This window comes from Micromonospora sp. CPCC 205539 (assembly GCF_036906815.1).
Lineage (GTDB): Bacteria > Actinomycetota > Actinomycetes > Mycobacteriales > Micromonosporaceae > Micromonospora.
Map to the genome: position 1 here is coordinate 113,394 of NZ_JBAKHW010000016.1, position 42,272 is coordinate 155,665.

The 42,272-nt window shown below is 70.6% G+C and carries 36 protein-coding genes and 2 pseudogenes (1 of these 38 only partly in view); 14 read left to right on the plus strand and 24 right to left on the minus strand.

The features are described from left to right. On the plus strand, nucleotides 1-111 hold the final stretch of the coding sequence (locus V6V47_RS16470; RefSeq protein WP_334629101.1) for a HelD family protein. 2,064 nt of this gene lie to the left of the window's left edge; the window shows 111 of its 2,175 coding nt (coding positions 2,065-2,175); its start codon lies off the left edge, out of view; it ends in the stop codon at nucleotides 109-111. Nucleotides 112-205: 94 nt separating this feature from the next. Beyond that, nucleotides 206-1,513: an MFS transporter gene (locus V6V47_RS16475; RefSeq protein ID WP_334629102.1), complete on the plus strand. Its 1,308-nt coding sequence runs from the start codon at nucleotides 206-208 to the stop codon at nucleotides 1,511-1,513. A 50-nt stretch (nucleotides 1,514-1,563) separates the two neighbouring features. Here the strand turns inward: V6V47_RS16475 and V6V47_RS16480 are convergent, their stop codons facing one another. Next, entirely contained in the window at nucleotides 1,564-2,703 is a 1,140-nt protein-coding gene (locus tag V6V47_RS16480; protein ID WP_334629103.1) for an epoxide hydrolase family protein, read from the minus strand. 358 nt (nucleotides 2,704-3,061) lie between these two features. Between V6V47_RS16480 and V6V47_RS16485 the strand changes: the two genes are divergently transcribed. The 3 genes from V6V47_RS16485 (at nucleotide 3,062) to V6V47_RS16495 (ending at nucleotide 5,878) form a co-directional block, all read left to right on the plus strand. Then, a complete protein-coding gene (locus V6V47_RS16485) occupies nucleotides 3,062-4,009 on the plus strand; it encodes a hypothetical protein (protein WP_334629104.1) in 948 nt (315 codons plus the stop codon). A 125-nt stretch (nucleotides 4,010-4,134) separates the two neighbouring features. After that, nucleotides 4,135-5,238, plus strand: a complete 1,104-nt coding sequence (locus tag V6V47_RS16490) for a sensor histidine kinase (protein ID WP_334629105.1) — start codon at nucleotides 4,135-4,137, stop codon at nucleotides 5,236-5,238. 16 nt (nucleotides 5,239-5,254) lie between these two features. Beyond that, nucleotides 5,255-5,878, plus strand: coding sequence for a response regulator transcription factor (locus V6V47_RS16495; protein WP_442934243.1), 624 nt, complete (start codon nucleotides 5,255-5,257; stop codon nucleotides 5,876-5,878). A gap of 184 nt (nucleotides 5,879-6,062) precedes the next feature. Here the strand turns inward: V6V47_RS16495 and V6V47_RS16500 are convergent, their stop codons facing one another. Then, the gene (locus V6V47_RS16500) at nucleotides 6,063-6,836 is read right to left on the minus strand and encodes a hypothetical protein (protein WP_334629106.1); all 774 of its coding nucleotides are present in this window, start codon (nucleotides 6,834-6,836) and stop codon (nucleotides 6,063-6,065) included. 367 nt (nucleotides 6,837-7,203) lie between these two features. Between V6V47_RS16500 and V6V47_RS16505 the strand changes: the two genes are divergently transcribed. Next, a complete protein-coding gene (locus tag V6V47_RS16505) occupies nucleotides 7,204-7,518 on the plus strand; it encodes a DUF3592 domain-containing protein (protein ID WP_334629107.1) in 315 nt (104 codons plus the stop codon). A gap of 283 nt (nucleotides 7,519-7,801) precedes the next feature. Here V6V47_RS16505 and V6V47_RS16510 read toward each other — a convergent pair whose 3' ends face one another. The 3 genes from V6V47_RS16510 to V6V47_RS32720 all read right to left on the minus strand — a co-directional run bounded on the left by V6V47_RS16510 (nucleotide 7,802) and on the right by V6V47_RS32720 (nucleotide 11,263). Next, nucleotides 7,802-10,021: an ATP-binding protein gene (locus tag V6V47_RS16510; RefSeq protein ID WP_334629108.1), complete on the minus strand. Its 2,220-nt coding sequence runs from the start codon at nucleotides 10,019-10,021 to the stop codon at nucleotides 7,802-7,804. 50 nt (nucleotides 10,022-10,071) lie between these two features. Further along, nucleotides 10,072-10,521, minus strand: coding sequence for a hypothetical protein (locus tag V6V47_RS16515; RefSeq protein WP_334629109.1), 450 nt, complete (start codon nucleotides 10,519-10,521; stop codon nucleotides 10,072-10,074). A 283-nt stretch (nucleotides 10,522-10,804) separates the two neighbouring features. Continuing rightward, nucleotides 10,805-11,263, minus strand: a complete 459-nt coding sequence (locus tag V6V47_RS32720; protein ID WP_442934244.1) for a GNAT family N-acetyltransferase — start codon at nucleotides 11,261-11,263, stop codon at nucleotides 10,805-10,807. Nucleotides 11,264-11,549: 286 nt separating this feature from the next. Between V6V47_RS32720 and V6V47_RS16520 the strand changes: the two genes are divergently transcribed. Continuing rightward, nucleotides 11,550-12,101 carry an SDR family NAD(P)-dependent oxidoreductase gene (locus V6V47_RS16520; protein WP_334629110.1) on the plus strand — a complete coding sequence of 184 codons (552 nt, stop codon included), beginning with the start codon at nucleotides 11,550-11,552 and terminating at the stop codon, nucleotides 12,099-12,101. A gap of 186 nt (nucleotides 12,102-12,287) precedes the next feature. Here V6V47_RS16520 and V6V47_RS16525 read toward each other — a convergent pair whose 3' ends face one another. The 6 genes from V6V47_RS16525 to V6V47_RS16550 form a co-directional block, all read right to left on the minus strand. Next, entirely contained in the window at nucleotides 12,288-12,887 is a 600-nt protein-coding gene (locus tag V6V47_RS16525) for a MauE/DoxX family redox-associated membrane protein (RefSeq protein ID WP_334629111.1), read from the minus strand. A gap of 11 nt (nucleotides 12,888-12,898) precedes the next feature. After that, nucleotides 12,899-13,393 (minus strand): S26 family signal peptidase, encoded by a 495-nt coding sequence (locus V6V47_RS16530; protein WP_334629113.1) that lies wholly within the window; start codon nucleotides 13,391-13,393, stop codon nucleotides 12,899-12,901. Continuing rightward, nucleotides 13,390-15,285: an ABC transporter ATP-binding protein gene (locus V6V47_RS16535; protein ID WP_334629114.1), complete on the minus strand. Its 1,896-nt coding sequence runs from the start codon at nucleotides 15,283-15,285 to the stop codon at nucleotides 13,390-13,392. The genes V6V47_RS16530 and V6V47_RS16535 overlap by 4 nt, the downstream gene beginning before the upstream one ends. Before the next feature lie 2 nt (nucleotides 15,286-15,287). Continuing rightward, the gene (locus tag V6V47_RS16540; RefSeq protein ID WP_334629116.1) at nucleotides 15,288-15,857 is read right to left on the minus strand and encodes a TlpA disulfide reductase family protein; all 570 of its coding nucleotides are present in this window, start codon (nucleotides 15,855-15,857) and stop codon (nucleotides 15,288-15,290) included. 55 nt (nucleotides 15,858-15,912) lie between these two features. Continuing rightward, entirely contained in the window at nucleotides 15,913-18,753 is a 2,841-nt protein-coding gene (locus tag V6V47_RS16545; protein WP_334629117.1) for an FtsX-like permease family protein, read from the minus strand. A 400-nt stretch (nucleotides 18,754-19,153) separates the two neighbouring features. After that, nucleotides 19,154-19,846 (minus strand): ABC transporter ATP-binding protein, encoded by a 693-nt coding sequence (locus V6V47_RS16550; RefSeq protein ID WP_334629119.1) that lies wholly within the window; start codon nucleotides 19,844-19,846, stop codon nucleotides 19,154-19,156. Between the two features lie 514 nt (nucleotides 19,847-20,360). Between V6V47_RS16550 and V6V47_RS16555 the strand changes: the two genes are divergently transcribed. Then, nucleotides 20,361-21,092 (plus strand): hypothetical protein, encoded by a 732-nt coding sequence (locus V6V47_RS16555; RefSeq protein WP_334629121.1) that lies wholly within the window; start codon nucleotides 20,361-20,363, stop codon nucleotides 21,090-21,092. A 144-nt stretch (nucleotides 21,093-21,236) separates the two neighbouring features. Here the strand turns inward: V6V47_RS16555 and V6V47_RS16560 are convergent, their stop codons facing one another. From V6V47_RS16560 to V6V47_RS16590, 7 genes are all read right to left on the minus strand, one after another. Continuing rightward, nucleotides 21,237-21,800 carry a DinB family protein gene (locus tag V6V47_RS16560; RefSeq protein WP_334629122.1) on the minus strand — a complete coding sequence of 188 codons (564 nt, stop codon included), beginning with the start codon at nucleotides 21,798-21,800 and terminating at the stop codon, nucleotides 21,237-21,239. 61 nt (nucleotides 21,801-21,861) lie between these two features. Beyond that, on the minus strand, nucleotides 21,862-22,227 hold the full coding sequence (locus tag V6V47_RS16565) for a hypothetical protein (protein WP_334629124.1): 366 nt from the start codon (nucleotides 22,225-22,227) through the stop codon (nucleotides 21,862-21,864). A 164-nt stretch (nucleotides 22,228-22,391) separates the two neighbouring features. Continuing rightward, nucleotides 22,392-22,877 (minus strand): S26 family signal peptidase, encoded by a 486-nt coding sequence (locus tag V6V47_RS16570; protein ID WP_334629126.1) that lies wholly within the window; start codon nucleotides 22,875-22,877, stop codon nucleotides 22,392-22,394. Continuing rightward, nucleotides 22,874-24,697 carry an ABC transporter ATP-binding protein gene (locus V6V47_RS16575; protein ID WP_334629127.1) on the minus strand — a complete coding sequence of 608 codons (1,824 nt, stop codon included), beginning with the start codon at nucleotides 24,695-24,697 and terminating at the stop codon, nucleotides 22,874-22,876. Before V6V47_RS16575 ends, V6V47_RS16570 begins: the two co-directional genes overlap by 4 nt. After that, complete coding sequence (locus tag V6V47_RS16580; RefSeq protein WP_334629129.1) at nucleotides 24,690-25,259, minus strand: TlpA family protein disulfide reductase; 570 nt, start codon at nucleotides 25,257-25,259, stop codon at nucleotides 24,690-24,692. Before V6V47_RS16580 ends, V6V47_RS16575 begins: the two co-directional genes overlap by 8 nt. 93 nt (nucleotides 25,260-25,352) lie before the next feature. Beyond that, entirely contained in the window at nucleotides 25,353-25,541 is a 189-nt protein-coding gene (locus V6V47_RS16585) for a hypothetical protein (protein ID WP_334629130.1), read from the minus strand. Nucleotides 25,542-25,711: 170 nt separating this feature from the next. After that, nucleotides 25,712-26,239 (minus strand): MauE/DoxX family redox-associated membrane protein, encoded by a 528-nt coding sequence (locus V6V47_RS16590; RefSeq protein WP_334629132.1) that lies wholly within the window; start codon nucleotides 26,237-26,239, stop codon nucleotides 25,712-25,714. A 191-nt stretch (nucleotides 26,240-26,430) separates the two neighbouring features. Between V6V47_RS16590 and V6V47_RS16595 the strand changes: the two genes are divergently transcribed. After that, on the plus strand, nucleotides 26,431-27,213 hold the full coding sequence (locus tag V6V47_RS16595; protein WP_334629134.1) for an AfsR/SARP family transcriptional regulator: 783 nt from the start codon (nucleotides 26,431-26,433) through the stop codon (nucleotides 27,211-27,213). Here the strand turns inward: V6V47_RS16595 and V6V47_RS16600 are convergent. From V6V47_RS16600 to V6V47_RS16610, 3 genes are all read right to left on the minus strand, one after another. After that, nucleotides 27,196-30,036 (minus strand): AfsR/SARP family transcriptional regulator, encoded by a 2,841-nt coding sequence (locus tag V6V47_RS16600; RefSeq protein WP_334629135.1) that lies wholly within the window; start codon nucleotides 30,034-30,036, stop codon nucleotides 27,196-27,198. The genes V6V47_RS16595 and V6V47_RS16600 overlap by 18 nt on opposite strands. A gap of 463 nt (nucleotides 30,037-30,499) precedes the next feature. Next, nucleotides 30,500-31,675 carry a hypothetical protein gene (locus V6V47_RS16605; RefSeq protein ID WP_334629136.1) on the minus strand — a complete coding sequence of 392 codons (1,176 nt, stop codon included), beginning with the start codon at nucleotides 31,673-31,675 and terminating at the stop codon, nucleotides 30,500-30,502. Further along, the gene (locus V6V47_RS16610; RefSeq protein ID WP_334629137.1) at nucleotides 31,672-32,793 is read right to left on the minus strand and encodes a HesA/MoeB/ThiF family protein; all 1,122 of its coding nucleotides are present in this window, start codon (nucleotides 32,791-32,793) and stop codon (nucleotides 31,672-31,674) included. The genes V6V47_RS16605 and V6V47_RS16610 overlap by 4 nt, the downstream gene beginning before the upstream one ends. Nucleotides 32,794-33,088: 295 nt before the next feature. Between V6V47_RS16610 and V6V47_RS16615 the strand changes: the two genes are divergently transcribed. Next, nucleotides 33,089-35,893 carry an AfsR/SARP family transcriptional regulator gene (locus V6V47_RS16615; RefSeq protein WP_334629138.1) on the plus strand — a complete coding sequence of 935 codons (2,805 nt, stop codon included), beginning with the start codon at nucleotides 33,089-33,091 and terminating at the stop codon, nucleotides 35,891-35,893. 93 nt (nucleotides 35,894-35,986) lie between these two features. Here V6V47_RS16615 and V6V47_RS32725 read toward each other — a convergent pair. Together V6V47_RS32725 and V6V47_RS16625 are read right to left on the minus strand one after the other, a co-directional pair. Next, nucleotides 35,987-36,097, minus strand: a pseudogene (locus V6V47_RS32725) (hypothetical protein); the annotation flags it as partial. 137 nt (nucleotides 36,098-36,234) lie between these two features. Further along, the gene (locus tag V6V47_RS16625; RefSeq protein ID WP_334629139.1) at nucleotides 36,235-37,278 is read right to left on the minus strand and encodes a saccharopine dehydrogenase family protein; all 1,044 of its coding nucleotides are present in this window, start codon (nucleotides 37,276-37,278) and stop codon (nucleotides 36,235-36,237) included. 101 nt (nucleotides 37,279-37,379) lie between these two features. On the opposite strand from V6V47_RS16625, the gene V6V47_RS16630 reads away from it, so the two are divergent. Beyond that, nucleotides 37,380-38,327: a helix-turn-helix domain-containing protein gene (locus V6V47_RS16630; RefSeq protein WP_334629140.1), complete on the plus strand. Its 948-nt coding sequence runs from the start codon at nucleotides 37,380-37,382 to the stop codon at nucleotides 38,325-38,327. A 16-nt stretch (nucleotides 38,328-38,343) separates the two neighbouring features. Next, nucleotides 38,344-38,553 (plus strand): hypothetical protein, encoded by a 210-nt coding sequence (locus tag V6V47_RS16635; RefSeq protein WP_334629141.1) that lies wholly within the window; start codon nucleotides 38,344-38,346, stop codon nucleotides 38,551-38,553. A 641-nt stretch (nucleotides 38,554-39,194) separates the two neighbouring features. Here the strand turns inward: V6V47_RS16635 and V6V47_RS16640 are convergent. Continuing rightward, nucleotides 39,195-39,503, minus strand: coding sequence for a hypothetical protein (locus V6V47_RS16640; RefSeq protein WP_334629142.1), 309 nt, complete (start codon nucleotides 39,501-39,503; stop codon nucleotides 39,195-39,197). Between the two features lie 719 nt (nucleotides 39,504-40,222). Between V6V47_RS16640 and V6V47_RS16645 the strand changes: the two are divergent. Both V6V47_RS16645 and V6V47_RS16650 read left to right on the plus strand, forming a co-directional pair. Beyond that, a pseudogene (locus V6V47_RS16645) lies at nucleotides 40,223-40,720 on the plus strand (site-specific integrase); the annotation flags it as partial. 171 nt (nucleotides 40,721-40,891) lie between these two features. Beyond that, nucleotides 40,892-41,497, plus strand: a complete 606-nt coding sequence (locus V6V47_RS16650) for a GNAT family N-acetyltransferase (protein ID WP_334629143.1) — start codon at nucleotides 40,892-40,894, stop codon at nucleotides 41,495-41,497. Nucleotides 41,498-42,272: the final 775 nt, after the last annotated feature.

Here is a 42,272-nt window from a genome sequence, read left to right on the forward strand (position 1 = left end):
CTACTCGTCGACCCTCAAGGCATCGCCATTGAGCCGCGCGGCTGGAACGGCCTCTACGTCGCGCTCACCCGATGCACCCAGGAACTCGGACAGCTGATACTCACGCAGTAATCGCCACGCCCTGGGACAGCAGGAAGACCGTTCTTCCTGGCGGAGGGCCTCCATTACGGTGACCGTTCAGAGGGGGTGGACCATGGTGCCGGAGGTGTCGCCGCGAAGGGCCAGGGCCGTGCTCGTCACGCTCTCCCTCGCCGCGTTCGCGTTCATCACGACCGAGTTACTGCCCGTCGGCCTGCTGACGCACATCGCACCGGATCTCGACCGGTCCCGCTCGCAGGTGGGTCTGCTGGTCAGCGGGTACGCCGTCGTGGTCGTGCTGGCGTCCGTACCGCTGGCCCGACTGACCCAACGGGTCCCCCGCCGCCAACTGCTCGGCGCCACGATGCTCCTGTTCGCCGCCACGAACGCCACCGCCGCGCTCGCGCCCACGTACGCCGTGCTGGCCGGCTCCCGCCTGGTAACCGCCCTCGCCCAGGCGCTGTTCTGGTCCATCGCCACGGCGACCGCGACCGGGCACTTCCCAGTCGCGGTGCGCGGCCGGGTGGTGGCGCTGTTCGCGACCGGGGCGACGCTCGCCCCGGTGCTCGGCGTACCCCTCGGCACCTGGCTCGGGCAGCAAGCCGGTTGGCGCGCGGCGTTCGCCGTGCTGGCCGGGATCGGTCTGGCGATCGCCGCCGCCGTGCTCGTCCTCCTACCCTCTTATCCTCCGGCCATTGGCGGTGCCGCCCGGGGCACCGCACCGGACGGGCCGCGCTTCGCCCGCCTGCTGATCGCGACCGCCCTCGCCATCGGCGGCTTCATGGCCCTGCAGACCTACCTCACACCGTTCCTACTCGACGTCAGCGGCTTCGCCGACGCGGTGCTGGCACCGCTGCTGTTCGTCTCCGGCGCGGCCGGCGTCGTCGGCACCCTCGCCGCGACCCGGACCCTGGACACTCGGCCGATCGCTTCCCTGCTGACACCGTTGGGCGTCGGCACGGCCTCGCTGTTCGGCCTGTACGCGTTCGGCGCTCTCCGCCCCGGCGCGATCGCACTCCTCGCCGGGATCGGCTTCGCCTACGCGGCGTTCGGCTCCGCCGTGCAGAGCCGGATGCTGCAACTGGCTCCCGGCAGCACCGACATGGCGTCGGCCGGCGTCAGCACCGCCTTCAACGCGGGCATTGCCGGCGGATCGCTGCTCGGCGGTGCACTCCTGCCCACCTCGGGGGCGCGCCCGCTGACACTCGTCGGCGGGCTGCTGACGCTGGTCGCCCTCACGCTGCTCGCCGTGGACGCGTGGCGGGGCCGCGCCACGGAGCCAACGTCGACCGCCTCCCGGACCCCCACCAGTCCCACGGCTACGCGGCAGGTCAGGGCTGGCACGCATCCCGGCCACCGGGCAGTCACGCACACCCCGGCTGTCGGCGCAGCTCCGGATGGGTCGGTGAGGTGTCCGTGCCCAGGTTCTCCGTGATCGAGGAACCATCTCTCGGAGACCTCACCGCCCATCGAGCCTGTGACGTATCAGGCGCGCAGACTCCGGAAGAAGCCCTGGATGTCGGCGGTCATCAGCTCCGGCTCCATGTGCGCCGCGTAATGGCCGCCCGGCTCGCGGTAGGTGTGCCACTGGACGAGGTTGCCGTGGTCCCGCTCGGCGAACCGGCGGATCGACTGAAAGTCGCCCTCGAACGAGGCGAGCCCGGTCGGCACCGTCGTCGGTCCGGTCTGGGTCCGTTCGGCGACGGCATCCTCGAAGTAGAACCTGATCGCCGAGCCAGCGGTGTTGGTCAGCCAGTAGATCGCCACGTTGGTCAGGATGAAGTCGTCGTCGAGCGGCTTGGCACCCATCGCGTCGCCGAGGAACAGCTGCCCGTTCCAGGCAAGCAGGCCGGCCGGTGAGTCGGCGAGCGCGTGCGCCAGCGTCTGCGGCTGCTGCGAGTGCAGCTGGTTGAACGAGAACTTCTTCTCGTAGAACCACTGCAGGCGCTGCATCGCCGCCATGTCCTCGGTCGTCATGTCGGCGAACTCGGCGGGGTCGCCGGACGGGAACGAGAAGAGCTGCGTCACGTGGACGCCGGCCACCCGCTGGCTGTCGATGCGGCCCAGCTCGGGGGAGATCATCGAGCCGGCGTCGTTGCCGTGCGCCCCATACCGCTGGTATCCGAGCCGTCGCATCAGCTCGGCCCAGGCTCGGGCGACCCGGGCGGTACCGCACCCCTCGCCGTTCGTCGGGCCCGAGAAACCGAATCCGGGCATCGACGGGATCACCAGATGGTACGCGTCGGCCGGGTTTCCACCGTGCGCACGGGGATTGGTCAGCGGACCGATCACGTCGAGGAATTCCACCACCGATCCGGGCCAGCCATGCGTGAGGATCAGCGGGAAGGCGTCCGGCTCCGGCGACCGGACGTGCAGGAAGTGGACGCGCTCACCGTCGATCTCGGTGAGGTACTGCGGATACTCGTTCAACCGGCGCTCCCAGGCACGCCAGTCGTAGCCGGTCGTCCAGTACTCGACGAGGCGGCGCACCTCGTCGAGGTCGACGCCGTAGCGTGCCGGTTCGCCGGGGCTGTCGTCGGTCCAGCGGGTGCGCTCAAGCCGGGCCTGCAGGTCGTCGAGGGCATCTTGCGCAATGTCGATCGTGTACGGGTGGATCTGGCTCATTGGGGTTCCCCTCGCTTTTGTCCGTGGCTGGTCGATCGCCGCCGACCACCGAGAGGAGTTTCTCGACCGGGAACGGCCGCAGGCAGACACCGATGTCCTCGGAAGCGACTGATATTCGTCCACCCGAACCGGTGACTTTTACCTCTGGTGTCCCCGCGGGCTGCCGGGGAGGCTGACCCGGCCGGACCGTTCGCGATCGGCATCGGAGGAGAGATGCACGATCATCACGACGATGTCGTTTGCCCTGCTCGCGCGGCTAGGCATACGGTGGCGCGACGGATCACTATCAGCAGTGAGGGCCAGGCTGAGCGCAGACGAGCGGTTCGGGCGGATGTCCGGCTCGGCCACGAGCATCGTCGTGACTGCCAGTGCGTTCATCGTCGCCGTAGGTCTACTGCGGGTGGTGTTGCAGCAACCGGCCAGTGCCGTGACCGCGGTGCTCGCCACCGCGGCGTACCTTCCGCTGCACCTCAACCACGTCCGTCACGCCGCACACGGGCGGCGTGCGCCCCACGGTGCGTGGAGTGTCGCCGTCATGGCCACGATCATCCTCGCCCTGCTTCCGGTGCTCGGCGTGCAATGGTTCGGCGCTCTGTACCCGCTGGGCGCCTCCGTGCTCCTCGTCATGCGGCCGCGTCAGGCGGTCCCGGTGTTCGCCGCGTTGGTCGCCCTGCCTGGTGTCGCTGGGGTGTTGCTCGGGGGCCTGTCGTGGGGGATCTACTTCTCAGCCGGTGTCCTCCTGTTCGGCCTGATGCTGGCCGTCCCGGTATGGCTCGTCGCCACGGTCCGCGACCTGCGGGCTGCGCAGTCGGCGGTAGCCGGACAGGCGGTTGTGCGGGAACGGATGCGCGTCGAGGAGACGCTGTGGCGGACGCTCGGCTCGGCACTGGAGGACATCGCCGCCGGTGGCGCCCTCGCCGCCCGCGAGGTGACCACCGCGCCCGATCAGGCGGAGCACCAACTTCGGGGGGTGATCCGCACCGCACGCGACACCCTCGCCGAGGGGCGTCGCCTAGCTGGCGGGTTCCGGAGCACCGGGCTGAGGTCCGAGTTGGAGTCGGCGGCCGCGCTGCTGCGCACGACGGGCATCGAGGTGCGGCTCGTGCTACCCCCCGGTGAGTGGCTGGCCGCTCCGCCGGCGGCACTCCAGGCGGAGGTGCATGGTCAGGTCGGCCGGCTGCTGCGGCGCGACGACCTCCGGCACTGCACGATCAGGGTCGTCGGGCGCGGCGGAGACGCCCGGGTCGAGTTCCTGACGTCTGACGTGCCGGCCCAGCGATCGTCGGCCGGAGAGGCGACGACGTGATCGAGCCTCGGCGCGCCGATCACGCCGCGGTGGCAGCTGAGCCAGCCGGCGACGTCGAGCGGGACGGCGACGTGAGTCGCGCGGGCGCCCTGACCGGCCGGTGGGCCAGACGCGTACTGATCGCGTTGCACGCGCCGATCGTCACGGTGCCGGTCAGCTTCACCCTGCTCGGCGCCGGAGGGGTCCCCGCGCCGCCGTACGCAATCGCCGCAATCCCCATCGGGCTCGCACTCGGCGGCCTGCAGGTGCGTCACAGCCTCGCGACGATCCGGGGTCTGCGTTCGAAGGGCTGGCGCTGGACCCTGCCGGCGATCACCGTCCTGGCGGCCGCGCCGCTGCTGCTGCCGGGCTGGCTGACCACGTGGCCCGCCGCGATGTGGCTGCCGCTGGCGTCAGCGCTCATGCTGCTGCGCGGCTGGACGCGCGTCACCGTCTACACGGTGCTGTCGACGTCCATGCTCGCCGCATTCGCAGTGATCCAGGCCGGAGGCCTCGGGTCGGCCGGTACGCCGCCCGCCGTCACGCTGACGTACGCCGTCCTCTACGACCTGATGGCGCTCGTACCACCGCTGGTGCTGTTCGGCGCGGCGAGACTGGTGGGTGTCGTGGACGAACTGCACGCCACGCGTGACGAACTGGCCGCCCTCGCCGTCACCCGGGAAAGGCTGCGCCTGTCGCAGGACCTCCACGACGTCCTCGGGCAGAACCTCTCGGCGGTGTCACTCCAGGGCGACCTGGCGCTGCGGCTGTTACGTCGGGATCCACTCGCGGCGCTGGCGGAGGTGGAGACGCTTACCGCCCTGGCCCGCGACACGCTGCGCGGGATGCGGGCCGTCACCCATGGCGAGCACCGCGCGTCGCTGCGCGCCGAACTCGACGGCGCGTGCGCGCTGCTCGCTGCGGCCGGAATCGACGTGACGCTCGACGTCGACGACACCCGTGTGCCGGCGTCCGGGCAGGAAGTGTTCGCGTGGGCGGTGCGGGAGGGCGCGACCAATGTCCTTCGGCACAGCGATGCCCGGACCTGCTCAATCGCCACCTGCCCACCTCGCGATGGCGTCGTCCGGCTCGTCATCCGCAACGACGGCGCCCGGCCGGCCGTGACCGGGGACGGCAACGGATTGCGCGGGCTCGCCGATCGCGCCGCCGCACTGTCCGGCACGGCGGTGGGCCGGTCCATCGGCGACACCTTCGAACTTGTCGTCGAGCTCCCCGAGCAGACCACATGAACGCCGAGGAGGCCGAATGCGTCCGGAACGTCCGGTGATCCGGGTGCTGATCGCCGAAGACATGCACCTCATCCGCCGCGCGTTGGTGACACTCCTGCGCCTTGAGGACGACATCGAGGTTGTCGCCGAGTTGGACCGCGGTGACGAGATCGTGGCCGCCGCGATGCGGACCCGCCCGGACGTCGCCGTCCTCGACATCGACCTGCCCGGAATGGACGGCCTCTCCGCGGCGGAGGAACTGCACCGGCAGGTGCCCGACTGCAGATCCCTGGTGTTGACCGGACATGACAAGCCGGGCAACCTACTCCGGGCGCTCAAGGCACACGTGCGCGGATACATCGTCAAGGACGCGCCCGGTGACGCGCTCGTCGACGGCATCCGGCAGGTCGCCGCGGGTCGACGGGTCCTCGACGCGCAGCTCGTCGCCGTTGCGCTGGAAACCGGCAGCAGCCCGCTCACCAACCGGGAGACCGACGTCCTCCGCGCCGCCAGCGACGGCCTGTCAGTCGACCAGATCGCGGCCCGACTCTCGCTGTCCCCCGCCACCGTGCGCAACTACCTGTCCTACTCGATCAGCAAGACCGGCGGACGGAACCGGATCGACGCCATCAACATAGCCCGGGATGCCGGCTGGATGTGATCGTGGGTTGACGGCAGTAGACCCCGTAACGGTATGAGGAGTAGAACATCTCGGTGTGAACGCGGGCACGGGGCACCGTTGGATGTCATCCGATGCCACCGTGCGCTGCAGACTAAGGCTTCCTCTGCTGCCTCGTGTCGTCTCCTGCCGCCCGCTGCTGGTCGTTGCGATGCCTCCTCGCCGCCTATCCCGCTTGGAGGCCGGCCGGCTCCTGTGGGTCGCCCACCGTCGCCTTCGCAGCGTTCAGCACGGCCCGGAGCGGGGCGTGTGGAAACCCGCCGCCCGTGCCGGTATCCGACCATAGCCGCGTGCTGTAGAAGGGTTCGCCGTCGCGGTCGGCGTCGTCCTGATGGGCCCAGAGGTTGCCGGCCTCGTCCCGCTGCCAGGTGACGTTCTCACCCCTGAAGTCGGCGCGTTCGAGCCAGTCGGTGCCGCGCGGCCAGTAGCCCTTCCAGTGCGGAGGGCGTAGTGCGGCGTATGCCTCGTCAACGGCGGCGACGGCCTGGTCCACGTCGTCATCGTCAAAGACAGCGGCGAATCGGCACAGCAAAGCCAGCGAAGCCCCGGGGTGCTGCATCTGCGGATTCCGTGCGGCGATCGCCCGGCAGATCAGGTCGAGCTCGGCCCAGCGCAACGCGTGCGGGTGCCAGTGTGCGAGGTCGTCCCATCCGAGTTCGGCCGGCTCTACCAAGTCAGGGGTGGTGATACCCAGGCTGTGGGAGTCGGCCGAGGCGTCGGTGCTCAGTACGACGTGGTGGCCATCGCCGACCTCGAAGGCCACGTCGAGCGACGAGTCGGCGGAATCCTCATTCGCATCGTCGGCATCATCGTCGTCGTCCAACAGGCCTTCGAGGTCACCAAGCCGATCCGCCCCGGGCCCCTCCTCGTGGGCGAAGGTGTACCGCGCCCAGAACACCGGATCGTGCAATGACTCTTGTAACGCTGATGGAATCGCCACCATGAAAACTATAGGGACCGCACCAACGGCATCCCGAATGAGGCCAGCGGCGTGAGGGCCTTCCCTGACCTGGCACTGTCAGCTTGGCTTCGGAATCGGGTTGAGTCAGGCCGACGAGCGTAGTGCCCGCTGGTGGTGAAGCGGCAGACGACCGAGTCAAGCGGTGCGGCGGGCCTCTACTAGCCGATGTTGACCGCTGCAACGGGCACCGGATCGGACACGCGCTCGTGGGGCTGAGGCTTGAACCCCAAACCCCTAACCCCGAAGTCGCGTGACCGGCGACGGGAGGACGGGAACGCTGGAGGCGGACGGGCAGGGCAAAGTGCTGCGGCGCAGCGGCAGTTGAACGTAACCGGGGGGAGGAAAGGTGCACACGGAATGGGACGAGTTTCTGGTGCTGTGGTGTTCGGACGACGGCCACACCCGGACCACGTACACCCCTGTCGTGCCTTTCACCACCCGCGAAGGCACAGTTGTCACGGCCCACTGCATGTCGCCTTTCGCGGACCCCGCCGACGCCTACGGTCGTCACGTCACGATCCATCACACGCCCACCGATCCCACCGACTACACGCTGGACCGTGCGGCCGAACAACGTTCTGATGGGCACGGCGTGACGCTCAACGTCCTGGTGACCGTCGTGCTCGCGGCGACGGCCGTGACGGGGGTGGTGTTCCTTTGAGGACCGACAGGGCGCTCAATTCGGTGATAGCAGGGCGTAGCGGGGCGTTCGCTTAGCCGGCGATTTCGACGTCGGTGATGTCGAGGGTGAGGCGGCGACGGAGGCAATGCTCTTTGGCACCTCACCGACCTCTTTCAAGCAGTCTCATCCCGCAGCGGCGCGCTGATCGGATCCGTCGCAGTGGTCGTGCGGTTCCGTTCCTGGGGGCGTAGAGGAGGTATCCGCTGGCATCGGCCCGTCAGGACCCATGGACGCGCCGGGGCAGCATCGCCTCGGGTACTGGTCACGATCGCCGGGGCGAGTCCAGCGCCGACAGGGAATTCCGGGCCTCGTCGGCGAGCTTCCTGTTGCCCAGCCTCTCGTATTCGTCGATCGCCGCCCGGAACGCGTGGACCGCCTCGTCCCGATGACCCTGAGCTGCAGCGGCTGATCCGAGGGCTTGGTGCGCCGCGCCTACCCCGGCGCCATGTCGGATCCGCAGGAAGATCTCCAGCATGGCGCGGAAGTCCTTCTCGGCGTCACGGTGCCGCTCCTCCTCCATGGCGAGCCAGCCACGCTCGTGGAGGCAGTATCCGCGGAGAAACTCGTCGTCCAGACGGTCGGCGATGCTGAAGGCCCGCCGCGTCAGGGCAGACGCCTCCGTCGGGTGGCCGGCGAGCCTCTGTCCTGCAGCCAACCCCAGGAGCACGTAGCCGTGCAGAGCCGTCTCCGGCGCCGAAAGGAGCGCTGCCGCTCGTTCCAGCGTGGGAATGCTGCGCTCGGGACGATGAAGGGTGTTGTAGAGGACGCCCAGGGCGGAGCGAACCTCGATCTCCTCCTCGACCGCGTGCGACCGTTGGAACAGTCGCAGGGCCCGGAGCAGCTGCCCTTCCGCCTCATCCGGACGGCCGTGCGACCGCAGCGCCTCGCCCAGCCGACGCGTGGTCTGTGCCAACTCTCCCGGATCGCCGAGTCGCTCGGCGACTGCGACAGCCTCCCGCGCTGTGGCCAGCTCACGCTCGACCTCGCCGGCCAGTCCGTAGGAATGCGAGACCCATCGCAATGCCCGCACCCTTCTCCGGTCATCGGCTGCCGCCCGCTCCGCCGACCGCCACAGCTGTAGCCGGTAGCTGTGGTCGTCGGCCGCGGTCAGCAGCGGGTGCACCGCCTCCACCATTGCCCACGCCTGATCGGTGAGTCCCTCCGCGACCGCGGTGCGCAGCACGGCCAGGATGTTGTCGCGTTCAGACGCGACGTCACCGCCGGACGCGGCCAGGTCCCGCAACCAATCCAACTGCCGGATCAGACAGGCAACACGGTCGCCAGGCGTCTCTTCCCGCTCAAGCAACTCTCCAGCGAACAACCGCAAAAGGTCGTGCAGCCGATAACTCGACGGTGTCGGCGCCTCGATCAGGAAGGCGTCCACCAGCCGGTCCAGGGCATCCTGCACCACCCGTCGATCAAGGCCGCACCGACGGGCCGCCGACTCGACGCCGAACAACACACCCGGATGCGCCCCGGCTCGCCGGAACACCAGCCGGTCCACGTCGCTCAGCTCGTCGTACGTGGACTGGAAGGTAGACCTGACTGCCCCGTCGCCCAGCCGCAGCTCGTCAAGCCGACGGCTCTCATCCGCCAAGCGGTCGGCGAGGGCGGACGGCGTCCAGTTGGGTCGGGCCCGGAGCCGAGATCCGACGATGCGCACCGCAAGCGGTAGCCCCGCGCAGATCTCGACCAGCCGTCGTGCGCCCGAGGGGTCGGCCGCGACCCGGGCCGCTCCGATCGTGGCAGTCAACAGTTTGAGTGCCTGCCCGGGCGGTAGCGCGCCGAGGGTCAGGACTGCGGCTCCCGGCAGATCGGCGATCAGCCGGCGACTCGTGACCAGGGTGAGACAACCTGCGCCCGCCGGGATCAACGGTCGCACCTGCGCCGCGTCGAAGGCATCGTCGAGCAGGACGAGAAGCCGTCGGTCGGCGACCGCCGACCGGAAGCGCGAGGACAACTCGTCGAGCGTGCCCCGCCGTTCCTCAGCGTCGCGACCGACCACCCGGAGCAACCGGATCAGCGCTTCCTGTGGTTGCACGGGAGTGGCGCTGGCGCCGCCCAGGGCGACGTACAACTGGCCGTCCGGGAAGTGCTCGCGGACCCCATGGGCGTACGACAGGGCCAGCGCCGACTTTCCCGTGCCCCCCGCCGCGGAGATGACGACGACCTGCGCTCCCGCCCCGACCAGCTCCTCGACGGCAGCCAGCTCCGCCTCGCGGCCGACGAGTCGGGGCGCGACCGGAAGCTCACTCTGCGGAGCCGGGTCGTCCGCAGGCGGGGGAAGGGGTGACGCCGGAGGCTGGGCGGCCTGTGCCAGCCGGTGCTGCCACAGGGCGAGACTGACCCCGGTGAGGGTCAGGACGGCGACCGTGGGCCAGGCCAGCCATCCGTACGCCGCGACCGGCTCGGGCAGTTCACCGCCGGTCGCGACGTTGACCACGACAGCCAGCACGACTGAGAGCAGGCTCGATACCGTCACCAGCAGCAGAGCCACATGCCGGCGAGGATCGCCACGCCCTCTGACGCCACTCAACCGACAGCCACCCTCGCCGCGTCGAGGAATGCCAGGCGGTTCGCTTCGAGATGGTCCCGGACGCTTTCCCCGTCCGGCAGCCCCTCCCAGACGACCAGGTTGAGATCGAGGAAGTAGGCCCGCGCCGCCTCGTGCACCGCGAGCGGGAACGTCAGCCGGATCAGCCGCTCCGCGACCCAGACCCGGTTCATCACAGCCTGCGTCTCGACGAGCCAGTCGTCGCCGACCGACCAGCTCATCGGACGGTTGAACGCGCACCGCTCCGCCTCAGCCGTCACCTCGACGAACCTCTCAAGCTGGGCGAGCCGCTCCGCGCGACGGCCCTCCGCCAGAGCAAGACCCCGCCGCCGTTCCTCGGCCCGCTCCGCCGAGCGCTGGGTCTGATGCTGCACCCCGAAGGACAGGGCGCCGCCGAGGACCACGCCACCCAGCGAGACCATCGACACCCAAAGATCGCTCGGCATGCGGCAATGATGCCAGCTCCGCTCGACGCGGAAGTGCCTACGCAAGGCAGCCACCGCTCGGCGGCACGGAAGATGAACGAGCCAGCTGGACGCGCCAATGGCATCTCGGCCTTGACGAACAGCTCGCCCCCTGCCGGGCTGCGGACAACCCTCGGTGGGGAGTGGCCTGTGATCGCGCTCGGCGCAGAGCTTCCGCCAGCTCAGGGGCGTTCACAGGGCGCCGGTTAGATCGGCGCCGGCTCGCGATCAGGCTGGATGGCCAGATTCACTGTCGTGTCGCTCTGTGTCGAGCGGAGCTCCCCGGCCCGCCCGCTATTGACCCGTGGATGCGGACGCCCGTGGGTAGGGCCAGTGGCAGGAACATGCGCACGTCGTCGAAACGAAGATCATCGACTGCGACGGCGTTCGGCAGGACACCCCACGTTCGGAAGCCGCAGGCCTCGTAGAGCGAGATCGCACCGTGATTGTTTCCGCGCACCCCCAGGGTGATCACCTCGATACCGGCGGTCGTGCAGGCACCCACCAGGGCAGAGACAACCTTTTTGCCAATCCGAGACCACGTGCGCCGGGATGGGCCATCACCTTGGTCAGTTCCGCGACGTGACCAACGGGCCCGGGAGGGCCGGCAATCCACATCCCGAGTGCCTCGACGCGTGTCCTGACCCGGGCCACGACGAGGCCACCGCGTCCCGTACCTACGGTCTGGAGGACGCCTTCCAGCCATGCGTCCGTCTTTCCGCGGGACGGCACCTCCAACCAACCGATTGCCCCCGCCTGCTCGACAACAGCGGCGATCACGCGGTGGCACTCGCTTCGGAGCTGCTCGTCGGCACGAACGGGCCACTCAAGGGAGACCGCCACGTCGCCATGAAGATCATTTGCCACGGTGCCAGATTCTTCACGATGCCAGCGAATTGGCCAACTGCCGTGACATCTGAACTCAGACCTAACGTACGCCGTGCATGTCGCCTCCCCCATCCCGGTCGCCACCGCCGCCCTCGTACCCAACGGTGACCGGCGCCGGCCCGGTTGATGTGCTCGTCAGCAACGCCGGGCAGACCGTCCGCGGGCCCGTCGAGCACACTCCGGCCGACGAGATCGCGCGGATCTTCGACCTGAACGTCATCGGTGCGGTCCGGGTCACCCAGGAAGTGCTTCCCGGCATGCGCGAACGCGGCAAGGGCCGGTTGCGGTACGTGTCGAGCCTCGTCAGCCAGCTCCCCATCCCCCTGATCGGTGCCCGGGCTGCCAGCAAACGGGCGCTCGAAGCCCTGGCCGAGACCCTCGCGGAGGAGGTGCACGACTTCGGCATCGACGTCGTCGTCCTGCAACCCGGCGCGGTCTCGTCCAATGGTCCCGCCTCGGCCGCGTCTTTCCTCGACGAGAACGGCGTCTACGGCCCGCTCGCCCTGCTGGTCGGCCGCAGCCGCGGCGCGGCCATGACCCCCCAGGAGGTGGCAGTGGCCATCGCCGATGCCGTCGAGGTTCCCTCTCCGGCTCCCCTGCGCCTGCCGGTCGGCGACGCCGCTCACGCGATGCTCGCGGCAAACCGCAAGGCCTGACGGTACGGCCCTACCGAAATCGGGTCTGGGCTTTGCCGACACGCGTCTGCACCTTGGCGTAGCCCCGCCTGTGGCTCCAGGTGCGGTGCTCGGCATTGGTGAACTCGCTGTCGTCGTGACGTCATGACGCGCAGGAACCTGAAATCGCCCCGCAGCTGCACACGCCCAGGACTCGAGGGTCAGTCGTCAGGGTCGGTGGCGGGTGGACGGGCCTGGCCGGGTGGCGGGCGTGGGTAGGAACAGTTCCACCAGATCGTCGAGCCGGACCAGAATCAGCGCGCTGGTCCATCCGGCCGCGACGCTGATCAGCGCTCCCGCCAGCGGGAGCGGATGGGGTCGGGTGACCGCGACCGTCACCCCGGCAGCGATGGTCATCGCGAGCAGGATGGCGTTCCGTGTGACGTGTCGCCACCCGAGCGGCTGTGGCGTGGCGCCGAAGCAGGCGCAGCGTGCTCCCGTGCCGTGGCGCACCGCCAGTATCACGCCAGTGGTGAGGCCCGTCAGCAGCAGAAACGTGGCGGCGAGCACGAGCACCCCGACCGGTCGCGCGGCGGGCCAGCCGGCCGTCAGGGCAACCATCGACCAGCCGGTGCCGAGTACGAGTCCGAGTTCGCTGGTCGTGACGAGAAGGGCTACCGGGCTCACCAGGCGTGCGGACAGTAGCGGCAGCGGACGTAGTGAGTCGGCGAACGCGCGTTGGTCCGCAGGGCTGCGTATCTTGCTCCAGCTGGAGCTGGTGAACACCCAGCACAGTGCTGCCAGCAGTCCGAGCGCCACGTACGACATGTCAGCCTCCGTCATTCCTCCGCCGCATCGGAGAATTTCCGCGCGCCATCCTGGTCGGTGTGGAACTGCTGGTCCCGGTGCAGGTGGCGGATGACCACCCCCAGGAGCTGCCGGGTGGGGAAGAATCCGCGCTGGCGGGAGTCGAGGCTGCCGGCCGGGTTGTCGCCGAGCAGGACGAGCTGGCCGGGAGGCACTCGGCTCTGCAGCGACCAGTGCTGGAAGGCGCACACCTCGGGCGGTACCCCGTCACCGGGCAGCGCCGCGACGCGTTTGATCATCGGTTGGCCCGGTCGGTCCGATGCGTGGTCCCGATCGATCACCACGATGTCGCCGACGTGGACGCTGCCCGTGCGGCGCCGGTCGACCAGGACCCGGTCCCCGTGGCGGTGGCCGGGTTCCATGCTGCGCCCTTCGACGGTGACCAGCAGGAATCGTCGCCGCAGCCACCAGCCGACCAGCGCGCCGGCCAGCAGTGTCACTGCCGTACCCCAGTAGAGCGGGATCACTCGGCCACCTGCGACAGTGCCGGGTCGGGTTCGCGGTAGCCGCTGGCCTGCCGGGCGAACATGCGGGCGTACTCGGTGTCGGCGGCCAGCAGGTCGTCGTGTCGGCCGGTCTCGGCCACCCGACCGTCCCGTAGTACGACGATCAGGTCGGCGTCGCGGACCGCACCGAGCCGGTGGGTGATCAGGAGAGTGGTCCGGCCGGCCCGGTGCTCGCGCATGGCGTGGTGGACCTCCGTTTCGGCGTCGGGGTCGAGGCCGGCGCTCGGTTCGTCGAGGATCAGCAGGTCGCAGCGGTTCCGCAGGAATGCGCGGGCGAGGGCGAGTCGTTGCCACTGTCCGCCGGAGAGGGTCACGCCGACTCGTACGGTGTTGTTCTCCGCGCCGCTCATGAAGGTTCGGCTCAGGAGGGTGTCGTAGCCGTGCGGGAGGGCACGGAGGGTGTCATGTATCCCGGCCAGACGGGCGGCGTTCTCGAGCCGCGCCTGGTCGGGCCGGCTGAACAGATCGCCGAGGCCGATGTTCTCCGCTCCGGTCAGGTCGTAGTGCATGTAGTCCTGGAAGGTCACGCCAATCCGTCGGCGCAGCTCAGCAGCCGGTATGTCCCGTAGGTCCACGCCGTCCCAGCGGATGGCGCCTCGGGTCGGATCGTAGAAGCGGCAGAGCAGCTTGACCAGCGTGCTCTTGCCGGCGCCGTTGGCGCCGACCAGGGCTAGTGCCTCGCCGTGCCGGACGGTCAGGGTGACCCCGCGCAGCACCCATGGCTGGTCATCGTCGTACCGGAACCAGACGTCGTCGAGCTCGATGCCGCTGCGCAGCGGTGGTAGGACGGTCGGTCGGTCCGGGGCGGGCAGGTCCGGGCCGGCGTTTACCACGGCCTGGTAGTGAGTGAACAGCAGGAGATTGTGGTGGGTGGTGGTGACGTCGGTGACCAAGCCGGCCAGGCCGCCCTGAACGGCTGCCAGCGCCGCGACGAACATGGGCACGTCACCGATGGTGAGTCGGCCGGTGCCGGCGGCCTGGACCACCCAGATCAGCCCCGCCCCGGCGATGCCGGCGCCCAGCAGTCCCAGCAGGGTCTGGATGAGCGCTTCCCGCTGGTCCATGCTGCGGCGGGCCTCGTCGGAACGGGTTCGCTCGGTGAGCATCCGGTCCCGGAGGAAGTCACCGATGCCGAAGAGGCGGATCTCCTTCGCCGCCTGGAGGCTGGACAGCAGGTTGCGGTAGAAGAATTCCCGCCGGTCGTAGGGGCTGACCTCCAATGCGATTTCGGCGCGGCGGCGGGACAGCCACAGTTCGGCCAGCAGTACCGGAACCGCCCCCAGCGCGACGGCCACCGCCATGGTGGGGCTGATCGTCACGAGGGAGCCGAGGAAGCCGCTCACCACGGCGACACCGCGTAGGAGGTTGGCTGAGCCGGCGACGAGTTGTTCCGGGGTACCGGCACCGGCCTGCTGGGCCAGTTGAAGCCGGTCGAGGAACCGGGGGTCCTCGAACCGGGCCAGCCCGGTGAAGCCGTTCACCGCGCGGTACAGCTGGTCCTGCGCGGTGCGGGCGATCCGCCGCCCCAGTTCGGCGTGCAGATACCGGAGTGGGTGGGGCATTACTCCGACGATCAGGCTGGTGCCGGCCAGTCCCAGCGCCAGACCGATGAGGTCGGCCGTTCCCGGCTGGTGGTCGACGATCCGGTCGAGGACGAGTTTGGTCAGCCAGGCGGCGGCGATCGGCAGTGCGCCGGAGAGCAGGGTGAGCACCAGCACCGCCGCCAGCACCGGCGGGGAGGAACGGGCGGCCAGCGTGGTGGCGCCGATCGCGGCGCGCCACAGTGTTCCCGCCGCCGACCTGCCGGGGTCGGCGCGCCGGCAGGAGCGGCGGCGGAGGGTCGGTCGGGTCACGGTCAGGAGGTCAGCCCGGTCGCCGACGCGACCGGCGCCTCGGCGGGTGGCAGCTGGTGGAAGTCGAACGAGCTGGCGACGATCTGGTTGTCCCGGACCATTACGAAGGCCGGGTAGCCGGTCAGGGTGAACGCCTCCCCCACGGGCCCACCCACATCCTCGGCCAGCACCGTCCCGGCGGGTCGTAGCTCGCTGACCAGCTCGGCCGAGGCGGCCGGGTCACCGACCACGACGGCGAGGACGGTCCAGCCGGCGGCGGCGTACCGGGGGGCACCGGCTAGGAAGTCCGGCTTGCGTTCCCGGCAGGCCGGGCAGGTCACGGAGAAGAAACCGATCAGGGCTGCGGCCCCGACCGAATCCCGGGACACGGGCTCGCCGTCAACGGTGGTGGTGGCGAACTCCCCCACCGTGGACCCGACGGGGCGGACCAGGTCCCGTTCTCCCGGCTCGTGCAGCGGCCGGTTGAGCAGTTCGGTGTGCTGGCGCAGCCGTCGGATCATGCCGAAGGAGAGCAGCAGGTTGAACAGGCACAGCAGCGCGACCACGACCAGTGCGGTCACCAGGTACGTCATGGTTCCTCCCCGTGAGTCGGTCCGGCCGCCGGCTGGTCGTCCGGTTCGATGGTTGTCATTGTTCGGCGAGCAGGGCGGCGGTCGGGAGCCGGCGAATGAGGATCGCCGGGACCAGGGCGGCGAGCACGGTCAGCAGCAGCGCTCCGGCGGTCACGGCCAGCGCCAGGACCGCCAGCCGGCCGTCGAGGTGGCCGACCAGCAGGGCCACCGATCCGAGGCCCGCTACGGTCCCGAGGACGCAACCGAGCACCCCGAGGCCGAGGGCTTCGTAGACGAGCAGCCGGTTGAGTGCGGAGTCCGGCCATCCGACGGCCCGGAGGGTGGCGAACTCGGCTGACCGTTCCCGCACGTTGAGGTAGAGCACGTCGGCCACGCTGACCAGCCCGAACAGCAGCACCCCGCCGACCGCGACCAGGTCCACTCCGCGTACCTGCACGGAGACGGCCTGCCCGAGCAGGGAGCCCACCATGCCATCGTTGAACGCCCAGAGCGAGGCGGCGATCAAGGTGACCGCGCCGACACCGGCGGCAAGGCTGACCGCTCCGGCGAGGGTGCGGGCGGGTGCTCGTACCAGATTGGCCACGGCGAGTCCGGCGAAGGTCCGCCGTGGGGCGGACCGTCGGGCCGGCGCGGGCGCTGCCTGGAGTGCCTCGGCTGATCGGGTCCGGGCGGCCTGGATCGCCGGTAGCGCGCCAGCCACCGCGGTGAGCAGCACCGCGATCGGTATGCACAGTAGGACGACGGTGCCGGAGACCTGGACGCCGGCCAGGTGGCCCAGTGGCCCGGACAGGCCAGCGCCGAGCAGGCCCGCGGCGAGGCCGAGGATGGTGGTTTCGGTGAGGACCAGCTGGCTCAGTCGCCAGCCGGGCCAGCCGACGCAGGCCAGTATGGCCAGTTCGCGGCGGCGGGCGCGGACGGCGGTCGACACCGCGTTGCCGACCAGCAGGGCGCAGACCACCAGTAGCAGTCCGAGCAGCATGATGTTCTTGCGGTCGACGGCCGTGACGATCTCGGCGGCCACGCCCTTGCGGGTGCGGCCCTCGGCCACCGTCACGTCGGGACGGCCGAGATGGTTGGCGGGCAGCAGCACGGGGCTGCGTACGGTGGAGCCGCCGAGCACGATCTCGACGGTCAGTCCGGTCTGGTGGACGATCTCGTCGGCCACGAGCCGGACGCGTTCCCGGGCCACCTCGTCGAACTGGTCGATGCCCGCTACCCGGACCCGGACGGAGCTCAGCGGTGTGTCCGCCGCCGGTGACCTGACGCTCTTGTACAGGTCGTGGGTGGCGGTGAGGGTGGTCAGCAGGTGGGGTGGGCGGGGCGGGTAGCCCAGCGGATCGTCGCCGGGCAGTAGTGGGCGGTCGGCGAGCAGTTGCCGGGTACGGGGGTCGCCGCCCACCGGTGCGGCCGGCCGATACAGGTCGAGGGCCTGCTGGGCGGCGCCGCCGGCGGTGGGGAGGGCGTCGGGTGCGAAGCTGCCCACGGGGGTGACCGACCACTCCTCGCTTTGCCCGTTGAGGATGATCGGCTCTCCGGTGCCGACGCCGCCGGTGCTGAGCCAGGCGTCCCGCCACAGGTCGTCGATGGCCTGGTCGGTGGAGCCGGGTTCACCGGCCCGGGGCAGTATCCGGTCGGTGCCGTCGGGTTGTGGTGCGTAGGCCGGTGGTGCGGGCCGCAGCAGGGTCTGTACGCCGGACAGGGGGGTGTTGCCGACCAGGGCGGTGTCGAGTTGGGCACGGTAGAGCTGTCCCAGGTCGTGTGCGGCCGCCTGTGGGGGTGTCTTGGTCGAGTCGTGCAACAGCGGCCACAGCGCTTCTGTGGTGGAGCCGGGGACCCGCCGGGCGGTCTGGCCCGCGAGTCGGGACACGGCGAGGTTCATTTGCTCGTCCACCGCGAGATCCGTGGCGGCGAGTACCGGAAGTGCCCGGCCTGCCGGGCCGACCGGTGTGAACGGGGACGTCGATGGGCTCCTGGTTGCGGGGCCGATGGTGTCGGAGCCGGTCAGGTAGCGGCCCTGGCGTACCGCCCGGTTCAGGCCGACCAGACGTTCCTCGGCCACCGGGTCGATCCCGGCCACGAGCATCGGTACGACCGCGGGTAGCCGGAGCTCCAGTCGGGCGGTGGCGGGTATGGCGGCGGCGGGGCGGCCGAGTGTGATCACCGACGCCAACCGGAAGGTGCCGTCGGGGAGCAGTTGGTAGGCCTGCAACGCGCTGACCTTGGTCCTTCGGGTGCCCGGTTCGAAGCTGCCCACGGCGGTCGCGCACACCTGCAGGCGCCGCCCGTCGGGCTGCACCTCCAGGGCGCCTCCCCCACCGGTGCCGGGGCACTCGGCGGCGGAGGTTGTCTGGTCGATGCGGGTGCCGTCGGTGTAGACGAAGACGCGCTGGTCGCCGTTGATCTGGGACAGTGGCAGCAGGGGTCGGCGGGACACGTACACGTAGGTGGGGGCGGCGGCGAGCGTGCTCAGCCCACGATCTGCGCTGATCTGGGGGGCGACCTCGATGACCTGCCGCTCGGCTGTCCGGTCGACCTGGTCGGTCACGTCGACCCGCAGGTCGGGTCGGATGTCGCCGAGCCCGAGGACCGCCAACGGGGCGGCCACCTCGACCCCGGGGATGCGCTCGATCCGCCGCCACTGGTCCAGGGTCATGCCGCCGTAGGCTGCGGTGGGCCGGTCCTGGTGCAGCAGACCGCCGGCCGGCCCCGACGGGTGGACCAGGATGTCGTACGACGGCCGGAACTGGCCGTCGATGGAGCCGCGGGCGACCAGCCGCGAGGTGGCTGCGACACCGGTGAGCACGGTGAACCCGGTGGTCGCGACCAGCACGGCGGCGAACACCGCCAGGCTCCGGCCGCGGGTGTGCCGTAGCTGTGACCAGACCATCCGCAACATGGGTGGGAGCTTCTCCGCTCAAGCAGTACGGGCCGTCCCGGCCGACCTACGGCCGGCCGGGACGGTCGTGATCGCGATCGTGCGTCGGGTCAGCAGCGCGTGGTGGTGGTGCGGCAGTAGCCGCAGGTCGTACCGGTGCTGTCACAGCCCCTGCAGCAGTCCCGGACCCGGACGTAACCGCTGGTGCAGCTGCAGTACTCCGTCCAGCAACTGCAGGCGGTGCTGGCGGCCTGTGCCGTCAGCTTCGGAACGAACATGCGAAACACCCGGTCCGCTGCCACTTCGAGCATTCGTACCATTTCCACTCCTTCTGATCGAGCTTTCGATGAGCGTTGTACGAATTCGGGACGCTGTCGGTTCCCGATCGCCTCACCCCCGTTTCCGCGCCGATGCGTCGGCGCTAGACAATCCGTCCGTCGTGAATCTCGACGGTCCGGTCGCAGCGGTCCGCGAGCGACGCCTCGTGGGTCGCCATGAGCAGGGTCATGCCGTGCTCGTCGCGTAGCCGCCAGAGCAAATCGATGATCCCGGCGCCGGTGGCCGAGTCCAGGTTTCCGGTCGGTTCATCGGCCAGCAGCAGCCGGGGCCGGCCGACCAGAGCCCGCGCGATGGCGACCCGCTGCTGCTGACCGCCGGAAAGCTGTCCGGGCATGGCGCGCTCCCGGCCGGCCAACCCCACGTCGGACAGCAGGTTCCGGGCCCTGTCGACCTCGTCGGGCCCGGCCCGGAACGGCAGCAGCGGCGCGAGAACGTTGTCCAGCGCGGACAGCGCGGGCAGCAGGTGGAATCGTTGGAAGACGAAACCGGTCCCTCTGCGGTAGTCGGCGAGCCGCCTGCCGGACAGGCCGGTCACCGCCACCTCGTCGACTTCGATGCGGCCCGCATCGGCGCGTTCGATCGCGCCGATCAGATGCAGCAGGGTGGATTTGCCCGAACCGCTCGGGCCGGTCACCGCGACGGTGGCGCCCGCCGGCACGTCAAGGGTGATCCGGTCCACGCCGACGATCGTTTCGTCGCCCGAGCGGAACCGCTTGACCAGGTCGGCCACCCGGATGGCCGCTCCCCGACCGGCGGTCTCGACGCTGGCGCTCATCGGGCACCGGCCGTTGCCAGCGCGACGGCGGTGGCCGGAACACCTCCGGTGCGAGCGATGAATGCGCGCAAGAATCCACAATGCAAGAGCAACTCTGTCATCGCCCAGCCCCCGTATTGCTCGGCATGACAAGTGAAACTACATGAGCGACCGTCGATCGATCAACTGTCAAGGACCGCCTGATTCGTGAGCATCGTACGGATTACAGCACCTCACGGAAGACCACACGTCATACACCGCCAGTCTGGAAGACGAAGATCACCGCCCCGAGGTGCCCGGAACGCCTGCTGGCGGCAGAGGAGCGGGTCGCGGCTCGTGCCCGCTCGTGCCCGCTCGGGGCACCGGCTACTGGCACGTAGCGGGCACGCCGTCGCCTGCTCCACCGGAGCGTCCCGCATCCGACGACACCGGCCTCGTCTTCCGGCCAGCTCGTGGTCAGCGTTCATCTAGTGGCGGCCGTTCGGCGTCGTGCTGGGGTCAGGGTGGGGTCGGAGATCTGTGCCAGAATCGGCCGATGCCCACGATTCCAGGCTATGAAGACGACCCCTTGGTCGATGGGGCGTACCTGGTAGACGAGCCACTGTTCTGGGCAAGCCATTTGTTGCAATGCACCAACGGCGTCGAAGAGCCGCTGTGTGCGGGATTCGGGGTCAGCAAAGCCGACCTGTTGCAGTTTTTCGAACGGGTAAGCGCTGAGCGCCAGTGGCCAGTGCTGTCAGTCCCGCTCTCGGGAGGGCACGTCCTTCACGTCCTGTACCGCAACCTTCCCGGGGAAGGGGGGTACGACTACCTGCTGCACCATCCTGACTGGACGGCGACGGTTCCCTTGGCAAGGGTCGAAGGTTGCTTCATGGGCCCTGGGTTGTGCTGGACAGAGTTGCTCGCCGTCGCGCACAAGGCGGCCGAAGCCGGATCCGCCCCGCGCCCTGACCCTCACACCTTCCTTCTGTTGTTGCCGATCATGAGTGATGCGGACCTCCCCTTGGACGCGGACGACGTCCTCGCTGCGATGTTGACCGCCTGCGGCGCTTCTGGAGAGACCGGGGCGCTGGCCCGCATCCTCCTTGAGGAGCAGGGCTGCTGGGGTCCGCAGCGATGGACTCTGACCCCGGCCGGGCGGATCAGCGAGACCAGGTACGCGTTCCGCCGCCCTGGGGCTATGTCGTCAGACATGCTGGCTCAGGTCAGTCTGCTGCTGGGCCCGGTGGCAACGCTTGACAACCGCGCTGCTGCGGCGGATCTCTGAGGAGGGCCGGGAGAAAGCCGGCGAGGCGTGGCACGACAGCGGCATGGTCTTCACGACCCGCCACGGGCTGCCCGAAGCTCGCAGCCACGGAGCGTCACGGTGTCCACGTAGGTTTCCGAAGCTCGATCGCCGATGACCGGAGAGTCATCTGCGGCGCGGCACGGCGCCGTCCTGCCAGCGGTAGAGGTCGCGCAGCAGGGAAATCTCGGCGCCGTGATGGATCAGCTCCCGGTTGACGTGCAGGACGATGCCCTCCATGGGAAACCGCTCGGGACCCACCGTCGGCGGATTCTCCAGGTCAGCGTCCGAGAGCTCACGGACCCCCGCGTTCCATCTCCCATACATCTCATCGAGCTGTTTCAGCGCCTCGTCAGCGGTCCCCGCGTAGGCGAATGTCTGGGAGTCGACGTCCTGGCCGCCGAAGTGCCATCCGACCCGATAGCCCAGGCAGGAGACGATGATGTGCGCCAGCCGCCAGGCAATCGTGGTCACCGGCGCCGGCACCGGGTCAGGGGACGCGGAGTCCATCGTCCATTCCACAGCACCCACCGACATCGGCGCGGCCGACGTGCCACGTGGGCGGATGCTCCAGCAGCCAGGCACCGGCTCCCAGAAGTACTCCTCATCGGCAAGACCGTGCAGCCGCGGCCGCAGGTTCTTGTGCCAGTGCCGGTCCAACTGGTCCGCGATCCGCTCGCTCCTTGTCACGTCCGCACACTACCTACAACGGAGACGTGGCCGAGACCCACTGCGGCCGGGTGAGCGTGCACTATCCAGGGTAGGGCCAGCGGCGCTCACGCAGCAGCTGCGTCGAACCGTCGGCCTCGATTACCCAGGTACGCGGCTCACACAGCGGGTCATCCAGACTGGCGATCTCTCGACCGGCCGGATCTCGGGCCACCAGCCGCATCAACCGCTCGCAACTGCTTCGCAGCGGGATCAAGGCCGAGCTCGTGGCAGACACGCCATGGGTGATGGGGACGCCGCCTGTCACCTCAACCGTCAGCTTGCTCTCCAGATGATTCTCCACTACGAACGTTTCCGCACTGTCGTCACGCTCCGTCAGCGGAACGCCGAACTGTCGTACCCAGCCGACGGCACAGGCGCACATCACCACCACGATGGTGATGACCATGGCGAGAATCGGCCACCAGCGACGATGTTGGCGTGCCGGGCGTGCCGGACGCGTACAACGGTGCGTCCACAATCCCGCTGGCGGCTGAAGGACGTGGGGTCGACAGGCTTGACAGTTCCCGACGACAAACGGATTCCCGCCAATTCCGCTCGATGGGTGGTCGATCACGCCGCAGCCAACCGGCGCGTCGCCACGCCGACTATCAGCTCCACCGGCAGGTAGCCGTACGCCCTCGAATCGTGGCTGACGTGCGGGTTGTCACCCAGCACGACGACCATTCCCGCCGGTACGGTGTCGTGGCCGAGTCCGGCGAGCACCGGTACCCGTTCGATAGGCACCGGGTCGCCCGGGGCGGCGACGACCCGCTTGATGAGCAGGCGGGTGTCCGGCATGACGTATCGGACACGCTCCGGTTCGAATTCCGCGACGAGGTCTGGATCGGGCCGGTCCGGGCTGCGGAACACGATCACCGCACCCGGTCGTAGTCGCGTCACCGGCTGACGACGGACCAGCAGCCGGTCACCGCCGTGGTACGTGGGCGTCATGCTGCGGCCGTACACCGTGACCACGAGCAACCGGCGGCGTGCCCAGGCGGCACCGACCAGCGTGGGCACCACGACGAGGGCGGCCACCATGAGTGCCGGTTTCATGCACCGCTCCGCGCGACCTGGGGCTCGTCCCGGTATCCGGCGGCCTGCAAGCGAAACAACCGGGCGTAGCGACCGCCGGTGGCCAGCAGGGTGGCATGGTCGCCGTGCTCGACGACGCGGCCGTTCTCGAGTACGGCGATGAGGTCGGCGTCGCGGACGGTCGACAGGCGGTGGGAGACGAGCAGGCTGGTGCCGGCCGGGCGGGTCGCGTGCAGCTCGTGCTCCGCCTCGGGGTCCAGGCCGGAGCTGGGTTCGTCGAGGATCGTGAGGTCCCGCGCGGTGCGCAGCAGTCCACGCGCCAGCGCGACCCGTTGCCACTGCCCTCCGGAGAGCACAACTCCCGCGTCGGGGCCGTCATCGTCGCCCTCGCCGAAAAAGGTCCGGGTGAGCATGGTCCGGTACCCGCGTGGAAGCCGGTGCAGGACGTCGTCGACACCGGCGTCGCGGGCCGCCGCGGAGATCCGGTCGACATCGTCGCGGGCGCTCAGGTCACCCATCGCGATGTTGTCGCCGGCGCTCAGGTCGTAGGCCATGAAGTCCTGGAAGACGGCAGTGACCCGGGCGCGCAGCGCCGACGGGTCGACGTCGCGCAGGTCGACGCCGTCCCAGGTTATGCTGCCGCGGGTAGGATCGTAGAGCCGGCACAACAGCTTCACCAGGGTGCTCTTGCCCGAGCCGTTCAGCCCGACCAGGGCCAGCGTGCTGCCGGCCGGTATGGTCAGGTCGACGCCGCGCAGCACCCACGGATGGTCGTCGCTGTAGCGGAACCAAAGGTCATGCAGCCGGATCGCGTCGGCAAGCGGTGGCAGCGTCCTCGGCGTCGCCGGCACCGACAGGTCCGGGCCGGCGCGCAGGACGGCGACGAACTCGCCGAAGAGCACGCTCTGCGTGTGCAGGTTGGCCGTGGTGGACACGACCATCGCCAGGCCGGACTGCACCGCGGCGACCGCGGTGACGAAGATCGACAGGTCTCCGACCGTCAGCTCGCCGCGCCGCGCGGCGAGCGCCGCCCAGACCAGCCCCCCACCCGCCACGGCGGCCGACAGCACGGCCAGCACCAGGTGGACGCCGACCTCCCGCCGTTCGACGTGCCGGTTCGCCCGATCCACCGTGGCCCGTTCCCGCAGCATGAGGCCACGCAGGAACCCTCCGGTGCCGAACAGCCGGATCTCCTTGGCTGCCTGCACGCCGGTGAGCAGCTGGGCGTAGAAGAACTCGCGCCGGTGATTGGGTTCCACCCGTACCTGCAGAGCGGCCCGGCGCCGCGACAGCGCCAGCTCCGCGAGCAGCATCGGCACCGCGGCGGCCAGCAGCAGCCCGGTCATCGTCGGGCTGATGGTCAGCAGCGCGCCGACGAAGCCCGCCAGCAGCAGCACGCCGCGGCCGAACCCGAAGGCGCCGTCGACCAGTTCACCGACGTTGTCGCCGCCCTGCCGCGCGAGCCGAATCCGATCGAGGAACGCCGGGTCCTCGAACCGGGACAGGCCGACGAACCGGCCCGTCGCGGCGAACAACGTGTCGACCGCGGCCGCGCCGACCCGTCGGTCGATCTCGTTACGCAGGTAGCCGCCGAGCCGGGGCAGCGCCACGGCCACCACACCGACGCCGGCGAGCATGGCGACGACGGGTAGCACCGGCCCGACCCCGGTGAGCCGATCGAGCAGTGACTTCGTCAGCCAGGCCATCGCCACGGGAACGACCGCCTCGGCGACGGTGACGGCGAGGTATGCGACGGCCGTCCACCGTCCCGCGCGCCAGACCAGTCGGGTGACGTGGGCCGCCGTGGCGCGGGCGGTTCGCGCCGCCACCGGCTCAGCCATGGGCGACCAGCGGTCGCGACGCGGGCAGATCCTCCATCCGCATTCCGCTGACCGCCACGGTTCCGTCCGCGGCGATCAGGCAGAGCGCAGGAAATCCCGACACCTCGAACGCGGTGGCGACCGGGCCGCCCGGCTCCTCGACCACGATCCGGGCCACTGGCGCGAACATCTTGACGTACACGGCGGGGTCGGCGTCCTCGGCGACGACAGCCAGCACCCGGTCACGACCGCCGGGGAACCGCTCGGCGTACTCGGCGAACCGGGGTGCCAACGCCTGGCACGGCGCGCACGACGGGCTGAAGAACCCCACGAGCGTGTCGCCGTCGAGCGACTCGGTGGTGAACTGTCCGCCGTCGCGGGTGGCCGCGCTGAACGCCGGAACCGCACGGCCGCGCGCCAGGACGGGCACGTCGGGCATCACCGAGCGGGTCATCTCGGCGAAGCGCCCGGTGTGGTCCCGCAGCCGCCGGACGACGCCGAGCATGAGCATGAGGTTGAACAGGGTCAGCAGGGTCAGGATCACGACCGCCGCGGTGAGGTACAGCATGGGCTTCGTCTCCACGTCGTTGACGGATCGCAGGGATGGGTCTTGACGCCCGGAGGGTGCGCCGCGCGCGGACGCCCGGCGCACCCGATCGAGCTGCCGCCGGTCAGATCAGCAGGTGTAACAGGCGGAGTAGGAGGTCGTGCAGCCCTCGTTGAGGCAGCACGTCCGGGTCGCCTTGCGGCCGTAGTTCTGCCGGGGGGCCGGGCAGTCGGCACAGTAGGTGCTGGTGCTGCAGCCCGCGGCCACCGGGGCGGCCGGCACGATCAGTGCCAGCAACCGGTCGGCGATTCCTCTCATCACGGTCTCCTTTCGATCGTCAGAACCGTGCCCCGCACGCTGTCACGGCTCGCTACGAGGTCGCTACGCATCCGCTACGCACCCGATGGCTGGCGTCGGATCGCGACGCCGACGACGTTCGCCGCCGGCAGGTAGCCAACATGACGGGAGTCGAGGCTCGGCTGTCACCTTCATTTCCGGTCGAGCCCCAAGAGGTAGACGACGTCCTGGGAGTGGATCAGCAGCAGGGCAGCGACGAGCGCGCCGGCGGCGGTGACGCACACTCCCGCCAGGGGCGGGTGCGCCCCGGACGACATGCTGGCGAACACGCCGAGTGCTGCCGTGCCGGCCAACAGCACGTTGCGAACCAACTGGGCTCGGCCCCACACCTCGTCCGTCCCGCCGAAGCACCGGCAGGCGACGCGGGCGCCGCGCCGCCGGGCGTCGACCATCGCGGCGGTGAAGACCACGACCGCGACGGCGGCGAGCGCGAGACCGGCGCCGGCAGTCGGTGACCAGGCCACCAGGCCCACGATCGTCAGCTCGGCGACCAACGTCGCGGTCGCCGCCGCCGGGCGCAGCCGGGCCGGCAGCCACCGCAGCGTCTCGAGCGAGGTGAGGAACGCGCGAAGGGCGGCACGGCTGCGGGTCTTGCCGGCCAGCGCGGCGAGGAAGGTAACGCCGACCAGGACACGGCAGGCGAGAGCGAGATAGGTCATGGGGCCCTCCTGAACGTTCGTCACGGTCCGACGTGCATGCCGGCGCGCCGGCCACACCATCGACCGCCGCGCTGCGTTTCCGCTGCGAATCCGCTACGCGGCGGCCGCGTAGGCGGCCCGTGTACAGACGGCGTATCAACGTCGTCGCGCAGACTTGCCGCAGCGGACGTCAACGGCGGACGGAGGATGCGGTGACGCAGGGAGCGACGGTCCAGGTCCTGCTCTTGGGGCCCATCGAGCTGCGGGTGGGTGGCCGGCAGGTTCCGGTGTCACCCCTGGAACGGGCTCTGGTCGCCCTGCTGGCGCTGACCCCAGCCCGGACCGTGTCGACAACGGCGATCGTGGACGCGCTGTGGGGCGACCATCCGCCACAGTCCGCCCGCACCCGTGTCCAGGCCCTCGTCTCGGGCGTACGCCGCAAGCTCGCCGGCTCGGCCGACGCCTTGGCCACCCGCGCGCCCGGCTACGCGCTCGTGGCGCAGATCGACAATGTGCTGTTCGGCCGCCTGCTCGACGTGGGCCGTGGCTGCGTGGCCGCGCGCGACGCCGAACGGGCGTGCGCCGCGTTCGACGAGGCGATGAACCTCTGGCGCGGCCCCGCGCTCGGCGGAGTCGACGCCCCGTACGCGGGCGTGGCGCGGGCCACGCTGAGCGAGGCGCAACTGCTCGCCGTCGAGGAGCACGCCGAAGCGCAGCTCGCGTGTGGCCAGCACGCGGCCCTGACGCCAAGCCTGGTCGAGTTCGTCGCAACCCACCCCTTCCGCGAACGGTCCCGGGGTCAGTTGATGGTCGCGCTCTACCGCTCGGGTCGGCAGTCCGAGGCCATCGCCGTGTACCGCGCCGGCCGTGACCTGCTCAACCGGGAGATGGGCGTGGAGCCCTGCCCGCAGCTACAGGAGCTGTACCAGTGCATCCTGGTGCACGATCCGTGCGTCGCCTCGGCGTCGCATCGCGGCCTACCCGGGCTCCGTTGAGTCGGCGGCGAGGCGGGATCGCACCTCCCGCAGTTCCCGCCGCACCTCGTCGGCCGCGGGGTCGTCGGAGTCGCGGTACAGCCGCACCGCCGCCGACAGCTCGACGGCGGCCTGGCGGTGGCGGCCCTGGTCGGCGTTCACGCCGCCCAGCCCACGCAGCGCCCAGCGCTCGTAGGTCCTGTTGCGCTGGCCTTGCGCCATCGTCAGGGCCAGTCGGTAGTGCCGCAGCGCCGCCTCCGGTGCACCGAGCAACCGGTGCAGCTCGGCGACGTTGACGTGGGCATTGCAGGCGAGCTCGTCGTCCCGGGCGTTGACGGCGTCGGTCAGCACGGCGGTGTTGAGCGCCAGCGCCTCAGCGTGCCGCCCGGCCATGCGGTAGGCGTAGGCCAGGTTGAGCCGGGCCACGCGGACCGCGACGATCCCGTCGGGCAGTGCGGTCAGGGCCGCCAACGCGGTCTCGAGGGCGGCGATCGCCTCGGCCACCTCGCCCAGCTCACTGTGCAGGCAGCCCATATTCATCGTCACGACTGCCGCGCCGTACCGGTCGCCGATCTCGTCCCGCAACGTCCGGGCCCTGCGGTACGCCGCCAGTGCGGCCCCGCTCTGCCGCAGATGGCTGTAGGCGATCGCCAGGCTGTTGAGGATCTGCGCCTCACCCTCGGGCGCGCCGTCGACCGCGGCGGCCCGCGCCGCCGCCTCCATGACCTCCACCCAGGTGGTACGCGAGGCGCGGCGCATCAGCCAACCAGCGAGGTTGGCCGCCAGTTGCCAGACCGCCCGTTGATGACGCGTCGTCCAACGGCCGATCAGCGCGACGAGGTTGACGCTCTCCCCGTCGAGCCAGTCGAGGGCGGCGTCGGCGTCGGCGAAGCGCACCGGGTCGCGGACGGCCTCCAGCTCCGGCGAGATCCGCTTCGCCGCCGGCCGCAGCAACGCCTCACCGGCGTCTGCCGCGGCCAGATACCAGTTGAGCAGCCGTCGCTCGGCAGCGGCGTGCAGCTGCGGCGGATCGTCGGCGGACACGTCCCGGGCGAAGAGCAGCAACAGGTCGTGCAGTGCGTACCGGTCCGGTCCCGTGGCCGCGACCAGGTGCGTGTCGACGAGCTCGTCGAGCAGCGCCCGGGTCTCCCCGGGCGTCGACCCGAGCAGCGCGGCGCAGGCGGCTCGGGACGGGGCCGGCCCGGGAAAGAGACCGAGCAGACGGAACAGCCGGGCCGCCGGTGCCGACAGCGCCCGGTACGACAGGTCGAACGCGGCGCGGACGGCGACGCTGTCCTCCTCGACGCTCAGCGCGCGCAGCCGCTGGTGCTCGTCAGTGAGTGCCGCGGCCATGGCGCCCACCGACACGTGCGGCGAGGCGCGCAGGCGGGCGGCGGCGATGCGCAGCGCCAGCGGAAGCTGGTCACACAGGTCGGCGAGACGCCCCACAGCCGGCTCCGAGGGCTCGTGACCGGTCAGCGCGCCGAGCAGCTTCCGACCGTCCCGCGCGGGCAGGGAAGCGATGCTGAGCATGATCGCGCCGTCATGCACCACCAACCCGTCGAGCCGCCGCCGGCTCGTCACCACGGTGATGGTGCCACCGCCCGCGATGAGCGGTCGGACCTGTTCCGAGTCACGCGCATTGTCCAGGATCACCAGGCATCGCCGACCGGCGAGGAGCGAGCGGTAGAGCGCACTGCGTTCGTCCAGGCCGGGCGGCATGTCCCGCGCAGGCACACCGAGGGCCCGCAGCAGATGATCGAGGGCGAGTTCGGCCGTGAGCGGCGGCTGCGGACCGAAGCCGTGCAGGTCGACGAAGAGCTGCCCGTCCGGGGCGTGGGCGCGCCGGGCCGACGACCAGTGCACCGCGAGCCCGGTCTTTCCGACGCCCGCCCCTCCGACGATCACCGCCACAGTTCCGTCGGTGCAAGGGTCGTGGAGCATCCGGTCGAGCGCGCCCAACTCGTCGTCGCGCCCTACGAATCCCACCGCCGCCGGCGGAAGCTGGGCCGGCACCGGAGGCCGCCACGGTACGGCCGGTCCAGGCGTCGCCCACACGGGCGGCTCGGCCACGATACGCCCCGGGCCCGGCTCCGGATCCTCGCCGAGGAGGATGGCCTTCTGCAGTGTCGCGATCGACGAACCCGGGTCCAAACCCTGCTGCTCGGCGAGCGCACGACGCAGGCGTTGGTACTGCTGCAACGCCTCCTCGCGGCGCCCCTCGCGGTAGAGCGCCAGCATCAGTTGCTCGCAGAACCGCTCGTGCAACGGATGCTGCGCCACCAACTCCCGCAGCGCGGGCAGCACCTCCGCCCCCGCACCAAGATGGAGTCGACACTCGATCAGCAGCTCGACCGCGCCGAGCCGGCGGTCGTGCAGGCTCGACCGCCACGCCGTGACGAAGGCACCGGTGGCATCCGCGAGCGCTTCGCCCCGCCAAAGGTCCAGTCCGGACTGTAGGCGCCCTGCCGCGGCAGCCCAGTGCTGGTCCGTCACGTCGTCCCGGGCTGCGCTGACCTGCCGCTCGAAACGGGACAGGTCGACGTCCTCGCCGTTCAAGGACAGCTGGTAGCCCCCGGCCCGACCGGTCAGGGTGGCCGCACACCCGGCGGTACGGAGGTGCCGGCGGATGCTGTAGGCGGTCGAGTGGAGTTGCGACCGTGCGCTCGCCGGCCCCGACGGCCCCCAGACCGCCGCGCTGAGACCGTCCATCGTGACCCACTGCTCGGCGTGCAGCAGCAGGTACGTCAACACGCCGCGCCGCTGGGACCGGGGCACGCTGACCGGTGGCCCGTCGGTGCGGATCTCGACCGGCCCGAGGATGCCGAATCGCGGTGTCAGCACCGGGCTGCTTCGCTGAGCCGTGCGGTCACCCACAGTCGGCGGAAGGCGGTCAAATCTTGACTCCTCACCGTCATCGCCCTGACCGGAGCTGTCGTGCGCGCAACCATCGGCGACCCTATCCCTGAAACCGCCTCAGATCATCTGGAGATCGCGGCGACCGGGTGCCGGCAGCGGTATGTCAGCTCCTTGATCGGGCGGTCGCCGCTGACCCGGCCACTGCGGACGCCCCCGCGGGTATTCGCTGCTTCACGTCGCCGCAGCAGTGCGGCGTCGGGGACTCGCTGGGGCGCGGAACCGGGGGTGCAGGTGCTCGGCGGTGCGCTGCCCGCAGACACTCGACGTCAGCCCACAGGTCCGGCTCGACTACGGCCGTCGGCTCCTGCACTGCTTCACACCGACAGCGGCACCGGCGCCTGCCACTAACCGCCGAAAGGGTGCCTCGGTGGCGCGTGCGGCGGCTGGTTCACCGACCCACCCGGGCGCGCGCCGCCCGGACGGCCAGCACCAGCGTCGCCACGATCGGCGCGTAGACCAGCAGGGCCGTCACCAGACCCCACCACAGCCTCGCGCTGCCCACCCCGGCGGCGAATCCGTCGGCCGCCCACCCGGCGCCGTAGCGCAGCAGTGGCAGGTAGAACAGCACGAAGTAGCCGACGGCGAGCAGGCCCCCGGCGAGCCAGACCCAGCGGAACCAGGTGCCCACCCGTACGTCGTGCGGGTCGGCGCGGTCCAGCTCGGCGCGCTGCCGCTCGTCGAGCCGGCCGAAGGCCCGCCGCAGCAGCAGGGACTTGACCCGCCACAGGTCGCGGCAGCCGATCGCGGTGACCAGGACGGCGTACAGGTCGGTGCGCAGGAACACCATGCACTGCCAGAGCGTGCTGGCCACCAGGACGAAGACCAGCGCCGGGAGCGGGCGTACCGGCCCGAGGACGAGCTGCCCGACCAGCATCGCCGCGAGCAGGACCATGTCGACGGCCAGTCCGGCGAGCTGTGGGCCGTAGCGTTGGCGGCGCGGCACGCTCCACAGTTGCGACAGGTCGGTCTCGAAGACCAGGAAGAACAGGCGCCGGTCGATGCCGAAGCGGGTCCGCAGGTCGAGTGCGCGGGCGGCCAGCCAGTGCCACACCTCGTGCACGGCGACCAGGGCGTACGTGACCGGCAGCATGATCAGCAGGCTGGTGCCGAGGTCACCGGTGAGCAGGAGGTCGGCCGGCCGGGGCCAGAGGTCCGGGCGTACCAGGAGGCACGCCACCACCGAGATCGCCGCGGCGGCGTAGACCACCCACGCCACCCGGGAGAACAGCGGCCGGACCAGTGCCGCCGGGGGGCCGGCGGTCCAGGAGCGTTGTTGCAGGGCGGCGGTCGGCACCGGCGCGGGCGCTTGGTCGCTGTCCACGAACCCCAGCTCGGTCAGGACGGCGACGAAGTCGTCCAGGTCCACCGGCTCGCCCGCGAACGCCTCGCCCCGCTCGGCAGCCTCGGAGAGCGTGGCGCCGTCCAGCAGCGCCCGGATGACGACGCCACCGACCGCGGGCATCGCGACGTAGGCGCCCCGTTCCGGGTCGCCGACGAGGACGTCCGTGCCCTCCTCGACAACCGTCAGCGGGCGCAGCCGCACGGTGCTCGTCGCGTCGGTCATGTCGCTGCAGCGGCGGTGCGGGCGCCGGCCACCGCGCACATGGCGCAGTCCGGGTCGCGTGGCCACGGCTCACGGCTGGGTCGGCAGCCCGCGGAGAGGTCCACCAGCACCTCGGCGCCCGCCGTGTACGGCGGTTCGAAGCCGGTCAGGTAGCGCAGCGCCTCGAACGCCACGAGGGACCCGACCAGCGCGGCCGACGGCCCGTTGGCCCGGTTGAGGCGGGAGATGCGGGCGCTGAGCCGTTGCGCGGTCATGGCGGCCGGCTCCAGCACCGACGCCTGGACGCCCCCGCCGTCGCCGTAGGCGCGGACCCGGCATTCGTAGCAGGCACTGCGGCCCGGGTCGACGGAGAAGTAGATGAGCTGGGAGCCGACCATGCCGCCCCGGACCCAGGGCACCCCGGCGCGCAGGCACGCCTCGTTGACCCAGTTGTCGATCCGTTCGCCCTGGTCGACGCCGGACACCACCAGGTCGACGCCGGGCAGCAGGTCCGCGATGTCGTCGGGGCCGCCGATCCAGCGGCGTACCGCCTCGACGGTGATGCCGGAGTGGAAGGCGCGCACCCAGTCGGCAGCGCGGTCGACCTTGGTGGCGCCGAGGTCCGCCTCCCGGTACAGGAACTGCCGGGCGAGGTTGCGTGGCTCCACCTCGTCGGCGTCGACCAGGGTGAGCCTGCCGACGCCGAGGCCGGCCAGGTTCTGCAGCACGTTGGAGCCGAGCCCGCCCGTGCCCAGTTGCAGCACGTGGGCGTCGCGCACCCGCCGCTGCAGGTCGGCCTCGCTGGTCTCCAGGGTCGCGTACAGCTCGAAGAAGGCGAGGTTGCTGAAGTCCCGGCCGGCCCGGGCACGGTCGACGTGCCGGTCGAGATCCCGCAGCAACCGCAGGTCGTCGAGCGCGTCCAGCGCGCCGCTGAGGTCGTCGGTGCTGACGTGGACCCCGTCGGCGGCCAGGGCGGCACGTAGCTCGGCGACCGTTCCGGGCTGGTTGGACAGCACGGTGAGTAGGCGTTCCACCTGGCCGTCCGGGTCGTCGAGCTGCACCGAGCGGCTCGGGTCGCAGACGACGACCAGACCGTCGCCGACGCGCTCCCACTCGCAGGGCTTGAGGCCGACGCGCATGACAAACCTCCGGGTCCGAGGATGGTTTCACCGGGGTGGGCGGCCGCCGGGGAACGACGGCCGCCCACCAGGCTTGATCAGGAATCGGGGTACTGCGTGGTCTTCACCGACTCCACGGCGCGAACGACGATCTTCATGGCTGCCTCCTTCCCTCTCGGCTCGACCGACCACGTCCGGACCCCCGTGGGCCGTCGCGGTCGGGCACGAAGACAATGGCAACCGACGATGGGCCGTACCGTTGTGGAATCGTTGCGACGCCGAAGGTGGCTGATGCTGTGCGGGTCTTGTGGTGAACGTGCGCGCCGAACCGATCGGATACCGGCTGCTCGGCCCGGTGCAGGTCCTCGCCGGGGCACGAGCGGTCGACCCGGGGCCGCCGCGACAGCGATCGGTGTTGGCGGCGTTGCTGGTCGACGCGGGCCGGGTCGTCGAACAGGCGGCGCTGGTCGACCGGGTGTGGGGCGAGCGGGCCCCCGCCGACGCACGGGGCAGCCTGCGGGCGCACGTCACCCGGATCCGGCAGGTGTTGCGCGAGGCGGCCGGTGACGCCGACCCGCCGCCGCTGGTGCACCGCTCTGGCGGGTACGTGCTGGAGATCGACGAGGAACTGGTCGACCTGCACCGGTTCCGTCGGTTGCTGCTGCGCGCCGGGGACACCGATGACGACCGGGAACGGCTGGCCACCCTGCGCGCGGCGATCGGGCTCCGGCAGGGCGTACCGCTGGCCGGCATCGCCGGGGACTGGGCCGCCCGGATGCGGGAGAGCTGGACCCGGGAGCACCTGGACGCCGTGGTGGCGTGGGCGGGCGCCGAGCTGGCTGCGCACAACCCGGCCGTCACCATTGGGCTGCTGACCGAGTTGGCGGCGGAACACCCCCTCGTGGAGTCGCTCACCGCCGCGCTGATGCGGGCCCAGCACGCGCTCGGACGCACCGCCGACGCGTTGCGGGAGTATGCGGCACTGCGGACCCGGCTGGCCGAAGCGCTCGGCGTCGACCCGGAAACGGACCTCCAGATGCTCCACCAGGCGCTGTTGCAGGGCGCTTCCCCGCCACCCCGGCCCGCGCCGGCCGCCGGTGCGCCGGCCCCGGTGCCGGCGGAGCTGCCCACGGACGTCCGCGGCTTCGTGGGGCGCACCGACGCCCTGGCCGGCCTCGACAAGCAGCTGGTCAAGGCCACCGGGGTGGCGACCGACGGGGGGATCGCGGTGATCTCCGGCACCGCCGGGGTCGGCAAGACCACCCTGGCCGTGCACTGGGCGCACCGGGTGGCCCACCGGTTTCCCGACGGCCAGCTCTACGCCGACCTGCGCGGCTTCGACCCCGGCGGGGTGCCGGTCCGCCCGGCCGACGCCCTGCGGGGCATGCTCGAATCCCTCGGCCTGCCGCCCGAGCGGATCCCCGCCGAGCCGGACGTGCAGGCGGCCCGCTACCGCAGCCTGCTGGCCGGGAAGCGGATCCTCGTCGTGCTCGACAACGCCCGCGACGCCGACCAGGTCCGGCTCCTGCTGCCCGGCACACCCACGTCGGCCACCGTGGTCACCAGCCGCGACCGGCTCGCTCCCCTGGTGACCGTGCACGGCGCCCATCCGCTCGCCGTCGGCGTCCTCGACCCCGACGAGGCCCAGCTCCTAATCGCCCGCCGCCTGGGCGTCGACCGGGTGGCCGCCGAGCCGGCCGCCGTGCAGCAGATCATCGCCGCCTGCGCGCGGCTGCCGCTCGCCCTCGCCATCGTCTGCGCCCGCGCGCAGCAGACCGCGTTCCCGCTGACCGCGATCGCCGCCGAACTCGACGACGTGCATGGCCGCCTGGACGCCCTCGACGCCGGCGATCCGACCACCCGGGTACGCGCCGTCTTCTCCTGGTCCGAGGCCGCGCTGAGCGCCGACGCGCAGCGGCTGTTCCACCTGGTGAGCCTGCACCCGGGCCCGGACGTCGGCGCGCACGCCGTGGCGAGCCTCGCCGGGCAACCGCTGGCCCCCACCCGCCGCCTGCTGGCCGAACTGGTCCGCGCCAACCTGGTCGCCGAACCGGCACCCGGCCGGTACGCCCTGCACGACCTCCTGCGCGCGTACGCCGCCGAGGAGGTTGCCCCCGACGACGGGCGGGCCGCGCGGTCGCGCCTGGTCGGCCACTACACGCACGCCGCGCACGCCGCGAACCGGCTCGTGCACGCCCAACGGGACCCCATTCCGCTCCCGCTCGACCCGCCGCCAACCGCCGACACCCCGGAGCACCTGGCGGACCCGCGCCAGGCGACGGCCTGGTTCCACGCCGAACGCGCCACCCTGCTCGCCACGCTGCGCCTCGCCGCCGCGTCCGGCTTCGACCGGGCGGCCTGGCAAATCGCCTGGGCCCTTGACACGTACCTGGAACGCCGTGGGTACTGGTACGACCGCGCTGTCGCCTGGCGGACCGCGCTGGAGTGCACGGACCGGCTCGGCATCCCGGCCGCGCGTGCCGGTGCCCACCTCAGCCTCGCCCACACCGACCTGCGGTTGCAGCGCCTCGACGACGCGCAGGAGCACCTGCACCGCGCCCTCGACCTCTATCTGGGCAGCGACAACACGGCCGGGCAGGCGTTCATCCACCGCCTCTTCGCCTACCTGCACGAGCACCGGGAGGACTTCCCCAGCGCCCTGGAGCACGCCCGCCGGTCCGTCCAGCTCTACCGCGCAGCCGGACACGAACGCGGGGAGGCGTTCGCGCTCAACGCGGTCGGCTGGTGCCACACGCTGCTCGGCGACCACGCCACCGCCGTCGACTACTGCGAACACGCGCTCAGCCTCCTGCGCCGGGTGGGCGACCGCGGCGGTACGGCCGCCACCTGGGACAGCCTCGGCCACGCGCGGCACCACCTCGGCCAGCACGACCGGGCCATCGACTGTTACCGGCAGGCCCTCGGACTGTTCCGAGAACTCGGCTACCGCGCCCACGAGGCGGACACCCTCACCCACCTCGGCGACACCCACCTCATCGCGGGAGACGCGGGTGCCGCGCGCGCGGTGTGGCAGCAGGCCCTGAGCATCCTCACCGGCCTCGATCACCCCCGGAGCGAATCGGTCCGCGCCCGCCTCGACGCCCTGCCGTCCTCGGCGTAGTCCGTGCGGTGCCGTTGCGTTATCGGATCGGCGCACGTGTTGAACCCGTGTCGGGTTCGCGGACGGGACCAGGTCGTCGAGGACGCCGGGGTAGACCGCGGCCGCGTCGGTGACAACCTCTGCGGGTATCGCCTTCAACGTCGACAGCGCCCGGCGGGAGAACCGCCGGGCCGCGCCGGCATCACTGCGGGCCGAGACCAGCACGTCGATGACCTGACCGTACTGGTCGACCGCCCGGTACTCGTACCGCCACCTTGACGTAAGTCTCGTCGACGCGATCAGGGACCGATGGATGTCTTGCGGCAACCGCCGCCTGTTCGATCAGATGCACGGGTCGCCGGTCAGCCGCGTGTGTCGAGCGGGACGTGCAGCGAGAGGTGCGAGGACAGGGCGCGGAGGAAGTCCGGGGTGTCGAAGACCGCGCCCGCGGAGGCGACGCCGGTGGTCCTGGTCCGGCCGGTGAGGATGCGGTCGACGGCCTCCACCGCGAGCGGCGCGCTGATGGCGTAGATGTCCTGACCGGCGGCGACCACGCGGCGCTCCGCTCCGCCGGAGCGGACGAGGACGTCGACGACGAAGGTCTGCGCGGAGCGGCCGCGCTCGTCGACGGCGGTCGGTGCCGAGGCGTCAGGAGCGGACAGGTCCGCGGCCGCCTTGGCGGTCATGTAGGTGCGCACCTCCGGGATGGCGAGGTGGCTGGGAATGGTGACGACGTCGGCCATGGTGAACTCTCCGATGACGTTCTGGGGGCCGAGCGGAGCCGGGAAGGGCCACTCCAGGGTCGGCAGAGTGTCGTCGTGGTACTCCAGCCGTCCGCCGGTGTAGCGGACACGGCGGCCACCCCGTCGCTGCCCCGAGACCGCGCCCGCAACACGCGTCCCGGCGGTGGGGTGCCAACTGCTCAGGCCGTAGGCGATGTGCGCCTCGTCCGCCGCCGTCCAGTCGCCCATCGCGGTGGTGACCAACAGGTCGCCGAGGCCGCCGTAGAAGGCCATCGCAGGGACCACCACGCTGCCCGCGGCGCGGGCGCGCTCCGCGAAGTGCGCAAACGTGTCAAGGTTCGCCTCGATCTCGGCCGCCACGTCGACATACGGGATGCCGGCGCGCAGCGCCGCCTCGACCAGCGGGGCTGCGGTCGTGGCGAAAGGCCCGGCGCAGTTGATCACGGCGGCCGCGCCGTTCAGCGCGCGGTCGAGCGAGGCTGGATCGTCGACCGACGCCTGCCGCGCCTCGAGCCCCGGTTGGGCCTGCGCCAGCGCCAGCAGCTTGTCCTCGTCGCGACCGAGGAGCAGCGGGACGTATCCGCGCTCGCGCAACTCCGCGACCACGAACCGCCCGGTGTGCCCGTAGGCCCCGAACACTGCCACGTTCCGGCCTGATCCCATGTCTGCTCCCGCGTGCTCGAAGTGATCCACTGCGGAAATCCTGTCCCCGTTTGCCCATCGGTGCCAGTGTCCGGAACGACATGACCCGTACAATTCCCGACATGAGTTCTGTCCCGCGTTCCGTCGCGGTCGCCGCCACCGACGGGATGCTGCACTTCGAGCTGGCCCTGGCCTACGAGGTCTTCGGTTCCACCCCGGCCGCCCTGCCAGGCCCTTGGTACGACGTCAAGGTGTGCGGCACGCACGCCGTCCGGGTCGGCCGGTTCCTGCTGGAGCCGGACTGCGGGCTCGACCGGCTGGCGCACGCCGACACCGTGATCGTCCCCGCCTTGGCGGACGTCGACGAGGACCCGCCGGCCGACCTGGTCGAGGCGGTGCGCGCGGCCCACGAGTCGGGCGCGCGGGTGGTCTCCCTGTGCACGGGCGTGTTCGTGCTCGCCGCCGCCGGCCTGCTGGACGGGCTGCGGGCGACCACGCACTGGGCCCACACCGAGCAGCTGGCCGCGCGCTATCCCCGGGTGACGGTCGACCCGGACGTGCTCTACGTCGACAACGGCAGCGTGCTTTCGTCTGCGGGCAAGGCCGCAGCGATGGACCTGTGCCTGCACCTGGTCCGCCGCGACCACGGCTCGGCGATCGCCAACGTGGTCGCCCGCCGCCTGGTCGTGCCGCCCCACCGGGCCGGTGGTCAGGCCCAGTTCGTCACCACACCGGTGCCCACCCAGGACGGCCATCCCCTGGCCGAGCTGCTCCCCTGGGTGATGCGGCGGCTGGACCAGCCGCTCACCGTGGAGGACCTGGCCCGTCAGGCGAACATGAGCTCGCGCCACCTGGCCCGGCACTTCCACTCGGTAACCGGCACCACCCCGCTGCAGTGGCTGCTGACGCAGCGGATCCGCCGCGCGCAGGAAATGCTGGAGACCACGGACGACAGCGTCGACACCATCGCCTCGGCCGCGGGCATGGGCACGGCGACGACACTGCGCCGCCACTTCCACCGCACGGTCGGCGTACCGCCGGACGCCTACCGCCGCACGTTCCGGGCGTGAGGCTGCGGTCCTCGCCTTGACGGCTCTCGACCGTCTCAGCAGCGCCCTCCGCCAGCTCGTCGCCCAGGTCCCCGCCCCCGTCATCGCCGACGCCCTCGGCATCCACCAGACGACCGCGATCAGACAAACCAGCAACGCCGGCACCACCTGGAGCCACTACGCCAGCGGCGACCACACTCCGTCACCAACACGAGGACTGCGCCCCCGAACTCGCGCGATCGGTTGATCAAATTGCGCCGGTCATGAGTTCGTCGGCCAGCAGTGGGCACTGCCGGTCCGAACGGGGGCGCTGGCAGGTCGCGACGAGCTACAGAGGAAGGAACGCCTGAAGGCTGGTAACGCCTATGTTCGACAGCGGCTACGTCCTGGTCAACGAACTCGGCCAGCCGCAGCGCACCGACTGGCTCCGCCGCGGCCGTACGACGCGCGGCACGCCTGCCTGACCTACCTCGCTGGCGCCGGAGTGACCGACGTCCTCCTCGCAGCCTGGGCCGGCCACGCCGATGGCGGCACGCTCGCCAACGCGTCTATGTCCACCCCGACAACAGTCACCTGAAAGTGGCGGCCGAACACCTCGAATCAGGCATGTTCGGGTGACTTCCGCAGCCGCGAATTCAGCAGTACGAGCGTACGTGAGAAGTTGTGAGATGAAACGGCAGAACGCCCCGACTCACCGAAGTGAATCACGGCCTCTGACCTGCCGAAACTCTGTCGGGACGGCCGGATTCGAACTGACGACCCCTTGACCCCCAGGCAACAATCAAGGCGTCTCCACCTGGTCGGATCAGGGTCAGGCCCTGGCGCTCACGTCCGCTGTCGTCCAGGGGTGTCCGGCCCGTACACCCCGATCGTCACCCAGTTAGTCACTCAGTGAGGGTCTCGAGTTCCGGCTGGTCGAAGTCTCACCTGCCAGTTGTGAGCGACGTGGCCGACGGCGACCGCATCGAGCCAGACACCAACAGCCGGAAGCTCGCTGCCGCTCGGGAGCGTGGTGATCTCCATCAGAGCTATCGCATCGGGCTGGCCTTCGATGTCGGCGAAGACGCCGAACGGCATCGTCGCAAGCACGCGTGCCCGGACTCGTGCACCCACGGGCAGCGTCGACTTGGTGTCCGACCATGAACGCTCTGCGCGCTCGGCTCTGCCATCGAGCAATCCCCAGTCGTCTGGGCCCAAGGCCGCACATCCTCGCACGAACAGTTTGGAAGACGCCTAGATCTGCGCCTTTAGCCGCTGGTGAGCAGCGTAGCCGCGCTCCAAGATGGGCAGCGTCCCTCCTGTGCCTACCCTCACCGACCGTTGTTGACTGCTCCGTCGGGCACGAAGCCGGCAGCCTCCAAACCGCTGGATCTGAGTAGAACTGGCCGCGTATCGTTCCTCGCACTCCCCGACAACAGGTGCCGCCGGGGCACCCGAGGCGTGAGCCAAACCGGTGGGAGTAAGAGGTTGTAGCGGGGTTGCAACACGCGTAGCGCGCGTCCGGCGCTCTGAGTAGACCCCACCGGACCCGGCGCGCCGATGACGTCCTTCGTCCCGAAGGAACGATCAGAGGCTGATGAACTGGGCGACTAGCAGTCTGGACCTGCCGAAGCGGCTCATCAGCGTCCGTAGTCGTCCAGCAGTGGCCGGCGTCGTCGTCACTCAGTTAGTCACTCGCACGGCCTCCGTAGGCATGGAAGTGCCCTACGCCATATGCGAGTTCACTAGCAGTGAACTCCGAAAGCCTCTCCCAGCTCCTGACTGTCCTCCGACGGCTTCAGCCGCCCCGAGCATCCAACCATCGGAGGTCCCACGACGCAGACGGCTCCCGCCCACGAATCGGAGAGAGGTAGGACCTTGCGCAGAATGCTGCTCCCGGCAGTCAGGTCCTCGGCGCAGTTGCCTGCCGCTCTCGCGGCGGGAGGAAGCTGCGGGATCTCAGCGCCACCGATGTCGACCGCTGGCTCATGGGCAAAGCCCAACACCTGAGCACCCGCACCCTGTGGCTCCTCTACTCGCTGCTCAACCGCGCCGTCAATCGAGCCATGGCGCGAGACAGGGTCAAGCGCAACGTTGTGGCACTCTGCGAAGTGCCCGCAGGTCGCGGCGGCCGTCCCTCGAAGTCGCTGACGCTCGACCATGCCAAGGCGCTTCTCATCGCTGCCGGAAGCAGCTCGCTGTACGCCTACCTCGTCGTCTCACTACCGACCGGCGCTCGCACCGAGGAACTGCGAGCCCTCACCTGGTCACACGTCGACCTCGCCGGCAAGCCGGACAACGATCCCCCGGTGCCGCCATCCATTCAGGTCTGGCGCTCGGTCCGCGCCGACGGAGACACCAAGACCAAGAAGTCGCGTCGCACCCTGGCTCTGCCTGCCCGGTGCGTCACCGCCCTCACCACCCAAGCCAGACCCCTCTGAGCCGTAGGAGCATCCCGAGTCCACAGGCACCCTGTTCGCCTCGCCGCCAACCCCGTGGCCGACATTCCTGTGAGAGCGGCCGGTGGCGTCGTGCTGGGGTCAAGGTGGGGTCAGCCTCGAGGAAAGCGATTGAGTCGGAGCGCCCGCCACGCCGACAATCACTCGATGCCCAACGATCAAGTGGCCGCTGACTTCTCGATCAAACCCATCCTCGTCGGTGAGCGGGTGACCCTGCGCCCCTTCGTTGACGACGACATCGCGACCTTTCGGGCGGCAGTGGCCGACCCCGAGGTGGCCCGGCTGACCGGCAGTCCGTCCGACGACGCTCCCGACGAGGAGCGGATGCGCGCCTGGTACGGCAGCCGTAACTCCCAGACCGACCGGCTCGACCTGGCGGTGGTGGACCGGGCTACCGGAGCCTGCGTCGGTGAGGTGGTCCTCAACGACTGGGACCGACACAACCAGAGCTGCAACTTCCGCACACTCCTCGTCGCCGCCGGGCGGGACCGGGGACTGGGCACCGAAGCGGTACGCCTGGTTGTCGGCTACGGCTTCGGACAGCTCGGCCTGCACCGCATCTCGCTGGAGGTGTTCGCCTTCAACCCCCGCGCCAGGCGGGTCTACGAAAAGGTCGGCTTCGTGGCGGAGGGCGTGCTGCGGCAGGTGCTGCGTGATGGCGACGGTTGGATCGACGCCACGGTCATGTCGATTCTTGCGCCAGAGTGGGAGATCCATCAGGGACATCCCGAGTGCCGGCGCGGTCATCTGTGAGCTTGCGAATCGCACAAGATCGGGTTGCGGTACATCGTTGCGCCTGGTCGCACGGCCCCAATGCGTGACTTGGCCCCTGCTGGCCTCAGCTTGTGGCCCGTGCATGGCCCAACGTAGGCGGCGCGCTGCGTCTCAAGGGGCATAGATGCGGGCGGTTCTCGTCGTGGAGCCCCTGCAGACTGTCTGGTGAGCTGATCGACTGTACTCAATCACCTAGCGAGCCCTCACGCCGACGCGGGCGCCGCCGATGACCGAACCCACCGTCGATCCCCCCGCCGGGTCTGGTGCCCGGAAGCCCCCTCTCATACCGTTCGCGGCTGATCTCTGAGGAGGGTTGGGGTTCGGGGCGGAGCCCCGAGGTCTTCAGGGTCCTGGTCGTCCGTCAGTTTGGTCGGCCGGCCCGGCCAAATGCCGGCCGGAGGTCGCCAGCAGGCCGGGGCCGGGCCGGCGCGGCCCGCTTGCGGGCCGCCTTGACCCAAAAAACAAACAACTCGGCAGATGACCCAGGTAACCACCTGAAACTTGACCAACGGTCAAGCAGCGCCAAGCACCTCCGAACTTGACCGATCTGGTCCCCAGAACGGCGAAGGGGCCGACCCGATTTCCGGATCAGCCCCTTGACCTGCTGTCGGCTCCGCCTGAAAACTGACCACGTGGTTCCGGCTGAATCGGGACCACCTCCTGAAGCATCGGGAGGTGCTGAACGTGGAGGACTGGGCGGAGATCCGGCGGCTGCGGCGGTCGGAGGGCATGGCAATTCAGGCCATCGCACGGC

Coding starts and splice junctions, on each gene's coding strand:
- V6V47_RS16575 (WP_334629127.1), bottom strand. CDS start 24,697: ATGGCTGAGCCGGTGGCGGCGCGAACCGCCCGCGCCACGGCGGCCCAC.
- V6V47_RS16625 (WP_334629139.1), bottom strand. CDS start 37,278: ATGGGATCAGGCCGGAACGTGGCAGTGTTCGGGGCCTACGGGCACACC.
- V6V47_RS16565 (WP_334629124.1), bottom strand. CDS start 22,227: ATGGTCATCACCATCGTGGTGGTGATGTGCGCCTGTGCCGTCGGCTGG.
- V6V47_RS16495 (WP_442934243.1), top strand. CDS start 5,255: ATGCGTCCGGAACGTCCGGTGATCCGGGTGCTGATCGCCGAAGACATG.
- V6V47_RS16545 (WP_334629117.1), bottom strand. CDS start 18,753: ATGTTGCGGATGGTCTGGTCACAGCTACGGCACACCCGCGGCCGGAGC.
- V6V47_RS16555 (WP_334629121.1), top strand. CDS start 20,361: ATGCCCACGATTCCAGGCTATGAAGACGACCCCTTGGTCGATGGGGCG.
- V6V47_RS16605 (WP_334629136.1), bottom strand. CDS start 31,675: ATGACCGACGCGACGAGCACCGTGCGGCTGCGCCCGCTGACGGTTGTC.
- V6V47_RS16570 (WP_334629126.1), bottom strand. CDS start 22,877: ATGAAACCGGCACTCATGGTGGCCGCCCTCGTCGTGGTGCCCACGCTG.
- V6V47_RS32720 (WP_442934244.1), bottom strand. CDS start 11,263: ATGGCTGGAAGGCGTCCTCCAGACCGTAGGTACGGGACGCGGTGGCCT.
- V6V47_RS16480 (WP_334629103.1), bottom strand. CDS start 2,703: ATGAGCCAGATCCACCCGTACACGATCGACATTGCGCAAGATGCCCTC.
- V6V47_RS16550 (WP_334629119.1), bottom strand. CDS start 19,846: ATGAGCGCCAGCGTCGAGACCGCCGGTCGGGGAGCGGCCATCCGGGTG.
- V6V47_RS16590 (WP_334629132.1), bottom strand. CDS start 26,239: ATGACCTATCTCGCTCTCGCCTGCCGTGTCCTGGTCGGCGTTACCTTC.
- V6V47_RS16630 (WP_334629140.1), top strand. CDS start 37,380: ATGAGTTCTGTCCCGCGTTCCGTCGCGGTCGCCGCCACCGACGGGATG.
- V6V47_RS16540 (WP_334629116.1), bottom strand. CDS start 15,857: ATGACGTACCTGGTGACCGCACTGGTCGTGGTCGCGCTGCTGTGCCTG.
- V6V47_RS16650 (WP_334629143.1), top strand. CDS start 40,892: ATGCCCAACGATCAAGTGGCCGCTGACTTCTCGATCAAACCCATCCTC.
- V6V47_RS16610 (WP_334629137.1), bottom strand. CDS start 32,793: ATGCGCGTCGGCCTCAAGCCCTGCGAGTGGGAGCGCGTCGGCGACGGT.
- V6V47_RS16585 (WP_334629130.1), bottom strand. CDS start 25,541: ATGAGAGGAATCGCCGACCGGTTGCTGGCACTGATCGTGCCGGCCGCC.
- V6V47_RS16525 (WP_334629111.1), bottom strand. CDS start 12,887: ATGTCGTACGTGGCGCTCGGACTGCTGGCAGCACTGTGCTGGGTGTTC.